The sequence below is a fragment of the Mycobacterium branderi genome, assembly GCF_010728725.1.
Taxonomy (GTDB): Bacteria; Actinomycetota; Actinomycetes; order Mycobacteriales; family Mycobacteriaceae; genus Mycobacterium; species Mycobacterium branderi.
In genome coordinates, this window is the sequence record NZ_AP022606.1 from 2,071,027 (window position 1) to 2,125,985 (window position 54,959).

General features: G+C 66.2%; 59 protein-coding genes and 1 tRNA gene (2 of these 60 only partly in view). 33 read left to right on the forward strand and 27 right to left on the reverse strand.

The window, feature by feature from the left end; genetic code table 11:
* From G6N47_RS10670 to G6N47_RS10700, 7 genes are all read left to right on the forward strand, one after another.
* On the forward strand, positions 1–1,269 hold the 3' portion of the coding sequence (locus tag G6N47_RS10670; RefSeq protein WP_083131235.1) for an MCE family protein. It extends 45 nt beyond the left edge of the window; 1,269 of the gene's 1,314 nt are visible here — the last part of the coding sequence; its start codon lies beyond the left edge, outside the window; its stop codon occupies positions 1,267–1,269.
* Positions 1,266–2,306 carry a virulence factor Mce family protein gene (locus tag G6N47_RS10675; protein WP_083130988.1) on the forward strand — a complete coding sequence of 347 codons (1,041 nt, stop codon included), beginning with the start codon at positions 1,266–1,268 and terminating at the stop codon, positions 2,304–2,306. Before G6N47_RS10670 ends, G6N47_RS10675 begins: the two co-directional genes overlap by 4 nt.
* Positions 2,303–3,862, forward strand: coding sequence for a virulence factor Mce family protein (locus tag G6N47_RS10680; RefSeq protein ID WP_083130987.1), 1,560 nt, complete (start codon positions 2,303–2,305; stop codon positions 3,860–3,862). Before G6N47_RS10675 ends, G6N47_RS10680 begins: the two co-directional genes overlap by 4 nt.
* A complete protein-coding gene (locus G6N47_RS10685) occupies positions 3,859–5,421 on the forward strand; it encodes a virulence factor Mce family protein (RefSeq protein ID WP_083130986.1) in 1,563 nt (520 codons plus the stop codon). The genes G6N47_RS10680 and G6N47_RS10685 overlap by 4 nt, the downstream gene beginning before the upstream one ends.
* The gene (locus tag G6N47_RS10690; protein ID WP_083130985.1) at positions 5,418–6,551 is read left to right on the forward strand and encodes a virulence factor Mce family protein; all 1,134 of its coding nucleotides are present in this window, start codon (positions 5,418–5,420) and stop codon (positions 6,549–6,551) included. The genes G6N47_RS10685 and G6N47_RS10690 overlap by 4 nt, the downstream gene beginning before the upstream one ends.
* The gene (locus G6N47_RS10695; protein WP_083130984.1) at positions 6,545–8,095 is read left to right on the forward strand and encodes an MCE family protein; all 1,551 of its coding nucleotides are present in this window, start codon (positions 6,545–6,547) and stop codon (positions 8,093–8,095) included. Before G6N47_RS10690 ends, G6N47_RS10695 begins: the two co-directional genes overlap by 7 nt.
* A gap of 85 nt (positions 8,096–8,180) precedes the next feature.
* Positions 8,181–8,633 carry a universal stress protein gene (locus G6N47_RS10700; protein WP_083130983.1) on the forward strand — a complete coding sequence of 151 codons (453 nt, stop codon included), beginning with the start codon at positions 8,181–8,183 and terminating at the stop codon, positions 8,631–8,633.
* An 8-nt stretch (positions 8,634–8,641) separates the two neighbouring features.
* Here G6N47_RS10700 and G6N47_RS10705 read toward each other — a convergent pair.
* Together G6N47_RS10705 and G6N47_RS10710 are read right to left on the reverse strand one after the other, a co-directional pair.
* Positions 8,642–8,713, reverse strand: a tRNA-Thr gene (locus tag G6N47_RS10705).
* Positions 8,714–8,814: 101 nt separating this feature from the next.
* Positions 8,815–9,540, reverse strand: coding sequence for a hypothetical protein (locus G6N47_RS10710; RefSeq protein ID WP_083130982.1), 726 nt, complete (start codon positions 9,538–9,540; stop codon positions 8,815–8,817).
* 118 nt (positions 9,541–9,658) lie between these two features.
* Between G6N47_RS10710 and G6N47_RS10715 the strand changes: the two genes are divergently transcribed.
* The 4 genes from G6N47_RS10715 to G6N47_RS10730 are packed head-to-tail and all read left to right on the forward strand — an operon-like array spanning position 9,659 to position 12,518.
* The gene (locus G6N47_RS10715) at positions 9,659–10,378 is read left to right on the forward strand and encodes a response regulator transcription factor (RefSeq protein WP_045384777.1); all 720 of its coding nucleotides are present in this window, start codon (positions 9,659–9,661) and stop codon (positions 10,376–10,378) included.
* Between the two features lie 3 nt (positions 10,379–10,381).
* Complete coding sequence (locus G6N47_RS10720; RefSeq protein ID WP_083130981.1) at positions 10,382–11,809, forward strand: sensor histidine kinase; 1,428 nt, start codon at positions 10,382–10,384, stop codon at positions 11,807–11,809.
* A 40-nt stretch (positions 11,810–11,849) separates the two neighbouring features.
* Positions 11,850–12,212 carry a hypothetical protein gene (locus G6N47_RS10725; RefSeq protein WP_083130980.1) on the forward strand — a complete coding sequence of 121 codons (363 nt, stop codon included), beginning with the start codon at positions 11,850–11,852 and terminating at the stop codon, positions 12,210–12,212.
* A 45-nt stretch (positions 12,213–12,257) separates the two neighbouring features.
* The gene (locus G6N47_RS10730) at positions 12,258–12,518 is read left to right on the forward strand and encodes a hypothetical protein (RefSeq protein ID WP_083130979.1); all 261 of its coding nucleotides are present in this window, start codon (positions 12,258–12,260) and stop codon (positions 12,516–12,518) included.
* On the opposite strand, the gene G6N47_RS10735 is transcribed toward G6N47_RS10730, so the two are convergent.
* Positions 12,519–12,923: an HIT family protein gene (locus G6N47_RS10735; protein ID WP_083130978.1), complete on the reverse strand. Its 405-nt coding sequence runs from the start codon at positions 12,921–12,923 to the stop codon at positions 12,519–12,521.
* Between the two features lie 80 nt (positions 12,924–13,003).
* On the opposite strand from G6N47_RS10735, the gene G6N47_RS10740 reads away from it, so the two are divergent.
* Both G6N47_RS10740 and G6N47_RS10745 read left to right on the forward strand, forming a co-directional pair.
* Positions 13,004–13,447: an XRE family transcriptional regulator gene (locus G6N47_RS10740; RefSeq protein ID WP_083130977.1), complete on the forward strand. Its 444-nt coding sequence runs from the start codon at positions 13,004–13,006 to the stop codon at positions 13,445–13,447.
* Positions 13,444–13,800 carry a HepT-like ribonuclease domain-containing protein gene (locus tag G6N47_RS10745; protein ID WP_083130976.1) on the forward strand — a complete coding sequence of 119 codons (357 nt, stop codon included), beginning with the start codon at positions 13,444–13,446 and terminating at the stop codon, positions 13,798–13,800. The genes G6N47_RS10740 and G6N47_RS10745 overlap by 4 nt, the downstream gene beginning before the upstream one ends.
* Here the strand turns inward: G6N47_RS10745 and G6N47_RS10750 are convergent.
* From G6N47_RS10750 to G6N47_RS10790, 10 genes are read right to left on the reverse strand one after another with little or no spacing between them, the layout of a single operon-like run.
* A complete protein-coding gene (locus G6N47_RS10750; RefSeq protein ID WP_232080173.1) occupies positions 13,797–14,666 on the reverse strand; it encodes an SDR family NAD(P)-dependent oxidoreductase in 870 nt (289 codons plus the stop codon). The genes G6N47_RS10745 and G6N47_RS10750 overlap by 4 nt on opposite strands.
* Positions 14,663–15,088, reverse strand: a complete 426-nt coding sequence (locus G6N47_RS29620) for a nuclear transport factor 2 family protein (RefSeq protein WP_083130975.1) — start codon at positions 15,086–15,088, stop codon at positions 14,663–14,665. The genes G6N47_RS10750 and G6N47_RS29620 overlap by 4 nt, the downstream gene beginning before the upstream one ends.
* A 14-nt stretch (positions 15,089–15,102) precedes the next feature.
* Positions 15,103–17,109, reverse strand: a complete 2,007-nt coding sequence (locus tag G6N47_RS10755) for an NAD(P)/FAD-dependent oxidoreductase (protein ID WP_264007098.1) — start codon at positions 17,107–17,109, stop codon at positions 15,103–15,105.
* A gap of 58 nt (positions 17,110–17,167) precedes the next feature.
* Complete coding sequence (locus G6N47_RS10760; protein WP_083130973.1) at positions 17,168–18,295, reverse strand: NDMA-dependent alcohol dehydrogenase; 1,128 nt, start codon at positions 18,293–18,295, stop codon at positions 17,168–17,170.
* Positions 18,296–18,353: 58 nt separating this feature from the next.
* Entirely contained in the window at positions 18,354–18,908 is a 555-nt protein-coding gene (locus tag G6N47_RS10765; protein WP_083130972.1) for a hypothetical protein, read from the reverse strand.
* Between the two features lie 2 nt (positions 18,909–18,910).
* Positions 18,911–19,117 (reverse strand): ferredoxin, encoded by a 207-nt coding sequence (locus G6N47_RS10770; RefSeq protein WP_083130971.1) that lies wholly within the window; start codon positions 19,115–19,117, stop codon positions 18,911–18,913.
* A gap of 1 nt (position 19,118) precedes the next feature.
* Complete coding sequence (locus G6N47_RS10775; RefSeq protein ID WP_083130970.1) at positions 19,119–20,477, reverse strand: cytochrome P450; 1,359 nt, start codon at positions 20,475–20,477, stop codon at positions 19,119–19,121.
* The gene (locus G6N47_RS10780) at positions 20,474–21,292 is read right to left on the reverse strand and encodes an SDR family oxidoreductase (protein ID WP_083130969.1); all 819 of its coding nucleotides are present in this window, start codon (positions 21,290–21,292) and stop codon (positions 20,474–20,476) included. Before G6N47_RS10780 ends, G6N47_RS10775 begins: the two co-directional genes overlap by 4 nt.
* Complete coding sequence (locus tag G6N47_RS10785) at positions 21,293–22,495, reverse strand: cytochrome P450 (protein WP_083130968.1); 1,203 nt, start codon at positions 22,493–22,495, stop codon at positions 21,293–21,295. It abuts the gene before it with no gap.
* Positions 22,495–23,106, reverse strand: coding sequence for a TetR/AcrR family transcriptional regulator (locus G6N47_RS10790; RefSeq protein ID WP_083130967.1), 612 nt, complete (start codon positions 23,104–23,106; stop codon positions 22,495–22,497). The genes G6N47_RS10785 and G6N47_RS10790 overlap by 1 nt, the downstream gene beginning before the upstream one ends.
* A 142-nt stretch (positions 23,107–23,248) precedes the next feature.
* Here G6N47_RS10790 and G6N47_RS10795 point away from each other — a divergent pair, with 142 nt between their 5' ends.
* The 4 genes from G6N47_RS10795 to G6N47_RS10810 are packed head-to-tail and all read left to right on the forward strand — an operon-like array spanning position 23,249 to position 26,788.
* Positions 23,249–24,715 (forward strand): aldehyde dehydrogenase, encoded by a 1,467-nt coding sequence (locus tag G6N47_RS10795; RefSeq protein ID WP_083131233.1) that lies wholly within the window; start codon positions 23,249–23,251, stop codon positions 24,713–24,715.
* Between the two features lie 54 nt (positions 24,716–24,769).
* The gene (locus tag G6N47_RS10800) at positions 24,770–25,519 is read left to right on the forward strand and encodes an SDR family oxidoreductase (protein ID WP_083130966.1); all 750 of its coding nucleotides are present in this window, start codon (positions 24,770–24,772) and stop codon (positions 25,517–25,519) included.
* Complete coding sequence (locus tag G6N47_RS10805; protein WP_083130965.1) at positions 25,516–26,379, forward strand: NAD(P)-dependent oxidoreductase; 864 nt, start codon at positions 25,516–25,518, stop codon at positions 26,377–26,379. The genes G6N47_RS10800 and G6N47_RS10805 overlap by 4 nt, the downstream gene beginning before the upstream one ends.
* Positions 26,372–26,788, forward strand: coding sequence for a carboxymuconolactone decarboxylase family protein (locus G6N47_RS10810; protein WP_083130964.1), 417 nt, complete (start codon positions 26,372–26,374; stop codon positions 26,786–26,788). Before G6N47_RS10805 ends, G6N47_RS10810 begins: the two co-directional genes overlap by 8 nt.
* On the opposite strand, the gene G6N47_RS10815 is transcribed toward G6N47_RS10810, so the two are convergent.
* A complete protein-coding gene (locus tag G6N47_RS10815) occupies positions 26,789–27,382 on the reverse strand; it encodes a TetR/AcrR family transcriptional regulator (RefSeq protein ID WP_083130963.1) in 594 nt (197 codons plus the stop codon).
* Positions 27,382–28,623 (reverse strand): cytochrome P450, encoded by a 1,242-nt coding sequence (locus G6N47_RS10820; RefSeq protein WP_083130962.1) that lies wholly within the window; start codon positions 28,621–28,623, stop codon positions 27,382–27,384. Before G6N47_RS10820 ends, G6N47_RS10815 begins: the two co-directional genes overlap by 1 nt.
* 102 nt (positions 28,624–28,725) lie before the next feature.
* Here G6N47_RS10820 and purD point away from each other — a divergent pair, with 102 nt between their 5' ends.
* Entirely contained in the window at positions 28,726–29,985 is a 1,260-nt protein-coding gene (gene purD, locus G6N47_RS10825; protein ID WP_083130961.1) for a phosphoribosylamine--glycine ligase, read from the forward strand.
* Here the strand turns inward: purD and ggt are convergent.
* From ggt to G6N47_RS10840, 3 genes are all read right to left on the reverse strand, one after another.
* A complete protein-coding gene (ggt, locus tag G6N47_RS10830; RefSeq protein WP_083130960.1) occupies positions 29,982–31,565 on the reverse strand; it encodes a gamma-glutamyltransferase in 1,584 nt (527 codons plus the stop codon). The genes purD and ggt overlap by 4 nt on opposite strands.
* A 202-nt stretch (positions 31,566–31,767) precedes the next feature.
* Positions 31,768–32,316, reverse strand: coding sequence for a TetR/AcrR family transcriptional regulator (locus G6N47_RS10835; protein ID WP_083130958.1), 549 nt, complete (start codon positions 32,314–32,316; stop codon positions 31,768–31,770).
* Complete coding sequence (locus G6N47_RS10840; RefSeq protein ID WP_083130957.1) at positions 32,300–32,743, reverse strand: SRPBCC family protein; 444 nt, start codon at positions 32,741–32,743, stop codon at positions 32,300–32,302. The genes G6N47_RS10835 and G6N47_RS10840 overlap by 17 nt, the downstream gene beginning before the upstream one ends.
* Positions 32,744–32,822: 79 nt before the next feature.
* On the opposite strand from G6N47_RS10840, the gene G6N47_RS10845 reads away from it, so the two are divergent.
* Entirely contained in the window at positions 32,823–33,998 is a 1,176-nt protein-coding gene (locus G6N47_RS10845; RefSeq protein ID WP_083130956.1) for a thiolase family protein, read from the forward strand.
* Between the two features lie 27 nt (positions 33,999–34,025).
* On the opposite strand, the gene G6N47_RS10850 is transcribed toward G6N47_RS10845, so the two are convergent.
* Positions 34,026–34,889 carry an alpha/beta hydrolase-fold protein gene (locus tag G6N47_RS10850; RefSeq protein WP_083130955.1) on the reverse strand — a complete coding sequence of 288 codons (864 nt, stop codon included), beginning with the start codon at positions 34,887–34,889 and terminating at the stop codon, positions 34,026–34,028.
* Positions 34,890–34,957: 68 nt separating this feature from the next.
* Here G6N47_RS10850 and G6N47_RS10855 point away from each other — a divergent pair, with 68 nt between their 5' ends.
* A complete protein-coding gene (locus G6N47_RS10855) occupies positions 34,958–35,578 on the forward strand; it encodes a TetR/AcrR family transcriptional regulator (RefSeq protein WP_083130954.1) in 621 nt (206 codons plus the stop codon).
* 42 nt (positions 35,579–35,620) lie between these two features.
* Positions 35,621–37,000, forward strand: coding sequence for an APC family permease (locus G6N47_RS10860; RefSeq protein WP_232080174.1), 1,380 nt, complete (start codon positions 35,621–35,623; stop codon positions 36,998–37,000).
* Here G6N47_RS10860 and G6N47_RS10865 read toward each other — a convergent pair.
* Positions 36,969–37,838, reverse strand: coding sequence for a DUF429 domain-containing protein (locus G6N47_RS10865; protein WP_083131232.1), 870 nt, complete (start codon positions 37,836–37,838; stop codon positions 36,969–36,971). The two genes, G6N47_RS10860 and G6N47_RS10865, sit on opposite strands and share 32 nt — an antisense overlap.
* 40 nt (positions 37,839–37,878) lie before the next feature.
* Between G6N47_RS10865 and purB the strand changes: the two genes are divergently transcribed.
* Genes purB through G6N47_RS10880 form a run of 3 tightly spaced genes read left to right on the forward strand, consistent with a single transcriptional unit; the run spans position 37,879 to position 41,460 of the window.
* A complete protein-coding gene (gene purB / locus G6N47_RS10870) occupies positions 37,879–39,291 on the forward strand; it encodes an adenylosuccinate lyase (protein WP_083130953.1) in 1,413 nt (470 codons plus the stop codon).
* A gap of 4 nt (positions 39,292–39,295) precedes the next feature.
* On the forward strand, positions 39,296–40,519 hold the full coding sequence (locus G6N47_RS10875; RefSeq protein WP_083130952.1) for a cytochrome P450: 1,224 nt from the start codon (positions 39,296–39,298) through the stop codon (positions 40,517–40,519).
* Complete coding sequence (locus G6N47_RS10880; protein ID WP_083130951.1) at positions 40,459–41,460, forward strand: tellurite resistance/C4-dicarboxylate transporter family protein; 1,002 nt, start codon at positions 40,459–40,461, stop codon at positions 41,458–41,460. Before G6N47_RS10875 ends, G6N47_RS10880 begins: the two co-directional genes overlap by 61 nt.
* Here the strand turns inward: G6N47_RS10880 and G6N47_RS10885 are convergent.
* Positions 41,457–42,068: a hypothetical protein gene (locus G6N47_RS10885; RefSeq protein WP_083130950.1), complete on the reverse strand. Its 612-nt coding sequence runs from the start codon at positions 42,066–42,068 to the stop codon at positions 41,457–41,459. The genes G6N47_RS10880 and G6N47_RS10885 overlap by 4 nt on opposite strands.
* A 51-nt stretch (positions 42,069–42,119) precedes the next feature.
* Between G6N47_RS10885 and G6N47_RS10890 the strand changes: the two genes are divergently transcribed.
* Both G6N47_RS10890 and G6N47_RS10895 read left to right on the forward strand, forming a co-directional pair.
* Positions 42,120–43,013: a phosphoribosylaminoimidazolesuccinocarboxamide synthase gene (locus G6N47_RS10890; RefSeq protein WP_083130949.1), complete on the forward strand. Its 894-nt coding sequence runs from the start codon at positions 42,120–42,122 to the stop codon at positions 43,011–43,013.
* Positions 43,010–45,148 (forward strand): S9 family peptidase, encoded by a 2,139-nt coding sequence (locus G6N47_RS10895; RefSeq protein ID WP_083130948.1) that lies wholly within the window; start codon positions 43,010–43,012, stop codon positions 45,146–45,148. Before G6N47_RS10890 ends, G6N47_RS10895 begins: the two co-directional genes overlap by 4 nt.
* Here the strand turns inward: G6N47_RS10895 and G6N47_RS10900 are convergent.
* Positions 45,077–45,523 carry a DoxX family protein gene (locus G6N47_RS10900; protein ID WP_083130947.1) on the reverse strand — a complete coding sequence of 149 codons (447 nt, stop codon included), beginning with the start codon at positions 45,521–45,523 and terminating at the stop codon, positions 45,077–45,079. The genes G6N47_RS10895 and G6N47_RS10900 overlap by 72 nt on opposite strands.
* An 89-nt stretch (positions 45,524–45,612) precedes the next feature.
* On the opposite strand from G6N47_RS10900, the gene G6N47_RS10905 reads away from it, so the two are divergent.
* A complete protein-coding gene (locus G6N47_RS10905; protein WP_083130946.1) occupies positions 45,613–46,176 on the forward strand; it encodes a TetR/AcrR family transcriptional regulator in 564 nt (187 codons plus the stop codon).
* Here G6N47_RS10905 and G6N47_RS10910 read toward each other — a convergent pair whose 3' ends face one another.
* The gene (locus tag G6N47_RS10910; protein ID WP_372517520.1) at positions 46,177–47,745 is read right to left on the reverse strand and encodes a DHA2 family efflux MFS transporter permease subunit; all 1,569 of its coding nucleotides are present in this window, start codon (positions 47,743–47,745) and stop codon (positions 46,177–46,179) included.
* A gap of 60 nt (positions 47,746–47,805) precedes the next feature.
* Here G6N47_RS10910 and G6N47_RS10915 point away from each other — a divergent pair, with 60 nt between their 5' ends.
* From G6N47_RS10915 to G6N47_RS10925, 3 genes are all read left to right on the forward strand, one after another.
* Entirely contained in the window at positions 47,806–48,294 is a 489-nt protein-coding gene (locus G6N47_RS10915; protein ID WP_083130944.1) for a glutathione peroxidase, read from the forward strand.
* A gap of 76 nt (positions 48,295–48,370) precedes the next feature.
* Positions 48,371–49,075: a DUF2334 domain-containing protein gene (locus tag G6N47_RS10920; protein WP_083130943.1), complete on the forward strand. Its 705-nt coding sequence runs from the start codon at positions 48,371–48,373 to the stop codon at positions 49,073–49,075.
* A gap of 64 nt (positions 49,076–49,139) precedes the next feature.
* Positions 49,140–50,822 (forward strand): FAD-binding dehydrogenase, encoded by a 1,683-nt coding sequence (locus tag G6N47_RS10925; RefSeq protein WP_083130942.1) that lies wholly within the window; start codon positions 49,140–49,142, stop codon positions 50,820–50,822.
* An 8-nt stretch (positions 50,823–50,830) separates the two neighbouring features.
* Here the strand turns inward: G6N47_RS10925 and G6N47_RS10930 are convergent, their stop codons facing one another.
* The gene (locus G6N47_RS10930; protein WP_083130941.1) at positions 50,831–51,469 is read right to left on the reverse strand and encodes an MBL fold metallo-hydrolase; all 639 of its coding nucleotides are present in this window, start codon (positions 51,467–51,469) and stop codon (positions 50,831–50,833) included.
* Positions 51,470–51,501: 32 nt separating this feature from the next.
* On the opposite strand from G6N47_RS10930, the gene G6N47_RS10935 reads away from it, so the two are divergent.
* The 3 genes from G6N47_RS10935 to purQ are packed head-to-tail and all read left to right on the forward strand — an operon-like array spanning position 51,502 to position 53,130.
* Positions 51,502–52,167: an ATPase gene (locus G6N47_RS10935; RefSeq protein WP_232080177.1), complete on the forward strand. Its 666-nt coding sequence runs from the start codon at positions 51,502–51,504 to the stop codon at positions 52,165–52,167.
* A gap of 52 nt (positions 52,168–52,219) precedes the next feature.
* Positions 52,220–52,459 (forward strand): phosphoribosylformylglycinamidine synthase subunit PurS, encoded by a 240-nt coding sequence (purS, locus tag G6N47_RS10940; RefSeq protein WP_083130940.1) that lies wholly within the window; start codon positions 52,220–52,222, stop codon positions 52,457–52,459.
* Positions 52,456–53,130 (forward strand): phosphoribosylformylglycinamidine synthase subunit PurQ, encoded by a 675-nt coding sequence (gene purQ, locus G6N47_RS10945; RefSeq protein ID WP_083130939.1) that lies wholly within the window; start codon positions 52,456–52,458, stop codon positions 53,128–53,130. The genes purS and purQ overlap by 4 nt, the downstream gene beginning before the upstream one ends.
* Here the strand turns inward: purQ and G6N47_RS10950 are convergent.
* The 3 genes from G6N47_RS10950 to G6N47_RS10960 form a co-directional block, all read right to left on the reverse strand.
* Entirely contained in the window at positions 53,127–53,768 is a 642-nt protein-coding gene (locus tag G6N47_RS10950; protein ID WP_163659613.1) for a nucleotidyl transferase AbiEii/AbiGii toxin family protein, read from the reverse strand. The two genes, purQ and G6N47_RS10950, sit on opposite strands and share 4 nt — an antisense overlap.
* Before the next feature lie 5 nt (positions 53,769–53,773).
* The gene (locus tag G6N47_RS10955) at positions 53,774–54,028 is read right to left on the reverse strand and encodes a DUF6922 domain-containing protein (RefSeq protein ID WP_139799411.1); all 255 of its coding nucleotides are present in this window, start codon (positions 54,026–54,028) and stop codon (positions 53,774–53,776) included.
* 378 nt (positions 54,029–54,406) lie between these two features.
* Positions 54,407–54,959, reverse strand: partial view of a family 1 encapsulin nanocompartment shell protein gene (locus G6N47_RS10960; protein WP_083130937.1) — the 3' portion only. The gene runs 245 nt beyond the window's last position; only the last 553 of its 798 coding nucleotides appear in the window; the start codon falls outside the window, past its right edge; the stop codon is at positions 54,407–54,409.

Below are 54,959 nucleotides of genomic sequence, written 5' to 3' on the forward strand. Positions count from 1 at the left end.
CCGTACAAGACCGCGGCCGTGGTCTTCCTGTTGGTCGCTGCGATGGTTTTAGCGTTCGTGTGGTTGCAGTTTCGCGGCTTGCTCACGCCTAAGACCACGCTGACCATGGTGGCTCCGCGGGCGGGTTTGGTGATGGATCCGGGGTCGAAGGTCACCTATAACGGGGTGGAAATCGGCCGGGTGGCACACATTTCAGAGGTCCAGCGCGACGGCACGCCAGCCGCCGAGGTCGTCATGGATGTGAATCCGAAGTACATCCGGCTGATTCCGGCCAATGTGGCCGCCAATATCAGGGCGACGACGGTGTTCGGCAACAAGTACGTGTCGTTGACATCACCGAAACATCCTGTTCCACAGCGCATAAGCCCACAGCATGTGATTGATGCCAGGTCGGTAACGACGGAGTTCAACACGTTGTTCGAGACGCTCACCTCGATCACCGAGAAGGTGGACCCGGTCAAGGTGAACCTGACATTGGCCGCGGCCGCGGAAGCGCTGAACGGGCTGGGCGAGCGGTTCGGCCAGTCGATCGTCAACGCCAACGCCATCCTCGACGACGTCAATCCGCGAATGCCGCAGGTGCGTCACGACATTCAGCAGCTGGCAGCGCTCAGCGACACCTACGCCAACGCCGCACCGGATCTGCTCGACGCCCTCGACCATGCGGTGACTACGGCGCGCACGCTTCACCGCCAGGAAGCTGACCTGGATGCAACGTTGCTGGCCGCAACCGGCGTGGGCAACACCGGCCAAGACATTGTCGCCCGTGGCGGACCCTACCTGCAGCGAGGCATCGCCGACCTGGTGCCCACCGCCGAACTCCTCGACACCTACAGCCCCGAGATCTTTTGCATGATCCGCAATTACCACGACGCCGAACCCAAGACCTACGAGACGACGGGTGGTGGCAACGGCTACGCGCTGAAAACCATGACCGAGCTGATGTCGGGACTGGGAGGCATCCTGACTCTCCCCGGGCTCTTCGGCGCAGCAGCCACGATGGGCGCCCTCGGGCTAGCCGGGCTGGTCGGCGGAGCGCCGAATCCCTATGTTTACCCGGACAATCTGCCGAGAGTCAATGCTCGCGGCGGCCCAGGAGGTGCCCCCGGTTGCTGGCAGCCCATCACACGGGATCTGTGGCCGGCGCCGTGGCTGGTGATGGACACCGGCGCCAGCCTTGCGCCATACAACCACGTCGAAACCGGCTCGCCGTACGCAATCGAGTACGTCTGGGGCCGCCAAGTGGGGGACAACACGATCAACCCATGAAAACTACCGGCAACGCAATCAAACTCGGCATCGTCTCGCTGGTGCTGCTGCTGATCACCGTATCGATCGTCGTGGTCTTCGGTCAGATGCGGTTCAACCGCACCAACAGCTACACCGCGGAGTTCAGCAACGCCAGCGGGCTGCGCAACGGCCAGTTCGTCCGCGCCTTCGGCGTGGAGGTCGGCAAGGTCAAAAAGGTGCGACTGGTCGAGCGGGGCACGAGGGTGCGGGTGGACTTCGACGTCGACCGCGCGGTGCCGCTCTACCAGTCCACGACAGCGCAAATCCGCTATCTGAACCTGATCGGCGACCGCTATGTCGAGCTCAAACGTGGCGAGGGCGAGGGCGCGGACCGGGTGTTGCCGGCGGGCGGGTTCATCCCGCTGTCTCGGACGTCGCCGGCGCTTGATCTCGACGCTCTGATCGGTGGTTTCAAGCCGCTGTTCCGTGCCCTCGATCCGGAGAAGGTCAACACCATCGCGTCGGCCATCATCACCGTGTTCCAGGGTCAGGGCGGCACCATCAACAACATCCTGGACCAAACCGCCCAAGCCACTTCGCATATCGCGCAGCGAGATCAGGCGATCGGCGAGGTGATCAAGAACCTGAACGTCGTGCTCGACACCACCGTCAAGCACCGCAAGGAGTTCGACCAGACCGTCGACAACCTCGAGCGACTGATCACCGGACTGCGCAACCACGCCGATCCGCTGGCCGCCGGCACCGCCCACATCAGCGACGCCGCCGGGACGGTCGCAGACCTGCTGGCCGACAACCGCGCCCTGCTCCACAAAGAAATCGACTACCTGCAGACTTTCCAGCAGCCCCTGATCGACCAAAGTGATCAGCTCAGCGATCTGATCCACAACTGGCCGATCGCACTCAACCTGATCGGGCGCAGCATCGGCCTCTACGGAGACTGGGTCAACTTCTACGTCTGCGACGTCACGATCAATTGGAACGGACTGCAACCCGGCGGCCCAGTCCGCACGGTCAGGATCTGGCAGCAGCCCACGGGTAGGTGCACGCCGCAATGAGAACACTGACCGAATTCAACCGGTTCCGCGTCGGTATCGCGGGTGCGGTCGTGCTGATGCTCATAGTCGTTGTGGGCCAAAGCTTCACCAGCGTGCCAATGCTGTTCGCCAGCCCGAGCTACTACGGACAGTTCGCCAACACCGGTCAACTGAACAAGAACGACAAGGTGCGCATCAGCGGCGTGGACGTCGGCACAGTGCAAGCGCTCAACATCGACGGCGACCACGTCGTGATCAAGTTTTCGATCGGCACCAACACAATCGGCACCGAAAGCCGGCTGGCGATCAAGACCGACACCATCCTGGGCAAGAAGGTGCTCGAGATCGAACCGCGCGGCGCCGAAACATTGAGGCCCGGAAGCGTTTTACCGTTGGGGCAAAGCACCACCCCGTACCAGCTCTACGACGCGGTCTTCGACGTCACCAAGGCCGCCGCCGGGTGGGACGTCGACACCGTCAAGCGATCGCTGAACGTCTTGTCGCAGACAATCGATCAGACCTACTCGCACCTGAGTCCCGCCCTCGATGGTCTGGCCAAACTTTCCGACGCGATCGGCAAACGCGACGAAGAGGTTAAACATCTGCTCGCGCAGGCCAACAAAGTGGCCAATGTGCTCGGTGACCGCAGCGAGCAGGTCAACCGGTTGCTGGTCAACGCCAAGACGCTGCTGGCCGCGTTCAACGAACGAGGGCGGGCCATCGACGTGCTGCTGGCCAATATTTCGGCGTTCTCGCGCCAGGTGCAGGGCTTCATCAACGACAACCCGAACCTGAACACCGCGCTGGAGCAGCTGCGCACCCTCAGCGACGTGCTGGTGGCACGCAAGAACGACCTCGCTGAAGGCCTCAAAACCGTCGGCCAATTCGCCGCATCGCTGGGCGAATCCGTCGCGTCGGGCCCGTACTTCAAGATCGTGCTGGCCAACCTGCTGCCCTACTGGATCCTGCAGCCGTGGGTGGACGCCGCGTTCAAGAAGCGCGGGATCGATCCCGAACACTTCTGGGAGACTGCGGGATTGCCCGCGTTCCGGTTCCCCGACCCCAACGGCACACGGTTCCCCAACGGCGCGCCGCCGCCCGCACCGCCGGTGCTCGAGGGTACGCCGGATCACCCCGGGCCGGCCGTCCCACCAGGATCGGCATGCTCGTACACCCCGCCGCCCGACGCGCTGCCGCGGCCGTGGAACCCCCTGCCCTGTGCGGGCGTCGACGCTGGACCGTTCGGCGGCAGTTTCCCGGCGCCGATCGACGTCGCGACGTCGCCGCCGAACCCGAACGGTCTGCCGCCGAGCCCGGGGATCCCGATCGCCGGGCGGCCGGGTGAGCCACCTCCGGACGTGCCCGGCACACCGGTGCCGTTGCCTGTCAACGCCCCACCGGGGGCGCGCACGGAGAACCTGCAACCGGCAGGGCCGACCCCGCCGCCGTCGACGTTCGCGCCGGTGCTGCCGCCAGGGCCGCCCGCCCGTCCGGGGCCGGGCGAGCAATTGCCGGCTCCATTCATCACGCCGGGCGGAACAGGCGGCAGCGGAATAACGGGAGGTAGCCAGAATTGAGCAACATCTTCCGGACCCGCAACGCGCGGATAATCACCGGATCGCTTGTGGCCGTGGTGATTTTGGCTGTCGGCTTCGCCGGTCTGCAGCTCTACCACAAGTTGACCAACAACACCGTCATTGCGTACTTCCCGGAGGCCAATGCGCTCTATTCCGGGGACAAGGTCCAGATCATGGGGATTCGCGTCGGCTCAGTCGACAAGATCGAGCCTGCCGGCGACAAGATGAAGGTGACCTTCCACTACAGCAACAAATACAAAGTGCCCGCCGACGCGTCCGCGGTGATCGTGAACCCCACCGTGGTGGCGTCGCGCAGCATCCAGTTGGAGCCCCCCTACAAAGGCGGTCCGGTGCTGACCGACAACGCGGTGATCCCGATCGAGCGCACCGCGGTGCCGACGGAATGGGACCAACTGCGCAACAGCGTCGCCAACATCATCGACAAGCTCGGGCCGACGCCCGAGCAGCCCAAGGGTCCCTTCGGGGAACTCATCGAGTCGTCCGCCGACGGGTTGGCCGGCAAGGGCAAGCTGATCAACACCACGCTGGAGAGCCTGTCGCGATCGCTGACTGCGCTGAACGAAGGCCGTGGCGACTTCTTCGCGGTGGCACGCAGTCTCGCGATGTTCGTCAACGCCCTGCGCAAAGACGACCGCCAGTTCGTCGCGTTGAACAACAACCTGGCCCAGTTCACCGACAGGCTGACCGGGTCCGACCACGACCTGGGCAATGCGATACAGCAGTTCGACGGCCTGCTCTCCACATTGCGCCCCTTCTTGGCCAAGAACCGCGAGGTGCTGGCCCACGACGTCGACAACCTCGCCAACCTGACCACCACACTGGTCCAGCCCGATCCGCTGAATGGTCTGGAGACCGGCCTGCACGTGCTGCCCACGCTGCAAGCGAACTTGGGCGGGATCTACCACCCGTCGCACGGCGCCGTCATGTCCATTCCGGCGATCCCGAACTTCACCAACCCAATGCAGTTCGTTTGCAGCATGATTCAGGCCGGCAGCCGACTCGGCTACCAAGACTCCGCCGAGTTGTGCGCGCAGTATCTGGCGCCGATCCTGGATGCGATCAAATTCAACTACCTGCCGTTCGGCCTCAATCTGTTCAGTACCGCCGAGACGCTGCCCAAGGAAGTCGCCTACTCCGAGCCGCGCCTGCAGCCGCCGCCCGGTTACAAGGACACCACGGTGCCCGGGATCTGGGTGCCCGATACGCCGTTGTCGCACCGCAACACTCAGCCCGGCTGGGTCGTGGCGCCGGGGATGCAAGGCACACAGGTGGGCCCGGTCACGGCGAGCCTGCTGACCCCTGAATCGCTGGCTGAGCTGATGGGCGGACCGGACGCTCCGCCACCGCCGTCGGGGTTACAAACCCCGCCGGGGCCGCCCAACGCCTACGACGAGAACCCTGTGGTGCCACCTATCGGGTTGCAAGCGCCGCAGGTTCCGGTGCCACCGCCGCCGCCGGGACCGGGTGTGATGCCGGGGCCGGTCGCGCCGACGCCCGCACCTGAAGCGGCGCCGCTGCCCGCCGAGGCGGGATCATGAGGCGCGGGTTAGCTCTGTTGGTGGCCGCCGTCGCGCTGACTTCGTGCGCGAATTGGCATGGCATTGCGAATGTTCCGATGCCGGGCGGGCCGGGCACCGGAGCCGGCGCGTACACCGTCTACGTGCAGATGCCCGACACGCTGGCCCTGAACGACAACAGCCGGGTGCGGGTGGCCGACGTCTTTGTGGGCACGGTCCGCGCGATCAAGCTGAAGAACTGGGTCGCCACGCTGACGCTGGGCCTGAACAAAAACGTCAAGCTCCCCAAGAACGCCACCGCCAAGATCGGGCAGACCAGCCTCCTCGGCTCTCAGCATGTGGAGTTGGCCGCGCCGCCCAATCCGTCGCCGGAGCTGCTGAAGGACGGCGACACCATCCCGCTGAAGAACTCGTCGGCGTACCCCACGACCGAACAGACGCTGGCCAGTATCGCGATCATTTTGCGCGGCGGCCACATCCCGAATCTCGAAGTGCTGCAGGACGAGGTCTACAACATAGTCAACGGGCGCGCGGAGCAGATCCGCGCGTTCCTCGGCAAGCTGGACACGTTCACGGCCCGGCTCAACGAGCAACGAGAAGACATCACCCACGCGATCGACTCGACCAACCGGCTGCTGGCGTACGTGGGTTCCCGCTCGGACGTGCTGGATCGGGTTCTCACCGAATTCCCGCCGCTGGTCAAGCATTTCGCCGACAAACAAAACCTGTTGACCAACGCGGTCGACTCGGTGGGCCGGCTCAGCGAGCTCACCGACCAGTATCTGTCGCCCTCGCGGGACAACCTGCACCGGGATCTGCTGTCGCTGCAATGCCCGCTGCGCGAACTCGGCCGTGGCTCACCGTATTTGATCCGCGCGCTCAAACTGATCCTCGCCCAGCCGTTCGACGTCGACTCGGTGCCGAAGTCGTTCCGCGGCGACTACTTCAACTTGTCGCTGACGGCCGACCTGACTCTCAGCGCAGTCGACAATGCAATGCTCACCGGGACCGGATTCTCCGGCGCGCTGCGAGCACTCGAGCAGTCGTGGGGCCGCGACCCCGACACGATGATCCCCGACGTCCGTTACACGTCCAACCCGAACGACGCTCCCGGCGGGCCGCTGGTCGAAAGGGCGGATCGGCAATGCTGACCCGCTTCGAGAGGCGCCAGCTGATCCTGTTCGGCATCCTGACCGCGATCATGGCCGTCGTGCTGGGCGGGTACTACCTGCGGATTCCCAGCGTGGTGGGAATCGGTCAGTACACGCTCAAGGCGGATCTGCCCGCCTCGGGCGGTCTGTATCCCACGGCCAACGTGACCTACCGCGGTGAGACCATCGGCAAGGTCATCGCCGTCGCGCCGACCGAGACCGGTGTGCAGGCGACGATGAGCATCGCCAGCCGGTACAAGGTCCCGGTCGACGCCACGGCGAACGTGCATTCGGTGTCGGCGGTCGGTGAGCAGTATCTGGACCTGGTGTCGCCGGGCAACGCCGGCAAGTACTTCGCGCCGGGGCAGACCATTACCGAGGGCAGTGTGCCCACCGAGATCGGGCCGGCACTGGACGCGGCCAATCGTGGGCTGGCGGTGCTGCCCAAGGACAAGATCGCCACGCTGCTCGACGAGACGGCGCAAGCCGTGGGCGGGCTGGGGCCCGCGCTGCAACGGCTGGTCGACGCGACCCAGGCGATTGCCGGCGACTTCAAGACCAACATCGCCGATATCGACGACATCATCGAAAACTCCGCGCCAATCCTTGACAGCCAAGTCGATTCGAGCGGTGCGATCGAACGCTGGTCGCACAACCTCGACGTGCTGGCCGCGCAGACTGCCGACAACGACCAGCACCTGCAAAGCATCCTGAACCAAGGCCCAGCCACCGCGGATCAAGTCAATGCGGTGTTCAACGACGTGCGGGACACACTGCCGCAGACACTGGCGAATTTCGAAATCGTGCTCGAGATGCTCAAGCGCTACCACAAGAACGTCGAGCAACTGCTGGTGGCTTATCCGCAGGGCGCCTCGGCCGCGCAGACGGTGACGACGGCGTTCCCGGGCTACGCATCGCTCGACAACGCGCTGACGATCAACCAGCCTCCGCCGTGTCTGACCGGTTTTCTCCCGCCATCCCAGTGGCGGTCTCCGGCGGACACCAGCCCGGCGCCGCTGCCGTCGGGAACATATTGCAAGATCCCGCAGGACACTCCGGCCAACGTCGTACGCGGGGCGCGCAACATTCCGTGCGTCGACGTCCCCGGCAAGCGCGCGGCGACGCCGCGGGAGTGCCGTGACCCCAAACCATATGTGCCACTGGGGACTAACCCGTGGTACGGCGATCCCAACCAGATCCTCAATTGCCCCGCGCCGGGGGCGCGCTGCGACCAACCGGTGAACCCGGGTCAGGTCATACCTGCTCCGTCGGTGAACAACGGCCTCAATCCCGCGCCGGCGGACAAGGTGACGGGAACGCCGCCTCCCGTCAGCGATCCGCTGCAGCGGCCGGGGACAGGGACTGTGGAGTGCAATGGTCAGCAGCCGAACCCTTGCGTCTATATCCCCGGCTGGCCGCCCACGGCTGTCTACAGTCCCCAGAGCGGTGAGCTGACCGGGCCCGACGGTGTCAAGTACGCGGTCGAGAATTCGACCAGAACAGGAGACGACGGATGGAAGGCCATGCTGGCACCGGCCCGCTAGGTGCGTTTCGCCGAATGGTGCTGCCCGCCCGCATGGGGGCGTTACTGTCTGCGGTGGGGATTAGCCAACGGGGCGGGGAGGGCAGATGACGTCCTATCAGACCGTGGTGGTCGGTACCGACGGCTCGCAGTCGTCGTTGCGGGCGGTCGAGCGTGCGGCGCGGATTGCCGCCGAGTCGGACGCCAAGCTGATCATCGCGACCGGTTACCTCCCGCACGAGGACGACAAGCGCGCGGCGGACATCCTCGGGGAAGAGGCCTACAAGGTGCGCGGCAACGCGCCGATCTACTCGATCCTGCGCGATGCCCGCGAGCGCGCCAAGGCGGCCGGGGCGAAGAACATCGAGGAGCGGCCGATTCAGGGTGCCGCCGTAGAGGCACTGGTTGACGCTGCCGGGGCGGCTAAGGCCGATCTGCTGGTGGTCGGCAATGTGGGACTCGACGCCCGTTCAGCGATCATCGGGCGCGTGTTCTCCATCCCCGGCAGCGTCGCCAGCAAGGCCAAGGTCGACGTGCTGATCGTGCACACGACCGGGTGATTGGGCTGAGCCCCCTGTCAGGATTGAACTGACGACCTACGCTTTACAAGAGCGTTGCTCTACCACTGAGCTAAGGAGGCGGGTCTAACCGGTGCTAGCTTAACGGCGAACGGGAAGCTGGCCACACGCTCGTCGCCGAAAGTGAACCTAGCTTCACATTCGGCGGGAACCCGGGGAGGCGTTAGTCGTCGTGCTCGATGATGCGCTCGGATCGGATCGGCTGAGGCGGATAACGACGTGGCGTGCGTCGCCGCATCGGAATGCGCTCGGCGATGTTGCTCAGCGGGTTGACCACCATGGTCAGGGCGACGACGGCGTCCTGCAGGGTGGCGATGGCCGGCTCCAGTGCCTCCATGCCGGGTGTCAGCCGGGCCAGGGTGTCGGCGACGTCGGTGAGCTGATCGAGCGGGCCGTGCCGCGCCGTCAGCTTGTCGATCAGGCCGCCCTCGGCGAGCAGCCGGTTGGCCAGGCCGTCCTCCGCGAGCACCCGTTCGATCAGCCCGTCGTCGGCGACCAGCTGATCCACCAGCCCGCCGGGCTTCAACGCGCGCTCCAGCCCGCCGCCCTCCTCGGTCAACCTGTCGAGCAGGCCGCCGGGCGCGGTCAGCAGGTCGACGATCCCGCCCGGACGCAGCAACCGATCCACCGGACCGTCGGGTGCCAGCGCACGTCCCAGCGGGGCGTCGTCGTCCAATAGCCTGGCCAGCCGGTTGGCGCGGGTGATCGCGTCGTCGATGCCGAACATGTGCGCAACCGCGTTCGGCCCGGTTTGCGTGCCCGCTTCACCGAGCGTTCGGTGCGCCAAGCCGAGGGCCGCGGTCGCAACACCGAGTCCCGCGTCGGCCGCCGCCAGCCCGACCCGCATGGGCGCGGTCGCCATGGTCACCAGGCTTTTGCCGAGGTTCATGCTCCGAGTCTAGGCACGCGGCGCCACGGTTAAGGCCGGACATAGCCGGTATCGGATTCACAGCAACTCCACAGGTGCTCTGGAGGTAACGTTCAACCAAGTGCGAGGGAATGAGCACATGGCATCGGCAACCACAGACGGAAACACCCCCGAGGCGCGGATCCTCGTCGTCGACGACGAGGACAACATCGTCGAGCTGCTCTCGGTCAGCCTCAAATTCCAGGGCTTCGAGGTCTTCACCGCGACCAACGGTCCGGCCGCCTTGGATCTGGCGCGCGAAGTCAAGCCCGACGCGGTAATTCTCGACGTGATGATGCCGGGAATGGACGGCTTCGGGGTGTTGCGCCGGCTGCGTGCCGACGGCATCGATGCGCCCGCGCTGTTCTTGACCGCCCGGGATTCGCTGCAGGACAAGATCGCCGGGCTGACCCTCGGCGGCGATGACTACGTGACCAAACCGTTCAGCCTCGAAGAGGTGGTCGCACGGCTGCGGGTCATCCTGCGGCGCGCCGGCAAGGGCGTCACCGAGCACCGCAACTCCCGGCTGACGTTCGCCGACATCGAACTCGACGAGGACACCCACGAGGTGTGGAAGGCCGGCGAGCCGGTGTCGCTCTCGCCGACCGAATTCACCTTGCTGCGCTACTTCGTGATCAACGCCGGCACGGTGCTGAGCAAGCCGAAAATCCTCGACCACGTGTGGCGTTACGATTTCGGCGGCGACGTCAACGTCGTCGAGTCCTATGTGTCGTACCTGCGGCGCAAGATCGACACCGGGGAAAAGCGGCTGCTGCACACGCTGCGCGGAGTGGGATACGTGCTGCGAGAGCCGCGATGAGCGATGGCTAGACACCGCCGGGTAGCAGTGCCGCTGCGGGTGGGCCTCGTCGCCGCGACGCTGTTGCTGGTGGCGTGCGGGTTGGCGGTGTCGGGGATCGCGGTCACCTCGATCCTGCGACACAGCCTGATCAACCGGGTCGATCAGAACCTGGAAGACGCGTCGCGCGGCTGGGCTCAGGCGCCGCGGTCGCCGCACCCCAATGAGAGGCCCAACGCCTCGCGCCCGCCGACTAACTTCTACGTGCGCAGCATCGGCCGGGATGGACGCACGTGGACCATCGTCAACGATCGCAACGCCGAGCCGGCAATCCCCGACAACAACGACGTGGGCCCCGAGCCCACCACGGTCGGATCGGTCGACGGGTCCGGTGTCCAGTGGCGGGCGGTGTCGGTGCGCGGCCCGCTCGGCCGGCTGATCACCGTCGCCTATGACCTCTCCGACGTGCAGCACACGGTGCGCGCGCTGGTGTGGCTGCAGGTCGGCATCGGCGCGGCGGTGTTGCTGGTGATCGGTATCGCCGGCTATGCGGTGGTGCACCGAAGCCTTCGGCCGCTGATCGAAGTGGAACAAATTGCCGCGGCCATTGCAGGCGGGGAGCTGAATCGCCGCATACCCGAACGCGATCCGCGCACGGAAGTGGGCCGACTTTCGTTGGCGCTCAATGGAATGCTGGCGCGGCTGCAGCAAGCGGTGGCGTCGTCGGAGTCCTCGGCGGAGCAGGCGCGGACGTCGGAGGAGCGGATGCGGCGGTTCATCACCGACGCCAGCCACGAGTTGCGGACACCGCTGACCACAATCCGCGGCTTCGCCGAGCTGTATCGCCAGGGCGCGGCCAGCGACGTGGAGATACTGATGTCGCGGATCGAAAGCGAATCGCGCCGGATAGGCCTGCTGGTCGACGACTTGCTGCTACTGGCCCGCCTCGACGCGCAACGACCTCTGGAGCAGCACCGGGTTGACCTGTTGGCGCTGGCCAGCGACGCGGTGCACGACGCGCAGGCGATCGCCCCCGGACGCCACATCGCGATGGACATCCTCGACGGCCCGGGCACGCCGGAGGTTCTCGGCGACGAGGCCCGGTTGCGTCAGGTGCTGAGCAACCTAATGGCCAATGCGCTGCAGCACACCCCGGAAAGCGCCGACATCACCGTGCGGGTCGGCACCGACGGCGACAACGCCGTGCTGGAGGTCGCCGACCGGGGTCCCGGCATGAGCCAGGAGGATGCGGCCCGCATCTTCGAACGGTTCTACCGCACCGACTCGTCGCGAACGAGGGCCAGCGGCGGAACCGGGCTCGGCCTGTCGATCGTCGACTCGCTGGTGCATGCGCACGGCGGCACCGTGTCGGTGACCACCGCGCCGGGCGAGGGTTGCCGCTTCCGGGTCAGCCTGCCGCGGGTGGCCGACGTGCCCGCGCATGTCGGCTGAGCCGGGCAATTCAGCCGGTTCGCGGAGATACAGTCACGCAATGGCCATGGTGAACGACGACGGTTCGGCCCGCGACTCCACGGCCGCGCTCGCCGCGTTGTATGCGGCCGAGCGAACCGACGTGCAAAACATTCTCGGCCACGCGCTGACGTTGGTGAGCGTCCTGGTGGCCTACGCCACGGTAATTGGCGCGGCCTGGGCGACGAGGCCCGATACCATCCCGCACTACCTGATTCCGATGATCCCGATACCTGCATTGCTGGTCATCGCGTGGCATTCGCAGCTGAACAGTCGGGTGTGGGCGCACAATCAGGCCATCTACATACTGGAGCAGCGGCTCTTGGACCAGATCCCCAGCATCACAAACCCAACCCGGCTCTGGATCGGGCACACGAGCGGATGACTGGTCAACGAGATCCCAATCTTGTTGAAAGAGCGGCGATTTGGGATGGCTGCAGCGAGCATCATCACGTACGGTGGAATCCTGACGATCGTGGTGGCCCTCACGGTGTCAAGTCTGGTGGTGCCCATCGTCGTCTACCAGGATTGGCAGTGGCTGGCATGGACGATGGCGGCTGTGTACGCGATCGCGCTGCTTCTGCTGGCCGCCTCGTACAAGTCGACCTTCGGCATCAACATCGAGACGATGGACCAATGGGCGAAATCCGCCCACGCCACCTTTCCCGATCAATTCAAGACGACGCACTGATCAGGTCAGCTCGGCGAGCGCCGCCTTGATCTTGGCCTGCGCCTCGTCGAGCGACGCCGGCGACGGGTTGCGGTCGACGTTGGCGAAGCCGAAGTCACTGAGGCTGCGGGTGGGGAAGACGTGCACGTGCAGGTGCGGCACCTCCAGCCCGGCGATGATGACGCCGGACCGCTTGGTGTTGAAGGCCCGGCACACCGCCTTGCCGATCAGCTGCGCCACCGCCATGACCCGGCCGAACGTTTCCTGGTCGACGTCTTGCCAGTTGTCGATCTCGGCGCGCGGCACCACCAGCGTGTGGCCCTGAGTCATCGGCTCGATGGTCAAAAACGCGACGATCTCGTCGTCCTCGTACACGAACCGCCCGGGGATTTCGCCGTTGATGATCTTGGTGAAGACAGTGGCCATGCGTCACAGCATATGAGGCGTAGGTAATTACGTCGCGGACGCGCAAGCCCAGCGGGCATATCAAGTGATATGATCGCGGCGTGAACGATGTGCGCGAACTTCGGCTCGCGGCGGGGTTGACCCAGGATGAGTTGGCGGCACGATCCGGTGTCGCGCAACCCAACATCGCGGCATACGAAACTGGGCAGCGCACTCCGTCTGCGGCGATGCTGACGCGCCTGCGTAATGCCGCCAAGCCCCGGCCGTCTGTGCTGCTCGCCAAACACCGCCATGACATCCTTGCTCTGGCCCGGCGGCACAAGGCAAGTCACGTGCGGGTGTTCGGCTCTGCGGCGCGCGGCGACGATGTATCCGGAAGCGACATCGACTTGGTTGTGCGGTTTTCACCCGATGCCGACCTCTTTGATCTCGCCGACCTGACAGCCGCGTTGGAAGATCTAACCGGACTGCACGTCGACGTGGTGTCCGATCGTGGACTTCGTGCGGGGTCAAACGCGATTACCGCCGAGGCGCGGCCCCTGTGACCGAATCCACTGAGCCGCAACGCGATCGCACGATCGCGACACTCGAGGAACTCATCCGGTTCACGGACACCGCAGCTCGGCTTGTTGCGCGTGGGAAGAGCGTCTACGACTCCGACGAGGCCGTACGGTTGGCTGCCGAGGCTATCTTGCACAAGATCGGTGAGGCGGTTGCCCGCCTGCCTGACGGGTTCGTCGCCGCGCACCCGGATGTGGCCTGGCGAAGCATGAAAGCAACGCGCACTATAGTGGCCCGCCAATACGACCAGGTTGACTACGAAATCATCTGGAATGCGTTGGTGCGCCGGCTACCTGTCGAAGCCGACCGGATCAGGCTGATCCTGGAGAATCGCTAGCCCCGAAGCAAGTCGTGCAACTCCTCCACCGTCCACGGCGGCGAGCGGTGGTGGTCCCGGTACGCAATCATGGTTGGCGCTGGCCGCGGGTAACGGCCCACGAAACCGCCTGAGGCGACGAAGATTTCACCGGTCACCTGTGCGGCCAGGTCGCTGGCCAGGTAGGCGTACAGCGGCGCCACGTATTCCGGTGGCGCGACGTCCAGCGATCCGTGCATGCTGACCTCGTCCAGCAGGCCCCGCCGGTGCAGGTCCTTGATGTGGGCTTCGTAGTCCGGCCCGGTGGACAGCCGGGTCCTTGCGCCGGGGCACACCACGTTGGCCCGCACGTCGTGTTCCTTGAGTTCTGCGGCGATCGCCAGCGTCAGACTGTTGACGCCGCCCTTGCCCGCTGGATAGCCGGTGCCGCCGTAGTCGCCGAGAAACGCCGACGAGCTGGTGTTGACGATGCTGCCGCCGCCCTGCGCGACCATCTTCGGCGCGGCCGCCCGGCAGGTGGCGAACACCGTGCCCAGGTGCGCGTCGAGCAGTTCGCGAAACTGCGCAGGGGTGACGTCGAGGATCGACGAACCCGCCGGCTCGGCGATGCCCGCACAGTTCACCAGGATGTCGATGGCGCCGAATTCGTCAATGCACCGCTGTACCAACGCTTCCGCGACAGGTTGGTCCGCCGGTGACCCCGGGTGCGCCACCGCGCGGCCACCGTCAGCGGTGATGGCTGCGGCGGCTTTGCACGCCGCCTCGGTGTTGCGGCCGTTGACCACCACGCCCGCGCCGTGCTGTGCCAGTGACGCAGCCACTGCCGCGCCGATCCCGCGCGACCCGCCGACCACGACGGCGCCGCGGCCGGCTAACAGCGGGGTCACTCGGCGTTGCCGAAAGTCATCATGTCGAGGTTCCAGTAGCCGCGCATATTGGCGATCAGGCCGGCATCGTTCACCCGGTAGGTGAACACGCCGCGCACACTGCTGGTGATGCCGTTGTCGAACTTGCTGTCCAGCACCAGGATATGCGCAATTTCGTTGGGGGAGCTGGACGGAAACGTCTCCTCGCAGGTGATGGTCAGCTGGTTGGCGGCGATGTTGGTGTCGTAGAACTCCGCGACGCCGTCCTTGCCCCGCACACCGGTGCCATCGGGGTTGGTGACGGCCTTGCCGATCGGGTCCTCGATCACGACGTCGTCTGCCATCAGCGCCAGCCAGCCCTCCCGATCGTGGGCCTGCACGCATCGCCACGACGCCTGCGACGCGGCCAACGCGGGGGATTGCTGAACGGTTTCTTGCGACATTGCTGTTCCTTTCGTTAGATGGCGCAGGCGGCGCGGGCGCCGTCTTCGGTGGCTTTACGGATCAGTCCCAGCCCGGTGCAGTCGCCGGCGGCGTGTACTTCGCTGTCTGGCAAGGCGGTTACCAGTGCGTCGAACAACGTGGTGTCGGGTTGCGGCGTGCCGGCGACGACGACGGTGTCGGCCGGCAGGCGGCGCGTCGTCCCGCTCGCGGGAGTGAATACCACAGCGTCGCCGGTGATCTGCTCGACGTCGGCCCCGACGTGAACTGTCACCCCAAGGCGGTCCAGACGGTCCATGTGCTCAGTTCTGCGCTTGAGGCCCACTTCCGGGGCAATCGCCTTGCCCGACTCAAAAATTGACACCAAGCGGCCGCGGGCCGCCAGAAACTCCGCCAGCTCCAGCGCGACCAGATCGCCGCCGATCACGGCGACGCGCCGGCCGACCGGCATCCACGCGCGGGTCGCTTTACGCATCAGCGTCGGGTGAACCAGCCGCTGCCTGCGCCCGGCGAACAGCTCGCGCAGCGCCGGCCCGGTCCGCACATGAGGAAGATCGGCACCGGGAATCTGCGGGACGACGACCTGCCCGCCGGTTGCCACGATGACGCTCTCCGGCGACAAGCTCACGACATCCTGGACCGATACAGCATGATTCAACACGACCTTCGCGTGGCTCTGGGCAACTTCGTCGCGCAGATACCGCAGGAAAGGTTCATTCTCCGGGTGCAGCACCGCCGCCCAGAGCAGCGCCCCGCCGAGTTGACCGTGCCGTTCGAACAACGTCACTCGATGCCCGCGTTCGGAGGCGACACGGGCGGCTTCCAGGCCGGCCGGCCCGCCGCCGATCACCACCACCTTTTTGGGCCGCTTGGTGTGGCTCGACGTGAGCTCGCGCTCCTTGCCGGTGCGCGGGTTGACCGCGCAGTCGACCGAAAACCGCTGTTCCATTGCGTCGATGCAGTTTTCGCACGAGATGCACTTGCGGATGCGGTTCGCCTGGCCTGTTTGCAGCTTGCGTGGCAGTTCGGCGTCGGCGAGCAGCGGGCGGCCCATCGCGATGAAATCGGCCCGCCCGTCGGCCAGGATTTGTTCCGCCCGCGCCGGATCGTGGATGCGCCCGACGGCGATCACCGGCACGTCGACCACTTCTTTGACCGCGGCCGCAGCGCCCACGTTGAGAGCGTCGCCGTCGTCGGCGCCGTTGACCATCTGGGTGACCAGTCGGTCGATCACTCCGCCGCTGACGTGGAAGGCGTCCACTCCGGCCTTAACCAGTTCCGGTGCGACCTGGGCGGTTTCGTAGATCGGGCGGCCGCCCGCCACTCGCTCGTACCCGGAAATTCGCAGGGTGATCGGCAGCGCGTCGCCGATCTCGGAGCGGATCGCAGCGAGCGTCTCCAGCACGATCCGCAGGCGCCTGCGCGTCGAGCCGCCATAGTTGTCGGTGCGCCGGTTACGTTGTGGCGCAAGGAAAGAGCCGAGCAACATGTAGCCATGCGCGGCATGCAGCTCGATGCCGTCGTAGCTGGCCTCGGCGGCCCGTCGCACCGCGGCCTTGAACAGGTCGAGCACCTCGGTGAGCTGCTCGGTGGTGATCTCCGCCGACGGCCGCCCGGTCAGATACGACGGGATCACCGACGGGCCCAGCGACGTCACGCCGTGCATCTCCGGTCCCAAGCCGTCGGGCCCGGCGTGCACGATCTGCGGCTGGATCTTGGCGCCGTGCTCATGGACCGCGTCCACCAGCTTGCGGTGTGCGTCGACGGCGGCGTCGGTGCCGAGATGCAGCCCGCCGGGAGTTTCGGGGTGCCGGTGGTCAACGCCGGTGGCGCCCACCGTGATCAGCCCGACTCCACCCTGGGCGCGGGCGGCGAAGTAGTCGCAGGTGCGCTGCGACGGCAGTCCCTCGGGTGTGCCGTACATCGTTTCCATCGGCGACATCACCAGCCGGTTGCGCACAGTCATGGCGCCGATGCGCCCGGGTTGTAGGAGGTGTGCGAACCTCTCCTGCCGAGCGGCCACTTATTGCACGCTTACTGCGAAAATCCGTGTCATAACTGGCCGCTCGGCGAGAAAAGGATCAGCGGTCGTCGTCGGTGTAGCGGATGACGCCGCGAATATTCTTGCCGTCCAGCATGTCCTGGTACCCGTCGTTGATCTGCTCCAGCTTGTACTGGCGGGTGATCATGTCGTCGAGGTTGAGCTTGCCCGCCTTGTACATCGCCAGCAGCTGCGGGATGTCGTACTGCGGGTTGCCGCCGCCGAAGATGGTGCCCTGCAGGTTCTTTTGCATCAGGGTCAGCATCGCCAGGTTCAGTGTCACCTGGTTGTCGATCAGGCTGCCGATGGCGGTCAGCACGCAGGTGCCGCCCTTCGCGGTCATGATCATGTAGTTCTCGACGTCGGCGCCGTGCAGTTCGCCGACGGTGACGATCACCTTCTTGGCCATCAGGCCGTAGGTGATCTCCATGATGCCCGCCAATGCCGCGTTGATGTCTGGATAGACATGCGTGGCACCGAATTTCAGCGCCTGGTCACGCTTCCACTCCACCGGGTCGATCGCGAAGATGTAGCGGGCGCCGGCGTTGACTGCTCCCTGCAGAGCGGCCATGCCGACACCGCCGATGCCGACGATGGCCACGTCGTCGCCGGGGCGGATGTCGGCGGTCCGCGTGGCCGAACCGTAACCGGTGGTGACGCCGCAACCCACCAGGGCGGCCACCTCGAACGGCACCGACGGATCGATCTTCACCACCGAACTCTTGTGCACCACCATGTACGGCGAGAACGTACCCAGCAGGGTCATCGGGTAGACGTCTTGGCCGCGAGCCTGAATGCGGAAGCTGCCGTCGGTCACCGACGCGCCGTTGAGCAGCCCTGCGCCCAAGTCGCACAGATTGCGCATTCCGGCCTGACACGTCTGACACTTGCCGCACGACGGGATGAACGACAGCACGACGTGATCGCCCACGGCGATGTCTTCGACACCGGGGCCGACCTCGGTGACGATGCCCGCGCCCTCGTGACCGCCGAGCACCGGGAAACCCGCCATGGGGATGCCGCCGGTCACCAGGTGGTGGTCGGAGTGGCACATCCCGGCAGCTTCCATCTGGATCTTGACCTCGTCCTTGCGCGGGTCACCGATCTCGATCTCCTCGACCGACCACGGCTGGTTGAACTCCCAGAGCAGCGCGCCCTTTGTTTTCACCGCGAACCTGCTTTCAACTAGTTGGTGGGGGACCTGTGCGACAGCGTAGTGACGTGGGTCACCACAGCGGAACGGGGGCCTTACCTAGCGGGTAGTAGCCCGGTAGCTTCTCGCCGGCGAGGCTGCGTTCGATTCGCTTTTGCATGCCCGCCGAAAGCTTGCCGGCCTTCATCAGATCCATGTACAGGGTTTGGACGTGGCCGAAGTCGAAGAAGTCACGCTGCCATTCGATGAGCTTGTCGGCGTTCAGCCGAAACCAACTGCCGCCGATGCCGTAGATCTCCTGTTGCCCGCCGTCGCCGTCGACAACGACCTGTTTCCAGAAGCCGACGATCTCGCCTTGCCGGTCGTCGATGATGACCTTCTGGTACGGGTACTGCCAGTTCTCCAGGCCTTCCATCTCCAGGCCGAGCGCGATGTCGCGGATCTCGTCGACCCCCACGCACATCACGTCTTCCTTGGGGCCGATGTTCCAGCCGTAGGTGGCGTCGGGGGCGTAGAAGTCGGCCAACGGCTTCCAGTTGCCCGCCTTTTCGCAGTCCTTGTTGGCCTGAAGCCAGCGCTGCACCCAGTCGTCGAGTTCGGAGCGGGTGAACCTAGACGATTCGGCCATTGTCAGTCTTCTTTCTCTTCGATGGACAGAGCCTGGGTGGGACAGGCCCACACGGCTTGCTCGATTTCTTTGCGGGCCTCTTCGGGCGGCTCGTCGTCGAGGATTTCGACCTGGCCGCGTTTAGGCACGCGGAAGTAGTCGGGCGCCTCCAGCTCGCACATCGCGTGCCCCTGGCACAGATCCAGGTCCGCTTTCACCTTGTAACCCATCTCAGCTCCTGCGGCGGTAGCGCACCTTGGCCGGCTGAGCCAGCTGCACCACCATCTTGGAATGGTCGTTGCGGTAGCTCTCCGACGGCTGGGTCATCTCGAATTCGTACTCGCGCAACAACACCGAGAAGATCGCCTTGATCTGCATGGTGGCGAACGCCGCTCCCACGCAGCGGTGCCGGCCCGCACCGAACGGGATCCAGGTCCACCGGTTGACCAGGTCTTCTTGCCGCGGCTCTTCGTAGCGCTCCGGCACGAAGTTGTCCGGGTCGGGGAAGTCCTCCGGGATGCGGTTGGAAATCGCCGGTGAGGCGGCGACGAAGTCGCCTTCGTGAATCGGGTAACCGCATACTTCGAATTCGCCCTTGGCCACCCGCATCAGGATGATCAGCGGCGGATGCAGCCGCAGCGTCTCCTTCAGTACGTTCTCCAGCCGCGGAATCTGGCGCAGCGCATGGAAACTCACCGACTGGCCGTCGGCGTAGAGCTCTGCGAGCTCCTCGATCACCCCGGCATAGACGTCGGGGTGGCGCATCAGCTCGATCAGCGTCCACGACGCGGTGCCGGAGCTGGTGTGGTGGCCGGCGAACATCAGCGAGATGAACATGCCGGTGACCTCGTCGGCCGAGAACCGCGCGTTGCCGTCCTCGTCCTTGATCGACACCAGCACGTCGAGCATGTCGCGGTCGCTCTTGTCGGCCGGCGGGTTGGCGATGCGCTGGTTCATGATCTCCTGGACCAACGCCACCAACCCTTTTCGGGCCTCGTCGCGGCGACGGAAGCTTTCGATCGGCAGGTAGGGATCGACATAGCACAACGGGTCGGTGCCGCGCTCGAGCTCGTGGTAGAGCTGGGCGAACCGGTGGTCGAGCTGCTCGCGGAATTTCGGGCCGATCAGACACGCGGTCGAGGTGTAGATGGTCAGCTCGGCGAAGAAGTCCAGCAGGTCGATTTCGCCTGTCTCGCCCCAGTTCTCGATCATTCGGCGCACTTCGCGTTCGATCGTGACGGCGTGGCTTTTCATGTGCTCGCCGCGCAGCGCGGAGTTGTGCAGCATCTCCTTGCGCCGCTCCGGGCTGGCGTCGAACACCACACCCTTGCCGAAGATCGGCGTCATGAACGGGTAGGCCTCGGCCTGGTCGAGGTCGTCGTCGCTGGAGCGGAAGAAGAACTCGTTGGCTTGCGCGCCGGACAGCAATACGACTTGCTTGCCGGCGAGCTGGAACCAGCCGACGTCGCCGCATTCGTCGCGGACCCGTCGCATCAGCCCGATCGGGTCGGTGCGGAACTCCTCGAGGTGGCCGTGTTCCTCCTCCCCGCCGGAGACGCGTGGAACTTCTTTGAGCTCTTGGCTTGTCACGATTCCTCCGGATACTTCAGTTGCTTGCGTTCGGCGGGCGCGTTGGCCAGCGGTGCCTCGGGTTGGATCTCCATCGACGTGATGAACCCGCCGCGCGGGGTCTCGGCGACGAAGGCGATTGCCCGGGCGAGGTCGGACGCGCGCAGGAAGTAGTCGTGGCGGGCCTGCCCCCACTTAGCCCAGTCTTCGAGCATCGGGCCGATGGACTCCGGCGGCAGGCTCCAGCCCATGCCGGTCTTGGTCGGGCCCGGGTGCACGATCGAAGCCCGCACACCGGTGCCCTCGAGTTCCATTTGCAGATTGGTGACCATCGCCGTCAGCGCCGCCTTGGCCGCGCCGTAGGCGCCCATGTGCGGGCGCTGGCGCAGCGCGACGTCGGACCCGACGAAGATCAGGTCGCCGCGTTGGCGTTCCAGCATTCCGGGCAGCACCGCGGTGGCCAACCGGTTGGCGCCGATGAGATGGATCTGCACCTGGGATTCGAAGACGTCGGTGCTGATTTCGTGCAGGCGACCGAAGAACGTGTCGCCGGCGCCGGTGATCAGCAGTTCGATGTCGCCGAGTTGCTCGGTCGCTTGGTGCACAAATGATTTGACCGACTCGGGTTCGGTGATGTCGAGGTGCAGCGCGACGGCTTCGCCGCCGTCGGCTTTGATCTTGTCGACCAACTCTTGGCATTTCTCGACGCGGCGCGCACCGAGGGCGACCGGGAAGCCGCGACCGGCGAGTTCGACCGCGGTTGCGGCGCCGATGCCCGACGACGCCCCGGCGACGATCGCGGGACGACGGGCCGGATGTGGTTCGAAGCGAGGCATTTACACGGTCTCCACGGTGATCGGCAGGTGGGCGAATCCGCGGACATTGCTGGAGTGGACGCGGACGACGTTGTCCTCGTCGACCTGGTAGCCGCGGGTTCGTGTCAACAGTTCGCTCAGTGCTACTCGCGCCTCCATCCGGGCCAGGTGCGCGCCCAGGCAGAAGTGTGCGCCGCTGCCGAAACTGACCAGCTTCGAGCCGATGTCACGGCCGATGCGGTACTCGTCGGGGTTGTCGAACACCCGGTCGTCGCGGTTGGCCGAGCCCGGAAGCAGCAGCAGCACATCGCCTTCGGGGAGCGTGGTGTCATACAGCGTGAATTCTTGCGCGACAGAGCGGGCCAGGATCTGGCTCGACGTGTCGTAACGCAGCGTCTCCTCCACCCACAGCGGGACCCTCGAGTGATCGGCGTACACGGTCGCCAGCTGGTCGGGATTCTTGAAGCCCCAATATGCGGCGTTGGCAAGCAGTTTGGTGGTGGTCTCGTTGCCGGCGACCACCATCAGGAACAGGAACGCCATGATTTCCTCGTCGGTGAGGCGGTCACCGTCGATCTCGGCCTCCAGCAGCGCCGACGTCAGGTCATCGCTGGGCTTTTTGCGGCGCTGGGCGACCATGTCGGCGTAGTACACCATCAACTCGGCGGAGGCTTGGATCGCCGACTCCGGAACGTCGGCCAGCCCGTCTTCGCGGTGCATGACGCCGTCGGCCAGTTCCCGGATATGGGCCCGGTCGGGTTCGGGCACGCCCATCAGCTCGGAGATGACGTCCATCGGCAGCTTGCCGGCGAATTCGGCGATGAAATCGAAACTTTCGGACTGCAGGGCAGAGTCCAAGTGTGCGACGGCCAGGTCGCGTACCCGCGGCTCGAGTTCGCGGATCCGCCGCGGCGTAAAGCCCTTGGAGACGAGCGTGCGGAGCCGCAGATGTCCGGGGTCGTCCATCGCGAGAAACGACATCACCTTGTGTGCGTCGGGGGTGCGCGACACCGGATCCAGCGATACGCCGTAGGCATTGGACAGCGCGGTGCTGTTGCGGAAGCCCTGCAGCACATCGTGATGGCGCGACAAGGCCCAGAACTTCAGCTCGTCGTTGCGGTACAGCGGAGCCTCGTCGCGCAGCCGCCGGTAGTACGGGTACGGGTCCTCGTGAAAGTCGTAATCGTAAGGGTCGAGCACCAATTCGGGTGTCTCTACAGCCATTAGTTGCCTTCTCCCAGTATTAGCCCCACCACGTAGCCCAGCCGGTCGGCGATCTGGTGGTAACTGAACGCGCCGCTGCCGGCCTGGACCAGCGCCCCGAAGAACGTCATCTCGAGGGCCGCCACCGTGCGCGGGTCGGCGTCGGGCCCGATCGCGGACGTGACGCGGCGATGGATCTCCGCGCCGATCCGGTCACGCACTTTGCGGACCGCCGCGTCGGCGCCGCCGCCGAGCAACGCCGTCGTGCAGGCCGCGGCGACTTCCGGTTCGTCGGCGACCACCAGCGCCAGGTGCCGCAGCGCCTTGTCCACCCGGACCGGCATCGGGTCGTTGACGTCGGTGAAGTAAGGCACCTGGCGGACCAGGTCCAGATAGACCTCGGCGATCAGGTGGTTCTTCGACGAGAAGTAGGTGTAGGCCGTCGCCGGCGCCACCTTGGCGCGGGCGGCCACCGCGCGCACGGTCAGGTCCGCGTACGACTTCTCTCGCAGGACCTCGATGCCGGCGGCCAGCACCTTGCGGAAAGTCTCTTCCTGCCTGCGGTTGCGCGGCGCCTCTCCGGCGTGGCGATCGGCGTCAGACGTGATCGCGGCCACTGCATCACTGGACACATGTCCAGGCTAACGGAAGTCGACGAGGGCAGGCAAGCCCGCAGGAAAAATGTGGGTCACTTGCTCCGCCGACGGCCAGGCGGCTATGGTTCGACTGGACTATTCCGGACAAGTGTCCATCGCAGTGAGGCGGGAGCGGAAGATGGCGTTACTGGCCGACGGAGCGAGCGCTCTGCTCATCGACGGAAAGCTGTCGCCGGGCAGTGCGGGAACCTTCCCGACGATCAACCCGGCCACCGAAGAGGTGCTGGGCACGGCCGCCGAGGGCACCGCCGACGACATGGGACGCGCCATCGAGGCGGCGCGCCGCGCCTTCGACGACACCGACTGGTCGCGCAACACCGAGCTGCGGGTGCGCTGCGTGCGGCAGCTGCGCGACGCGATGCGCGACCACCTGGAGGAATTGCGGGAGCTGACGATTGCGGAAGTCGGCGCCCCGCGGATGCTGACCGCGAGCGCCCAGCTCGACGGACCGATCGACGACTTGGCGTTCAGTGCCGACACCGCCGAGACCTATTCGTGGAACTCCGATCTCGGCGAGGCTGCCCCACTGGGGATCCCCACCCGCCGCACGATCGCCCGCGAAGCCGTCGGCGTCGTCGGCGCCATCACGCCGTGGAACTTCCCGCATCAGATCAACCTGGCGAAGCTCGGGCCGGCGCTGGCCGCCGGCAACACGGTCGTGCTGAAGCCTGCGCCGGACACGCCGTGGTGTGCGGCGGTGCTGGGCGAGCTCATCGTCGAACACACCGACTTCCCGCCCGGGGTGGTCAACATCGTCACCTCCAGCGACCACAGCGTCGGTGCGCTGTTGGCCAAAGACCCTCGGGTGGACATGATTACGTTCACCGGGTCGACGGCCACCGGCCGCAGTGTGATGGCCGACGCCGCCGCCACGATCAAGAAGGTCTTTCTGGAGTTGGGCGGCAAGTCGGCGTTCCTGGTGCTCGACGACGCCGACCTGAACGGCGCGGTCTCGGTGTCGGCGTTCTCGGCATGTATGCACGCCGGGCAGGGCTGCGCGATCACGACCCGGCTGGTGGTGCCGCGCTCACGCTACGACGAGGCGGTCGGCATCGCGGCGGCCACCATGGGTTCGATCAAGCCCGGTGACCCTTCTGACCCGGGAACGGTTTGCGGCCCGCTGATCTCAGAGCGTCAGCGCGATCGGGTGCAGGGGTACCTGGATCTGGCTGTGGCAGAAGGTGGTTCGTTCGCATGCGGCGGCGGCAGACCCGCAGATCGCGCAATCGGGTTCTTCATCGAGCCGACGGTGATCGCCGGGCTGGGCAACGACGCCCGCGTCGCCCGGGAGGAGATCTTCGGGCCGGTGCTGACCGTGATCGCCCACGACGGCGACGACGACGCGGTGCGCATCGCCAACGATTCGCCATATGGGTTGTCGGGCACCGTCTTTGGCGACCCGGAACGCGCGGCTGCGGTGGCCTCACGGTTGCGGGTGGGCACGGTCAACGTCAACGGCGGCGTCTGGTATTCCGCGGATGCGCCGTTCGGCGGCTACAAGCAGTCCGGAAACGGCCGGGAGATGGGGTTGCTTGGTTTCGAGGAATACCTCGAAACCAAGGTGATCGCGAGTGGCCAGTTATGACACGGAATTTCGCAAAAAGCGTGCAATAACTGGCCATTCGGCGGAAGGAGAAGCATGAGATTCGAAAACAAGGTCGCGATCGTCACCGGGTCCGGCGGCGGCATCGGCCAGGCCTACGCCGAGGCCCTGGCTCGTGAAGGGGCGGCGGTGGTGGTGGCCGACATCAACGCCGAGGCGGCCGAGGGCGTGGCCAAGCAGATCACCGCCGACGGCGGCACCGCTCTGGCCGTGCCGGTCGACGTGTCCGACCCGGCGTCCGCCAAGGCGATGGCCGACCGCACGCTGTCCGAGTTCGGCGGCATCGACTACCTGGTGAACAACGCGGCGATCTTCGGTGGCATGAAGCTGGATTTCCTGCTCACCGTCGACCCCGAGTACTACAAGAAGTTCATGAGCGTCAACCTCGACGGCGCACTCTGGTGTACCCGCGCGGTGTACAAGAAAATGGCCAAGCGCGGCGGCGGCGCGATCGTCAACCAGTCCTCCACGGCGGCGTGGCTGTATGCGAACTTCTACGGCCTGGCCAAGGTCGGGATCAACGGCTTGACTCAACAACTTTCGCGTGAGCTGGGCGGCCAGAACATCCGGATCAACGCGATCGCGCCAGGTCCCATCGATACCGAGGCCAACCGGACCACCACTCCCAAGGAGATCGTCGACGACATCGTCAAGGGTCTTCCGTTGTCCCGGATGGGAACTCCCGAGGACCTGGTCGGCATGTGCTTGTTCCTGTTGTCCGACGAGGCGTCGTGGATCACCGGACAGATCTTCAATGTCGACGGCGGACAGATCATCCGGTCATGAGCAGTGACGTAAAGCTCGGCTACATCGGGCTGGGCAATATGGGTGCACCGATGGCCAAGCGGCTGGTCGACTGGCCGGGCGGGGTCACGGTTTTCGACGTGCGAACCGAAGCGATGACGCCGCTGGCCGAAGCGGGCGCCATCCTGGCCGACGGCGTGGGCGACGTCGCCGCCGCTGACATCATCAGCGTCACCGTCCTCGACGACGCACAGGTGCGTGACGTTGTCGGCCAACTCGCATCACGTGTAAAGCCGGGTACGGTCATCGCAATCCATTCCACGATCAGCGACACCACCGCCGTCGAACTCGCCGAAGAGCTGAAACCGCAAGGGATTCACATCGTGGACGCGCCGGTCAGCGGCGGCGCCGGTGCTGCGGAGAAGGGTGAGCTGGCCGCCATGGTCGGCGCCGAGCGCGACGTCTACGAGCGGATCAAGCCGGTCTTCAAGCAGTGGGCGTCGCTGGTCATACACGCCGGCGGACCGGGCGCCGGGACGCGAATGAAATTGGCCCGCAACATGTTGACGTTCACTTCGTACGCCGCGGCATGTGAGGCGATGAAGCTGGCCGAGGCGGCAGGACTGGACTTGCAAGCGCTGGGCAGAGTGGTGCGTCATACCGACGCCCTCAGCGGCGGGCCCGGTGCGATCATGGTGCGGGACGACATGAAACCCCTTGAGCCAGACCACTTCCTGTACCAGCCGTTCCTGCACACCCGCGGGCTGGGCGAGAAGGACCTGAGCCTGGCGCTGGCATTGGGCAAGGCGGTATCGGTGGAATTGCCGCTGGCCGAACTGGCCATTCAGCAGTTGGCCATTGGCCTCGGCTTGCCGCATACAGAAAAGAGTCAGGATGGATGAGTTGCGCCGCAAGGGCCTCGAGAAGATGAACGAGGTCTATGGCTGGGAGATGCCCAACGTCGAGGGCGACCCGTACTTCGACCTGACCGTCGATCACCTGTTCGGCAGTATCTGGACCCGGCCGGGATTGTCGATGCGGGACAAGCGGATCATGACGCTGACCGCGGTGACGGCAATCGGAAACCGCGACCTCGCTGAGATCCAAATCAACGCTGCGCTTCTCAACGGCGAACTCACCGAGACCGAATTGAAGGAGATGGCCGTCTTCCTCACCCACTATCTGGGATTCCCGCTGGGCTCGGCGCTGAACGGCGCCGTCGACGCCGTGGTGGCAAAGCGCAAGAAGGGCGCCGGAGAAGACAAGAAGGCCAACGTCGACGCCGCGGTGAAGATGCACAAGGGCGAGTAGTCACGCAGTGACCGCCGAGGCCACCCAGCGACGCAGATACCGGCGCAGCTCCGCACCTTGCCGCGGCGGACGGCCGGGGTCGATGACGAACGACTGGATGATGCGCAGCAAGTGCTCACCCAGCTCGCCCACCTCGTCATCGTCCAAACCCGCTGCCGTCCAATCGACGTCGAAGCGCCGCAACATCGCGTTGGCGAATTGCAGGGCCACGTCCGACGTGACGTCCGCCGTGAACGCGTTGTGGCGGTCGGGAGCAAGCAACAGCCCGATGTGTTTGTCGTTGGGTAGCCATTCCAGCGCGGTGGCGATCCCCTCGGTGACCGCGTCGACGGGATCGGTGATCCCCGACAGGTGCGCAGCCAACCGGTCGAGGAAGCCGGTCGCAGCCTGTGTCGCCGCCGCGACCAGCAGTGCGTCGGTGCCGGGGAAGTACCGGTACACCGTCTGACGGGTAACCCCGAGCGCGCGTGCCACGTCGGCGATGCTGATGTCGGCGCCGCGCTCGTCGATGGCCTTGCTGGCCGCGGAAAGAATCCGGGCGACGGCCTCCTCGTCGGATGCCGGGGTTGCGCCGGCCCAGCCGTGGGTGCGCACTATCCGTGATAAGAGACTTGCAGGTCTTTGATGCCGTTGATCCAGCCGGACCGAAGTCGTTCCGGTTCCGCAACTTTGGTGATGTTCGGCAGCTGGTCGGCGAGCTCGTTGAAGATCAGCTTGATCTCCATGCGGGCGAGGTTGGCGCCGATGCAGTAGTGGGCGCCGTTCCCGCCGAAGCTCAGGTGCGGATTCGGGTCGCGCAGGATGTTGAACTCGAAGGGCCGGTCGAAGACCTCCTCGTCGAAGTTGGCCGAGCTGTAGAACAGTCCGGCCCGCTGGCCTTCTCGGATGGTGACGCCACCGACCTCGACGTCCTTGCGGGCGGTCCGCTGAAAGCAGTGCACCGGCGTTGCCCAGCGGACGATTTCGTCGACGGCGGTCTCCGGGCGCTCCCGCTTGTAGAGCTCCCACTGGTCGGGATAGTCGGAAAACGCGTTGATGCCGTGCGTCATCGCATTGCGGGTGGTCTCGTTGCCGGCGACCGCCAGCAGGATGACGAAGAACGCGAATTCGGTCTCGCCCAACGATTCTCCGTCGATGTCGGCCTGGACCAGCTTGGTGACGATGTCGTCGGCCGGGCAGCGACGACGCTCTTCGGCCATGGTGTAGGCGTAGCCCATCAATTCGGCGTTGGCCGTCGTGGGGTCACTGTCGAAGTCCGGGTCGTCGGTGTTCATGATGGCGTTGGTCCACGCGAACAGCCGCTCACGGTCGGCCTCCGGTACCCCGATCAGGTCGGCGATCGCCAGCAGAGGCAGCCGCATCGCAACGTCGTCGACGAAGTTGCCGGAGTCCTTCTCAGCCGCGGTCCGCACGATGTCGCGGGCGGCCGTCGCCAGCTTCTCCTCGAGCGTGGCCACCGATCGCGGGGTGAAGAGCCGGGAGACCAGCTTGCGCAGTCGCGTGTGCTCCGGTGGGTCGTGGTTGATCAGCAACGCCTTGGTGAGTTCCAGTTGGTCGGCCGTCATGCCGTCGGGGAACCGCATCACGGCGCCCTTGGCGTTGGTGGACCACAGGTCGTTGTCCCGGGAGATCTCCTTGATGTCCCGGTGGCGGCTGATGACCCAATATCCGCCGTCGTCGAAGACGGTCGCGCCAGACGGCTGCTCGTTCCACCAGACCGGCGCGGTCCTGCGGAGTTGGGCGAACTCCGCGACGGGCATCCCGCGTTTGAGCAGGTCGGGGTCGGTGAAGTCGAAGCCCGCCCCGAACGGACAGGCACGCTCGATTGTCGTCATGTGTCGTCGCCTCCCTGAGTGATCTGACGCACACCCCAGTGTCTAGACCATACACTCAGCTGTCAAGTGTATGGCCGTGAGGGCGCTATAGGCTGACGTCTCGTGCGCGTCCTGGTGATCGGCTCCGGTGCCCGTGAACATGCGTTGCTGGTAGCGCTCGGCAAGGACCCGCAGGTCGACGCGCTGGCGATCGCACCGGGCAACGCCGGCACCGCGGCCGTGGCCGAGCAGCATCAGGTGGACATCACTTCGGGGGACGAGGTCGTCGCACTGGCCCGAAAGGTGGAGGCCGATCTGGTCGTCATCGGCCCCGAGGTTCCGCTGGTGCTCGGGGTGGCCGACGCCGTGCGTGACGCGGGTATCGCCTGCTTCGGCCCCAGCAAGGACGCGGCCCGCATCGAGGGCTCCAAGGCGTTCGCTAAGGACGTGATGGCCGCGGCCGGCGTGCGCACCGCGTCCAGCGAAATCGTCGACAACCCAGCGCATTTGGATGCCGCGTTGGATCGGTTTGCCGGTGAGCCGGCCTGGGTGGTCAAAGACGACCGGCTGGCGGCGGGTAAGGGCGTGGTGGTGACACAGGACCGGGGTGTTGCGCGCTCACACGCCGCCGGTCTCCTCGAAGCCGGACATCCGGTCCTGTTGGAGTCCTATCTCGACGGCCCCGAAGTGTCGCTGTTCTGTCTCGTCGACGGCAAAACCGTGGTCCCGCTGCTGGCGGCCCAGGACTTCAAGCGGGTTGGCGACGGCGACACCGGCCCCAACACCGGCGGCATGGGCGCCTACGCCCCGCTGCCGTGGCTGCCCGACGATGTGTATAGCGACATGGTCTCTGGGATCGTGGAACCCGTTGCGGCCGAACTGGTCCGGCGCGGTTGCCCGTTTTCCGGGCTGCTGTATGCCGGCCTGGCGATCACCTCCAACGGACCGGCGGTCATCGAATTCAATTGCCGCTTCGGCGATCCGGAGACGCAGTCGGTGCTGGCGTTACTGGAATCGCCGCTGGGGCAACTGCTGCATGCGGCGGCCACCGGCCGCCTGTCCGACTTCGGCGAACTGCAATGGCGTGACGCCGCCGCCGTCACTGTGGTGCTGGCGGCGGAGAACTATCCGGGCCGGCCGCGAGTGGGTGACGTCGTCGTGGGCGCGGACGCCGACGGGGTGCTGCATGCCGGGACGGCCCGGCGCGACGACGGCGCGATCGTGTCGTCGGGCGGCCGGGTGCTCTCGGTGGTCGGCACGGGCGCGGATCTGGCCGCCGCGCGCGAGGCCGCGTATGGGGTTCTCCAGTCAATCAAGTTGCCGGGCGGGCACTTTCGCAGCGACATCGCTCTGCTGGCCGCAGAAGGGAAGGTCCGGCTCTAGAACCCGGCGGCTTGGCCGTCGCGGCGGGGGTCGCTGACCGCAAGGTAACCGCCGTCGAGTCGCCAGATCGCTTGGCAGCTGCCGAACTTGTTGTAGTCGTCCACGGCGACCAGTTCGTGACCGCGGGAACGGAGCTCGTCGAGCGTCGCCAGCGAAAACCCGCTCTCACAAGCGATCTGGTTGCCCTGCACCCAACGGAACCGGGGACCGTCGCAGGCCGCCTGTGGGTTCTGGCCGTGGTCGACGATGCGCACTACCACCTGCAAATGGCCCTGCGGCTGCATGGTGCCGCCCATCACCCCGAAGCTCATCACCGGAACGCCGTCTTTGGTCATAAAGCCCGGGATGATCGTGTGGTACGGCCGCTTGTTGGGCCCGACCCGGTTCGGATGGCCTTCCGCGACAGCGAATTCCGTGCCGCGGTTCTGCAAGGCGATCCCGGTGCCCGGCACCACCACGCCGGAACCAAAGCCCATGTAGTTGGACTGAATCATCGACACCATGACGCCTGATGCGTCCGCGGCGGTGAGATACACCGTGCCGCCTCGCGGGGTTCCGGCGGAGGCCGGCTTCGCCCGCGTCGGGTCGATCAGCGCCGCCCGTTGCGCCAGGTAGTCCTCGTCGAGTAGGCGCTCCGGGCGCAGCGGCATGTGGTCGATGTCGGCCACATAGGCGTGCGCATCGGCGAACGCGAGCTTGACCGCCTCGATTTGCAGATGCACGCTGTCGGCGGAATCCGGTGCGTACGAGGTCAAGTCGAAGTGTTCGAGGATGCCGAGGGCGATCAATGCGACGATGCCCTGGCCGTTGGGCGGAATCTCGTGGATCGTGTAGCCACGGTAGTCGATGCCGATCGTGTCGACCCAGTCGGCGCGATGCGCGGCCAGGTCGCTGGCGCGCATGGCGCCGCCGTGCGCGGTTGCGTGCTGCTCGAGTCGCGCCGCGAGCTCTCCGCGGTAGAACGCCTCCCCGTGGGTCGTCGCGATCTTCTCCAGCGTGGCGGCGTGGTCGGGCAACCTGACCAGCTCACCGGCGTGCGGCGCCCTGCCGCCGGGCATGAACACCTCCGCGAACCCGGGCTGCGATGCGAAGACGGGCACTTGCGCCGCCCATTGCGCCGCGACAATCGGTGAGACGACGAACCCGTTGCGCGCGTAGGTAACAGCCGGCTCGAAGAGGCGCTCGAACGGCAGCCTGCCGAACTTGGCGTGCAGTTCGACCCATGCGGACACGGCGCCAGGGACGGTGACCGAATTCCATCCGAACGCCGGAACTGCGTTGCCGCCGAAGTACTCCGGCGTCCACGCCGCGGGCGACCGGCCCGACGCGTTCAGCCCGTGTAGCCGCCGGCCGTCCCAAACGACGGCGAACGCGTCGGAGCCGATGCCGTTGGACACCGGCTCCACCACGGCCAGGGTGATCGCGGTCGCCACCGCCGCGTCGACCGCGTTGCCGCCGTCGGCGAGCATCCGAAGCCCGGCCTGGGCGGCCAGCGGCTGCGACGTGCAGACCACGTTCTGGGCCAGAACGGGCGTGCGCGGCCACGTGTAGGGAAAGTCCCAGGCGAACGGCACGGTCACTGTCCGAACCTTTCCGCGAGTGCACGCCGGTCGAGCGAACTAACGTATCCGAGGGCGCCGGCAAGAATCGCGAACTTGATGAGCGCAGCGATCTGCGCTAGCCGCGCACCCTCAAATTGCCAGCATTTCGTATGCGCGTCTGGGAGCTGGAGCCGGGTCGGCTGATGGTGTCCCGGCCGGACCGCCGAGCTGGTCACGAGATTCATTGGAAAGCTCGCCGGATGAGGTCGATGAAGGCCTGGGCCGCTGCGTTCACGCCGTCGTCGTCGTTGGTGGCAACGAGATCCAGCAACAGGCCCCGGATCACGGCCAGGCCCAAGCGGGCGAGAGCAGGATCGGTTGTGCCGTCGCTCATTTCGTCAACTTCGTGCAACCAGCTGTCGACGGCCCCGGGGATCATCCGCGTGTACGGGTCCTCACCTTGCGCCCCCCGCGCGTAACACTCGAAAAAGAGTCGCTCGAACGGGCGAAGCTCGGGCCGTCGAACGTCGGCCCACATCGCGGCCGTCCCTTCGGCTGGGTCGGCGGGCAGGTCATGGAGAACCATCCTCTGCCTGCGCTCGACCTCTTCGACTATGGCCAATAGCAGTTCGCTGCGAGAACCGAAGTGGTGCAGCAGCATTCGATGGCTGGTACCTACCGCTTCGGCGATGTCGCGCAGGGAGCGGTCGCCAATCCCACCCGACGCGAACTCCTGCGTGAGAGCGTCGAGGAGCTCGCGGCGCCGCTCGGCGTCAGGACGCCGGGCCATCAAGTCGCCGACGCTGCTCGCTTCGTGTCTTGAGGCCCTGCGCCTCGAGTTCGAGATAGCGGCGGGTCATCCCGCGCATAAGTCGGCCGGCCAATGCGCCGATCGGGCCGCGTTGATCGATCTGCTGCCGGACCAGGGTGCAAGCGTCGGTGGCGACGACGTCGTGCCGGGCGACAGCCGAGCCACCTGGAGATCGCTGCACCCAGGTCCATGAGGTACCCGGGAGCACCTCGGTGACCTCCCACACGAGCTTGGGCATCCGCGGCTGCTTGATCTCGAACCGTTTGCCGACGGCCAGCCCCGGTCCGTCGATGGCGACCAAGCGGGTGACCGAGGCCGTCCATTCCGGCCAGCGCTCGACATCGCTGAACACGTCCCATACCAGCGAGGCCGGCGCGTCGATCTCAACACTGCTCTCCGTAATCATGTACCAAATGGTACATGGAATGGATGAGCGCTGTCCCTCCTTATCGTCGCCATTACGGTAGTTGTTACTATTACCGGCTATGCCGAAGCCCGTCATCGTCAGCGCCGTCCGGACCGCCATCGGAACGTCGTTCAAAGGATCCCTTGTCAACACGCCCGCCGAGGTGCTGGCGACCACCGTTCTGACCGAGGCGGTCCGGCGCGCCGGAATCGAACCAAGCGTCATCGATGACGTGGTCTTCGCCGAATCCCATTACGGTGGAGGCGATTTGGCGCGCTATGCCGCAGCCGCGTCGAACATGGTGTCGGTGCCCGGGCAGGCCGTCAACCGGCACTGCGCCGGCAGCCTGACCGCCGTTGCCAACGCCGCCGCCCAGATCGGCTCCGGAGTCGAGCGCGTCGTGGTGGGCGGGGGAGTGCAGTCGCTGTCGACGGGCCCGCTGATGAACTGGCGCATTCCCGGGCCGACGCTGGAGTTCGAGGAACGCTGGATGCCGCCCACCCATGTGGAGACCCCCGACGCGCCCACCCGCGACATGTCCATCACCGTGGGCTGGAACACCGCCCAAGCGGTCGGCATCACCCGCGAAGAGATGGACGCGTGGGCGCTGCGGTCGCATCAACGTGCGATCGCCGCGATCGACGCCGGCAAGTTCGCCGACGAAATCGTCCCCCTGAAGATCCAAACGCCCGACGGCTCGTTGGTGGAATTCAGCGTGGACGAACACCCGCGCCGCGACACCAGCATGGAGAAGCTGGCCTCGCTCAAAGTACTGCATCCAGAGATCGAGGGATTCTCGATCACCGCGGGCAACAGCAGCGGCACCAACGACGCGGCCGCCGCGCTGACACTGGCCGACGCCGAGTTCGCGCGCGCCGCCGGGCTCACGGTGTTGGGCGCCGTCAAAACCTGGGCATCCGTCGGGGTCGAACCGAGAGACACCGGCCTGGGCGCAGTGCGGGTGATCGGCAAGGTGCTCGACCGCGCGGGGCTGGCGCCCGGCGACGTCACACTCTGGGAGATCAACGAGGCGTTCGCCTCGGTGCCGATCGCCGCATGCCGGGAGTACGGGCTCGACGAGGACCGGGTCAACATCTACGGCAGCGGCTGCAGCCTGGGCCACCCGATCGCGGCCACCGGCGCGCGGATGCTCACCACGCTGGTGCACGAGCTGGGTCGTCGCGGCGGCGGCGTCGGGGTTGCCGCGATGTGCGCGGGCGGCGGCCAGGGCGGCGCGGTCGTCGTCGAGGTCTAAACCTCAGGTCGAGCAGGCGACCGTGCACTACGCCGTGAGCAGCGGTGCCATCCACGTCAGCTCGGCCGGCAGCTGCGAGCTCCAAAACGACGCGTCGTGCCCACCGGGCGAAAACCCACCCGCCGGGGGATTGGGTAACTGCGCGACGAACTGCTTCGTCGCGCCGTAGAACGGGTCGCTGTTGCCGCAGTCCACTCGAATCGGGATTGACGCCAGCGCAGGCATTCCGAACACCGAGTTGGCCGACCAGTCGTCGGCGCCGTCGAACGCACCGGGTGCGGCCGCCCCGGACGAGGTCCACAACGCCGGGCTCACCGCGCAAATCGCCGCCGTGCGGGCCGGTCCGAGCCGACCGCCCAGCAACAGCGCGCCGTAGCCGCCCATCGACCACCCCAGAAACGCCACCCGCGAGGTGTCCAGGCCCTGACCGCCGAGCATCGGGATGAGCTCGTTCAGCACCATCGCACCCGAGTCCTCCCCGGAAGCCCTTTTGTGCCAATAACTTCCGCCGCCGTCGACGGCGACCACCGCGAACGGCGGCAGGCCGGCGTTGACGGCCTGGGCCAGGCCCTGCTCGACGCCGCCGGCCATCACAGTGGACGCGTCAGAGCCCTTGCCGTGGAGCGCGATCACCGGGCGCAGCGCCTTGGTCTGGCCGGGCGGACGGGCGATCGCCCAGTTTGTCGTCACGCCGCCGCGCGCCGCCGACACAAACGAACCGGTCGTCATCGTCGGCGCCGCGGCGGGCGCCGGTTCCAGCGGTGCGGGAGCCAGGGGCGAGGCCACCGAGGCTCGCGCGGGGAGCAATACCTGAGCGCCGACCGCGCCGGCGGCCAAGCCCGCGCCAAGGCGCAAGACGGTGCGACGGCTCAGGTCTGGCATGCCGGACATCTTATGGCCGCGTAGTCGTTTGTCCGAAAGGGCAATGCGGTCCCTGCCCGACTGGCAGCATGAGTTGAGTGACAGCAGCTGTCACTCCCAAGGGAGAACGTCGGCGGTACGCGCTGGTCAGCGCGGCTGCTGAGCTGTTGTGCGAAGGCGGGTTCGAAGCAGTGCGGCACCGGGCGGTCGCACGCCGGGCGGGCCTACCGCTGGCGTCGACCACCTACTACTTCTCGTGTCTGGACGACCTGATCGCCAGCGCCGTCTCGCATGTCGGGATGCTGGAGGTGGCTCAGCTGCGGGCCCGGGTTGCAGGGCTGTCCCGGCGCCGCCGCGGCCCGGAGACCACCGCCGACGTACTCGTCGACCTGCTCGTCGGCGACGAATCCGGACCCCGCCTCACCGAGCAGCTGATCTCGCGCTACGAGCGCTATATCGCCTGCGCCCGGCTGCCCGCATTGCGCGACATTCAGCGCCGGAATCTGCGCCAGCGCGCCGACGCCGTCGCCGAGGCGATCGAGCGGTCGGGACGCTCGGTGCGGCTCGAGCTGGTGTCGGCGTTGATTTGCGCCGTCGACGGCGCGGTAGTCTCGGCGCTGGTCGACGACCGGCAGAGTGCGCGGGATGTCGCGCGGGCCACGGTGATCGACATCATCGACGTGCTGGCGCCGTTCGACCAGCGGCCCGTGCAGATTTGAGTTCACGCCGGTCTCGTCGGCGGGCAATTCCGGGGAGGCGCGATGGATTCGGGGGTCGTCGCGGAGCAGCCCCGGCTGCGCCGGGTGATGGGCCCGGGCCTGCTGCTGTTGTTCATCCTCGGCGACATCTTGGGCACCGGCGTATACGCGTTGATCGGCGATGTGGCCGCCGAAGTGGGGGGTGCGGCGTGGGTCGCGTTTCTGCTGGCGTTTTTGATCGCCGCGGTGACTGCGTTGAGCTACCTGGAATTGGTGACCAAATACCCGCAGGCGGCCGGAGCGGCGCTGTATGCGCAAAAGGCGTTCGGCAATCAGTTTGTGACGTTTCTGGTGGCGTTCGTCGTGATGTGCGCGGCCATCACGTCGGCGTCGACGGCATCGCGGTTCTTCGCGGCCAACTTTGTCGTCGCATTCCACTTCGGTTGGGGCACTGCGGGGGTCACCGCGATTGCGCTGCTATTCATGGCGGTGCTCGCCGCGGTCAACCTGCGCGGGGTGGGCGAGAGCGTCAAGCTCAACGTCGTGCTGTCCGGCATCGAGATCACCGGGTTGTGCCTGGTGATCTTCGCCGGGTTGTGGGCCTTCGTCGGCAGTCAGCACGTCGACTACTCGAGGGTGATGGCGTTCGACACCGGCGACAAAAGCGTTTTCGTGGCGCTGACCACCGCGACATCGCTGGCGTTTTTCGCAATGACCGGTTTCGAGGACTCGGTCAACATGGCCGAGGAGACCAAGAACCCTGTCCGGATTTTCCCGAGGGTCCTGCTGGCCGGGTTGAGCATCGCGGCACTCGTCTACATCGTCGTGGCGATCGTGTCGGTGGCGTTGGTGCCCATCGGTGAGTTGAAGACCAGCGACACACCGCTGATCGACGTCGTGCGGCTCGGGGCGCCGGGCTTGCCGATCAAGGATGTGCTGCCGTTCATCTCGATGGTTGCAGTGTCCAACACCGCGCTGATCAGCATGCTGATGGCCAGCCGATTGATCTACGGAATGTCTCGCCAGCAGGTGTTGCCGACGGTGCTCGGCGCAGTGAGCCGGGCACGGCGGGCGCCGTGGGTGGCGATCCTGTTCACCACGGCGATCGCGTTCGCGGTGATCCTCTATGTCACCGCGTTCGCCAACAGCGACGCGATCGAGGTGCTCGGCGGGACGACGTCGCTGCTGTTGCTGGCGGTTTTCACGATGGTCAATGTCGCCGTGCTGGTGCTGCGCCGCGACACACGGGCCGGTCGCCGCCACTTCAAGACGCCGGCAGCGCTGCCGGTCGTCGGATGTGTGGCGTCGCTGTATCTGGTGACGCCGCTATCGGGCCGGCCCGGTCAGCAATACCTATTGGGCGCCATCTTGGTGATGAGCGGAGTGGTGCTGTCGTTGCTGACCGTGGTGCTCAAGCGTCGTCGGCCCGACGCTCCGCGTTGACGGAGAGCTCGCGCAGCGCAGCCAGCTCCAGCGCAGCCTCCTCGAGTAGCGCGGCGAGGCGGGTGAGCCGCTGTTCGATTTCGTCGGGGTCGCGTTCGGGCTCCTTAGGTGCGGACCGGTCGAGCGGAAGCGATGGCGTAAGTATGTAGCCCGTCAGGTAGTCGCCGTAGACGGTCACGTCGTCGGGACGGTGATGCCAATACAGCGCGACGTACGCGCACAGCACGGCGTCGACGGGATCTTCGTCGCGGTCGAGCTGCCCGGGCCGGGTCGCGGCCTCGACGCGTTTTCGTAGCTCCACCCAGGACACATTGCGGTTGACCCGCAGCCGAGGTGTGGCGGTGTCGAGCTCCTCGATCAGCGTCATCAGCTGCAGCAGCGCACGCTGCCGGTCCCCGAATGCGCCCCGCTTGTATTTCAGGGTCTTCGGTAAACCGAACAACACGACCGTCGCCGGATGTGGGTACACCTCGATCGCCCGTCGCGTCGCGGTCGATGCAGGGTCCATGTCGAGACCGAGCGCGGCGGCGATCCGGGCGCCACGGGGATGTTTGAATTCGGGCCGTTCGGCGAATGCCGGACGCGCCCCCGCCTCGAAGCGTCCGAAGTCACGATTGAGGGCGGCCTCGCAGGGTCGGTACCCGGTCGGATTCTTCACGATCAGCGGCGCGTCGATGGCTACCACGCAGTCGTCGCCGACGTACGGCGCCACCGCCTCCTCGAGGCTTGCGTCGTCCTGCGCGGTGCCGAGATGCAGCAGCCGGCCGTCGGCGTCGACGACGGCGATGCCGCTCTGGTTGATTTCTCCCCAGGCAAGGTCGACGCCAACAAAGTGCATCTGCTCAGCTTGCCGCATCCCGACCGTAAGCTGTGACGTTGTGAGCATCCCGAATGTGCTGGCCGGCCGCTACGCCAGCGCCGAGATGGTGGCGATCTGGTCGCCGGAGGCCAAGGTGGTCGCCGAGCGACGACTGTGGCTGGCGGTGCTGCGGGCGCAGACGGAACTGGGTATTGAGGTTCCCGCCTCCGTTCTTGCTGACTACGAGCGGGTGCTCGACGACGTCGACCTGGGCTCGATCGCCGCCCGCGAGCGGGTGCTGCGCCACGACGTCAAGGCCCGCATCGAGGAATTCAACGCGCTGGCCGGCCACGAACACGTGCACAAGGGCATGACCAGCCGCGACCTCACCGAGAACGTCGAGCAGCTGCAGATCCGCCGATCGCTGGAGCTGGTGTTCTCCCATGGGGTGGCGGTGGTGGCCCGGTTGGCCGAGCGGGCGGTGACCTACCGCGACCTGGTGATGGCCGGGCGCAGTCACAACGTCGCCGCGCAGGCCACCACGCTGGGCAAACGGTTCGCCTCCGCGGCGCAGGAGACACTGATTGCGTTGACCCGGCTGCGCGAGCTGATCGACCGCTACCCGCTGCGCGGCATCAAAGGCCCGATGGGCACTGCGCAGGACATGCTCGACCTGCTGGGTGACCGGACGAAGCTCGCCGTGCTCGAGCAGCGTGTTGCCGAATTCCTGGGATTCTCAACGGTTTTGACGAGTGTCGGGCAGGTGTATCCGCGGTCGCTGGACCACGACGTGGTCTCGGCGTTGGTGCAGTTCGGTGCGGGCCCGTCGTCGCTGGCGCACACCATCCGCCTGATGGCCGGGCATGATCTGGTCACCGAGGGTTTCGCGCCCGGGCAGGTCGGCTCGTCGGCGATGCCGCACAAGATGAACACCCGCAGCTGCGAGCGGATCAACGGCCTGCAGGTGGTGCTGCGCGGCTATGCCTCGATGGCCGCCGAGTTGGCCGGCGCGCAGTGGAACGAGGGCGACGTGTTCTGTTCGGTGGTGCGCCGAGCCGCATTGCCGGACAGCTTCTTTGCCGTCGACGGGCAGATCGAGACGCTGCTGACCGTGCTCGACGAGTTCGGCGCCTACCCGGCGGTGATCCAGCGGGAGCTGGACCGCTACCTGCCGTTCCTGGCGACGACCAAAGTGTTGATGGCCGCGGTGCGCGCCGGGATGGGCCGCGAAGCCGCCCACGAAGTGATCCGCGAACACGCCGTGGCGGCCGCGCTGGCGATGCGCGACGGCGCCGACCCCGACCTGCTGGACCGGCTGGCGGCCGACCCGCGGCTGCCGTTGGACCGGACCGCGCTGGACGCCGCGCTGGCCGACAAGCAGGCATTCATCGGCGCCGCAGGCGATCAGGTGGACGCGGTGGCCGCGGCGGTGGACGCACTGGTCGCCCGCTATCCGGACGCGGCCAAATACACGCCGGGTGCCATCCTGTAACGCCATGACCGTCTGCGACTTCGATCTCACCGATCTGGACAACTTCGCCGACGGATTCCCGCACGACCTGTTCGCCATCCATCGCCGCGAAGCGCCGGTGTTCTGGCACCAGCCCACCGAGCACACGCCCGACGGCGAAGGATTCTGGTCGGTGGCCACCTACGCCGAAACCCTTGCGGTGCTTCGCGATCCGGCGACATACTCCTCGGTCACCGGTGGGCAGCGGCCGTTCGGCGGCACATTGCTGCAGGACTTGTCCATCGCGGGCCAGGTTCTCAACATGATGGACGACCCTCGGCATTCGCAAATCCGGCGGCTCGTCAGCTCCGGGCTGACCCCGCGAATGATCCGCCTGGTCGAGGACGATCTTCGGGCCCGGGCGCGCCGGCTGCTGGACGCGGTGGTGTCGGGCGAACCAGTCGATTTTCTGGTCGACATCGCCGCAGAGCTGCCCATGCAGATGATCTGCATTCTGCTGGGAGTGCCGGAATCCGAACGGCATTGGTTGTTCGAGGCTATCGAGCCACAGTTCGACTTCGGCGGGTCCCGCAAAGCGTCCCTCTCGCAGCTCTCGGTCGAAGAGGCCGGGTCGCGGATGTACACCTACGGCCAGGAACTGATCGCCGCCAAGCGCGCCCAGCCGACCGACGACATGCTGTCGGTAGTCGCCAACGCGACGCTTGACGGCGCAGAGGCGCTGTCGGATCTCGAGTTGTACCTATTCTTTTCCCTGCTGTTCAGCGCCGGTGCGGAGACGACGCGCAACGCGGTCGCCGGCGGGTTGCTCGCCCTCGCTCAGCATCCGGCTCAATTGCGGGCGCTGCGTGACGATCTCGACCTGCTGCCGAGCGCCGTCGAGGAGATCGTTCGGTGGACGTCGCCGTCACCGTCTAAGCGGCGAACCGCCACCCGTGACGTTACGCTCGGCGGAGCGTCGATCCGGGCCGGGCAGAAGGTACAGATCTGGGAAGGCTCGGCCAACCGCGACGAGAAGGTGTTCGACCATGCCGACGAGTTCGACATCACCCGAAAACCGAACCCGCACTTGGGTTTCGGACAGGGAGTGCACTACTGCCTGGGTGCCAACCTGGCCCGGCTGGAACTGCGGGTGCTGTTCGAGGAACTGCTCTCGCGGTTCAGCGCAGTGCGGGTAGTGCAGCCCGTCGAATGGACTCGCAGCAACCGGCACACCGGCATTCGGCATTTGGTGGTGGAGCTATCCGGCTGACGCCGGACGTCTTCTCGGCGGTGATGGCGACCGGCATCCTGTCCATCGCCGCACGCAACCATCACTACTGGCGGACCAGTGACACGCTCGGAGTCCTGGCGTCGGCCGGCCTGCTCGTACTGGTTGCGGTGGTCGTCGTCGGCAATCGCCGTACCGCCCGGTGGGACCTGAGCGATCCCGACGTCACGCTGCGACTCTTCACGTTCGTGGCGGCATGCGCCGTGCTCGACAGTCGGCTGGCGTCGGATCGTGTGGTGGCCTGGGTGCTCGGTGTGACAGCGCTGTCGGCCTGGCTGGTCTTGACCGCGCTGACCGCACGCAACATGTCGAGGCGACGGTGGACGGCGTTGCGGGATCAAGCCCACGGGGCATGGGAACTGGCCAGCGTGGGCACGTCCGGTTTGGCGATCGTCAGCAGCCAGGACGCGCGGTACACCGGTCACCACTGGTGGCTGGCGGTCGCGGTGCCCATCTGGATCGTGGCCCTCATGCTCTACGGTCTGATGACCTGGCTGATCCTGTGGCGGGCGGTCGCCGAGCGCCAGGACCGCGACGGATTCGAACCGGACACCTGGATTCTGATGGGCGCGTTGGCCATCGCCACGCTGGCCGGCGACGGCATCCACCCACTCGCGCCCGGATGGCTGGCCGGAGCCGTGCGCGCCGTGACGATAGTGACCTGGGTGGCGGCCACGCTGTGGATACCGCCGCTGATCTACTTCGGGCTGCACCGGATCACCCGGCGTCCCGAGGTGCTGCAGTTGACCGGAGCGTGGTGGACGTTGGTGTTCCCGCTGGGCATGTACTCGGTGGCCACCCACGCCATGGCCGTCGAGATCGGTGTGCGGTCCATGCGGACCGTGTCGCTGGTGTTCTTCTGGAATGCGTTGGCGGCCTGGGTGATTGTGGTCGTCGCCAGTCTTCTGCGATTTCGGCGCTAACGCCGAATCCCCGCCGAGCGCAACTCTAGGTCGGCCAGCTCGTGGATGGCGGCGAGATCTTCGCGGCGCCAGGCGCCGACCGGATCGGCGCTCACGGCGCTGAGCCTGCGCAGGGGCCGATTAGCCAACGCCCGCAGCGCCAGCAGCTGTTCGCCGGCCGGGGTGGCCGCCAGCGCCGTCACCGTCCATTTGCGCCGGAAGAACCGCACCCGCAGCACCAGCCACGGCATCACCACAGCGAGAATGGGCGGCGCAGCGACCGCCCCGGCCAGCACCACCGCCAGCCAGGTCGCCGTCGTGTCCAGGTTGTGCCCGGCGCCGGCGATGTCGAGAGCGGCCTTGCTGGCCGCCGTCAACGGCTTGCTGACCGCGTCGCCGACCAGCGGGATGCGGTCGGCGCTGTGACCCGCCGACGCGAGGTTTCCCGCCACACCGTGCGCGCCGCCTTCGACCTGCCGGCCGACCTCGGCGATCGTCGACACCGCGCTGTGCACGGCCAGGCCGACGAGCACCCAGCCGAATGTCCATGCCGCGATGACGACGTCACTGAAGAGCTGGGCCAGCAGCCGGCCCGGAGTAGTGGCATAAGGCAGGAAGCGCGACTTCATAGCCCGATCCCAGCACAGTGTGGCGCGGCAACCGACCATTAAGCTGACCCGATGCGTCCCGCGCTGTCCGACTACCAGCACCTGGCCAGCGGCAAGGTCCGCGAGTTGTACCGCGTCGACGACGAGCACCTGCTGTTCGTCGCGACCGACCGGATTTCCGCGTTCGACTACGTGCTCGACAGCACGATTCCCGACAAGGGCCGCATCCTGACCGCAATGAGCGTGTTCTTCTTCGACTTCGTCGACGCTCCCAACCACTTGGCCGGCCCGCCGGATGACCCGCGCATCCCCGACGAGGTCCTGGGCCGCGCGCTGGTCGTGCGGCAGCTCGAGATGCTTCCGGTGGAGTGCGTGGCCCGGGGCTACCTCACCGGCTCCGGGCTGTTGGACTATCAGCGGACCGGCAAATTGTGCGGCATCCCGTTGCCGCCGGGCCTGGTCGAGGCCAGCCGGTTTCCCACGCCGCTGTTCACCCCGGCGACGAAAGCCGAACTGGGACAACATGACGAGAACATTCCGTTCGCGCGGGTGATCGAGATGGTAGGCGCGGTACGGGCCAACCAGCTGCGCGACCGCACGCTGCAAACCTATGTCCAGGCCGCCGACCACGCGCTGAGGAAGGGAATCATCATCGCCGACACCAAATTCGAGTTCGGCCTCGACAAGCACGGCAACCTGGTGCTGGCCGACGAGGTCTTCACCCCAGACTCGTCGCGGTATTGGCCCGCCGACGGCTATCGCGCCGGTGTCGTGCAGACCAGCTTCGACAAGCAGTTCGTCCGCAACTGGCTCACCAGCCCCGAGTCCGGCTGGGACCGCTCGGGATCGGAACCGCCACCACCGCTGCCCGACGACATCATCGAGGCCACCCGGGCCCGCTACATCGAGGCCTACGAACGGATTTCCGGGCTTCGGTTCGACGACTGGATAGGTCCGGGAGCATGACGCCTGTGCCGCCGAGGGCCAAACGAGTCGAAACACGGCGCGAATTCCACGGCGACGTGTTCGTCGACCCCTACGAATGGCTGCGCGACAAGTCCGACCCCGAGGTGATCGCCTACCTCGAGGCCGAGAATGACTATGCCGAACAGACCACGGCCCACCTGGAACCATTGCGGCAGCGGATTTTCGACGAGATCAAGGCGCGCACCAAGGAAACGGACCTGTCGGTTCCCACCCGGCGCGGCGAATGGTGGTACTACGCACGGAGCTTCGAGGGAAAGCAGTACGGTGTCCAATGCCGTTGCCCCACAACCGATCCGGACGACTGGTCACCGCCTATCCTCGACGAGGACACCGAGATCCCGGGCGAGCAGGTGCTGCTCGACGAAAACGTCGAAGCCGAGGGCCACGACTTCTTCTCGCTGGGCGCGGCAAGCGTCAGTCCCGACGGCAACGTCCTGGCCTATTCGGTCGACGTCGTCGGTGACGAGCGATACACATTGCGGTTCAAGGACTTACGGACGGGCGAGCGGTACTCCGACGAGATCGTCGGCATCGGCGCGGGCGCAACGTGGGCAACCGACAACCGCACGCTGTACTACGTGACGCTGGACGCCGCCTGGCGACCCGACACGGTGTGGCGGCACCGGCTGGGCTCCGGTCTGCCCGCCGAGAAGGTCTATCACGAGCCCGACGAACGGTTCTGGCTGGCTGTGGGCCGCACCCGAAGCGACGCGTACGTGCTGATCGCTTCCGGATCGGCTATCACCTCCGAGGTACGCTACGCCGACGCCGCCGATCCGCAGGCCGAGTTCACCGTGGTGTGGCCGCGCCGCGACGGCGTCGAGTACTCGGTGGAGCATGCGATCGTCGGCGGGCAGGACCGGTTTTTGATTCTGCACAACGACAATGCGGTGAACTTCACACTCGTCGAGACCCCGGTCGATGACCCGACCGCGCAGCGCACGCTGATCGAGCACCGCGACGACGTCCGGCTGGACGCCGTCGACGCCTTCCAGCGTCATCTGGTGGTCAGCTATCGACGTGAGGCGCTGCCGCGGATTCAGCTGTGGCCGATCGCAGATGACTACGGTGAGCCCGAAGAGATCTCGTTCGAATCGGAGCTGATGTCGACCGGGCTGGGCGCCAACCCAACCTGGGGCTCACCGAAACTGCGGATCGGCGCCGGCTCGTTCGTCACCCCGGTTCAGATCTACGACATCGACCTGGTCAGCGGCGAGCGCACGTTGCTGCGCGAAGAGCCGGTACTCGGCGACTACCGGCGCGAGGACTACGTCGAGCGGCGCGATTGGGCGTACGCCGAGGACGGCACCCGGATTCCGGTGTCGATCGTCTACCGCGATGGAATCGAATTCCCGGCGCCGACAGCGTTGTACGGCTACGGCGCGTACGAGATCTGTGAAGACCCGCGGTTCTCCATCGCCCGCTTGTCGCTGCTGGACCGCGGCATGGTGTTCGCCATCGCCCACGTCCGCGGCGGCGGCGAGATGGGCCGGCTGTGGTACGAGCAGGGCAAGCTGCTGAACAAGAAGAACACGTTCACCGATTTCGTCGCGGTGGCAAGGCATTTGGTGGACTCCGGGCTGACCCGGCCGGAGAAGCTAGTGGCGCTGGGCGGCAGCGCGGGCGGACTGCTGATGGGTGCCGTCGCCAACCTGGCTCCGGAACTGTTCGCCGGCATCTGGGCCCAGGTGCCCTTCGTCGACCCGCTGACTACTATCTTGGACCCGTCGCTGCCGTTGACTGTCACCGAGTGGGACGAGTGGGGAAACCCCTTGCAGGACAAAGATGTGTACTACTACATGAAGTCCTACTCGCCGTACGAGAACGTCGCACCCAGGGATTATCCGCCGATCTTTGCGATGACGTCGCTCAACGACACCAGGGTCTACTATGTCGAGCCGGCGAAATGGGTTGCGGCACTGCGGCACACCAAACCCGACGGCAATCAGGTGCTGCTGAAGACCCAGATGAGTGCCGGTCACGGCGGTATCAGTGGCCGCTACGAGCGCTGGAAAGAGATTGCCTACCAGTACGCGTGGCTGCTAGCGGCTGCTGACAATGACGACTATGGCGGCGGCCAGGTAGACGATCTCCTCAGCGGTGCGCAGGGGTAGCCGCGTCGTCATCGACTTGGGCGGATCGGGCATCCGGGCGGCATTCACGTTGGCCGGGAACATCAACAACATCAGCAGCAGCAGGCAAATGGCGGCCGCCGCACGGGTGGGGGGCACCAATAGGCCTGCGGCGCCGAGGAACTCCAGCACGCCGGTAACCGTGACCAGATGTTCGGGCGCGGGGAGCCGTGGCGGCACGATCGCGATCAGGTCGCGGCGCAGCGGCGGCACGAAATGCGCCACGCCGGTGAGGATGAACATCGCCGCCAGCCCGACGGCAATGGCTTTGGGCCAGTTGCCGACGTAGTCGACCCCGAGCCAGCCGATGATGCGGGCGGCGATGCTGCCCAGCAGCAGTGTGATCAGCGGAGCCATTGCTCGGCCCTCCTAATCTAGACATTGACAAGTTAGAGCATATGCCAGACATCTAGCCACTGTCAAGATAGTGGCCTAGACTGGGCGCCATGGCTCGGTCCACCTATCACCACGGCGATCTGCGAGCGGCGATCCTGACCGAGGCCGCGCGTCAGGTCGCCGAGCGGGGCGCCGACCGGGTCTCGCTCCGTGAACTGGCGCGCGGAGCCGGGGTGTCGCATGCCGCCCCGGCACACCACTTCACGGATCGGCGGGGACTGTTCACCGCGCTGGCCGCCGAGGGGTTTCGGCGGTTGGCTGGCGTGCTGGCCGAAGCCAGGCCCCGGTTCATCGACGCGGCACTGGCCTACGTACGGTTCGCTATCGAGCACCCGGGCCACTACGAGGTGATGTTCGACAAGTCGCTGCTCGACACGTCGGACACGGAGTTGGCCGCCGCCGAGGCCGCCGCCGGTGCGGAGTTGTCAAGGGGCGTAGCGACTTTGAGCGATCCCAACGCGCAGGCTGACCCGGCTGGTGCGCAGCTGGCGGCATGGTCACTGGTGCACGGGTTTTCGACGCTGTGGCTCAACGATGCGGTCAGTTCCCGGGTGAAGGCGACCGATCCGATGCGAACGGTTGAACGGATCGCCAGGATGCTCTTCGACGGCTGATCACGCCAGCAACGGCGGCTGGTTCGAAACCGGTTTCCGGGGCAGAAACGCCGCAGGAATATAGGTCAACACCAACAGGACGAACGCTGCCACGAACACCGCCGTGTAGGCGTGTGACAAGTCGTGCAGCACGTTGCTCATGAAATCGGGTGCAAGAGCACGACGAGGTATCGCCGCGGGATTGGGCGTCACACCGTTGCGCGCCGCTTCCTGTTTGAGGATCGTGAATTTGTCAGCGGCGGAAATGTCTTTACTGCGGTTGAACTGGCCGGTCAGGATCACCGACATCAGCGCGATGCTGATCGAGTTCGCCACTTGGAGATTGACGTGGATCAGCGCCGAACCGCGCGCAACCTGATGCGGTGCCAGCGACTGCACCGACGCCGCAATCAGTGGCATCGCAATGCAACCCAGGCCCATGCCCATCAACACCAGACCCACCAGCAGGAGCGGCAGGTAGTCGACCTGAGTCGAAACACCGTAGGCGAAGGTCGCCATGCCGGTGCAGATCAGCGTGATGCCCACCAGAACGATCTTGTCGGGGCCGCGCCTGTCCAGCAGCCAGCCGGCCAGCGGCATGGTCAGCAGGGCGCCGACCCGCTCGGGCATCATATGCACCCCGGATTGAAGCGGCGTCTGATGCAGCAACTGCTGGAAGCAGCTCGGGATGAGCAGCACAGCGCCGAAAAACGCCGCGGAGAAAAGCAGCATCGCCGAGTTGGCAGCGGTGACCTCACGGTTTTTGAACAGCCGCAGATCGATCAGCGGATGATTCGTCCGGTACAACGCGTGCCACACGAACCCGCTGACCAACACCAGGCCCACGGCTGCCGGTATCCAGACGTGCCGGTCGGTAACTGTGCCCCGGCCGGGGAGGGACGATACCCCGTACAGCAGAGCCGCCAACCCGGGCGACAACAACAGCATGCCGACGAGGTCGAACGGCTCAGACGACGTCGAACGATCCGGCGGGAAGACGACCGCCGCCAAGACGAACGCCGCCACGCCGATCGGCAGGTTGATGCCGAAGATCCACTCCCAACCGTGGGCATCGATCAGCCAGCCGCCCAGGACCGGTCCGGCAATCGGGCCGAGCAGCATCGGGATGCCCAGCACTGCCATCAGCCGGCCGATCCGCTTCGGACCCGCTTCGCGCGTCAAGATCGTGACGGCCAGCGGCATCAGCATGCCGCCACCGATGCCCTGTACCACGCGAAACGCGATGAGCAGGCTGATGTTCGGCGCCGTCGCGCATAACACCGAGCCGGTTGTGAAGGCCACCACCGACGCCATGAACAACCGCTTGGTGCCGAACCGGTCGGCAGCCCAGCCAGCCAGCGGGATCACAGTGGCCAACGCAAGCGTGTAGCCGGTCATCGTCCAAGCGACCACCGCTTGGGTGGAGTCGAATTCGGCGACAAAGGTGCGCTGAGCGACGGCGACGACCGTGGAGTCCATGATCGCCATCAACACGGCCAGGGCGCAGACGCCGGCTATCCGGAGCAGACGCGCGTCGAGCTTGTCCGGATAGGTCAGCTCCGCGCTGGCGGCAGGTGGCGGCACGGGCACCAGCGTACGACTAGCTAGGTGATCAAGCTACTTTGCGGCCGCTTCCCGTAGGCTCCCGGTATGACTCTCACCGATGTCCCCCTGACCACTCTCGACGGCCGCCCGACCTCGCTGGCCGATTACGCCGACCGCACGGTGCTGCTGGTCAACGTCGCATCGAAATGTGGCCTGACGCCTCAATACAGCGCGCTGCAACAGCTGGCGCAGGACTATGCCGAGCGAGGGCTAACCGTGATCGGGGTGCCGTGCAACCAGTTCATGGGCCAAGAACCGGGCAGCGCTGAGGAAATCCAGACGTTTTGCTCCACCAGCTACGGTGTGACATTTCCGTTGCTGGAGAAAACCGAGGTCAACGGGCCGGGCCGGCATCCGCTCTACGCCGAACTGACGAAAACGCCCGACGCCGACGGCCAGGCCGGAGACGTGCAGTGGAACTTCGAGAAGTTCCTGATTGCGCCGGGCGGGACAGTGGTGAACCGATTCCGGCCGCGGACCGAGCCCGATGCGCCGGAGTTGATCTCCGCCATCGAGGCGGTGCTGCCAAGTTAGCTGGGACACACTGATCGATGCCCGTTGGCTGCGCGGATTTCACCGTCTGTAAACCTGGCACCGGCACACTAAACGTGTGTCTGGAAAGCTGATCGTCTCGGTTTCCGGGATCGGCGAGCGAACGTTGGGCGACGTCGAGGCGTTTTGTGCGGAGATGGACGCCCGAGAGGTGCCGGTCTCGTTGCTGGTGGCTCCGCGCCTCAAAGGCGGCTATCGGCTCGACCGTGATCCGCGCACGGTGGAGTGGTTGACCGCACGCCGTGCCGGCGGTGACGCGATCGTGCTGCACGGCTACGACGAGGCGGCCACCAAGAAGCGCCGCGGCGAGTTCGCGACGCTGCCGGCCCACGAGGCCAACCTGCGGTTGATGGCGGCTGACCGCGTCCTCGAACACCTCGGCCTGCGGACGCGGCTGTTCGCCGCGCCGGGGTGGACGGTGTCCCCCGGAGCGGTGACTGCCTTGCCCCGCAACGGTTTTCGCCTGCTGGCTGATCTGCACGGTATTACCGACCTGGTTCGGAACACCACCGTGCGGGCCCGCGTGCTCGGCATCGGGGAGGGATTTCTCGCCGAGCCGTGGTGGTGCCGGATGCTGGTGCTGTCGGCCGAGCGCATTGCCCGCCGCGACGGCATTGTGCGGGTGGCGGTCGCTGCCCGTCAGCTGCGCAAGCCGGGCCCGCTGCAGGCGATGCTGGATGCCGTGGACCTCGCGTTGCTGCACCGCTGCGAGCCCACGGTGTATCAGTGGCGCGCCGATCGGGCACTGCCTGACGCGGCTTAGGCGCGGCGGGTCACCGCCGCGAGCTGGCCACTACTCTTTAGCGTCATGAGCCGCGCCGACGACGATGCGGCCGGCGGAGCCGGGATCGAGGAGTGGCGCAATGACTGACGCGGACGTCATCGTTGTCGGAGCGGGACTGGCCGGGCTGGTGGCCGCGTGCGAAGTGGTCGATCGCGCCATGCGGGTGCTGATCCTCGACCAGGAGAACAGCGCCAATCTGGGTGGCCAGGCATTCTGGTCGTTCGGCGGCCTGTTCTTCGTCGACAGCCCCGAACAACGTCGGCTCGGTGTGCGCGACAGCCACGAACTGGCGCTGCAGGATTGGCTCGGCACCGCCGGGTTTGACAGGCCCGAAGACTACTGGCCGAGGCAATGGGCGCATGCCTACGTCGATTTCGCGGCCGGCGAGAAGCGCAGCTGGCTGCGCGCCCGCGGCTTGCAGATTTTTCCGCTGGTGGGGTGGGCCGAGCGCGGCGGATATGACGCTCGCGGGCATGGCAACTCGGTGCCGCGTTTCCACATCACCTGGGGCACCGGCCCGGCGCTGGTCGAGATCTTTGCGCGCCGGCTGCGCGACCGCTCGACCGTGCGTTTCGCGCATCGCCACCAAGTCGACGAGTTGATCGTCGAGAACGGTGCGGTGACCGGGGTGCGGGGCAGTGTCCTGGAGCCGTCTTCCGAACCGCGTGGTGTGCCGTCGTCGCGGAAAGTGGTGTCGCAGTTCGAGTTCCGTGCACCGGCGGTGATCGTCACCAGCGGTGGTATCGGCGGAAACCATGACATGGTGCGAGAGAACTGGCCCAAGCGGATGGGCCGTGTTCCCGAGCAGCTGCTGAGCGGTGTGCCTGCTCACGTCGACGGGCGGATGATCGGCATCTCCGAGAAGGCCGGCGCCCGCGTGATCAACCGCGACCGGATGTGGCATTACACCGAGGGCATCACCAACTACGACCCGATCTGGCCGCTGCACGGCATCCGGATCATCCCCGGCCCGTCGTCGCTGTGGCTGGACGCCAAGGGCAAGCGGTTGCCGGCGCCGTTGTATCCGGGCTTCGACACGCTCGGCACGCTGGAGTACATCGCCCAGTCCGGCTACGACTACACCTGGTTTATCTTGAACGCCAAGATCATTGAGAAGGAATTCGCGCTGTCGGGGCAGGAGCAGAACCCCGATTTGACCGGTCGCAGCCTGCGCGAGCTGCTGCGCAACCGGGCCAGCTCGGGCCCGCCTGGTCCGGTGCAGGCCTTCGTCGATCGGGGAGTGGACTTCGTGAGCGCGGATACGTTGCGCGACTTGGTATCTGCGATGAACAAGCTGCCCGACGTGCTGGCGCTGGACTACGCCGCGGTGGCCGACGAGGTCACTGCGCGCGACCGCGAGGTGGCCAATCGGTTCAGCAAGGACAGCCAGATCACGGCGATCCGCGGCGCGCGGACCTATCTGGGTGATCGGTTGGGCAGGGTGGTGGCGCCGCACCGGCTGACCGATCCCAAGGCCGGGCCGTTGATCGCGGTCAAGTTGCACATCTTGACCCGAAAGACGCTGGGCGGCTTGGAAACCGACCTGGACTCGCGGGTGCTCAAGGCTGACGGCACTCCATTCGACGGGCTGTACGCCGCCGGCGAGGTGGCCGGGTTCGGCGGTGGCGGAGTACACGGCTACCGGGCGCTGGAGGGCACGTTTTTGGGCGGGTGCATCTTCTCTGGCCGCGCTGCGGGTCGCGGCGCCGCCAGCGACATCGCCTAAGTCGGGCGTTAGAACGTGACCGCGCTTTCTTCGGGGAGTACCTGAAAATCGGTGTCGGTCATTTCGCTGAGCCGGCTGTAGAAGATGCCGCGCGCGTCGGGCGCGATGATGCCTTGGTGAATGGGCACCGCGCGGGCGGGCGCGACGGCGCGCAGATAGTCGACCGCCTCGGAGATCTTCATCCACGGCGCAGCAGCGGGGGTGGCCAGCACGTCCACCGGTTCGTCGGGGACGAACAACGCGTCGCCGGGATGCATGAAGCGCGCGGGGTGGTCGCCGTCGCCTACCAGATACGAGATGTTGTCAATAACCGGGATTTCGGGGTGGATGACGGCGTGCCGGCCCCCGACGGCGCGGATGGTCAGTTCGCCGAAGGACAGCTCGTCGCCGACATTGACGACCTTGCAGGGCTCGCCGAGTTGGGCGGCCGTTTGCGGGTCGGCGTACAGCGCCGCGTCCGGGTTAGCGTCGCACAGCGCGGGCAGGCGTGTGGTGTCGACGTGGTCGGGATGCTGATGGGTGATCACGATCGCGGAAAGGCCGGTGATTCCCTCAAAACCGTGCGAGAAATTGCCCGGGTCGAATAACACAGTGGTATGGCCGAAGTCGGCGAGCAGACAGGAATGGCCGAAGTGCGTGAGTTCCATGTCTACGATTGTGCGCTCAGGGGGTCGGGGCTGTGCGGGTGATCTTGGCGACGATGCTGCTCGCAGGTGGTCTGGCGGTCGGGCCGCTATCGGTTGCCCATGCCGATGTCGAGACCTGTCCCCCGGTCTGCGACAAGATCCCGGACAGTGCATGGGTTGGCGCGCGGGAGATCCCGCTGAATTCGACGTACCGTTGGCCCTCGCTCGCCGGCATCGCGGTACCGCTCACCGGGACGACGCCGCGCTTCCGGTTCGAAGAGTTATGCGCCACTCCGGCATTCCCGCAGGACACGCGCGACTCGGCAGTCGCTGGCCGGGCAACCGTCGTCAATCCCCAAGGACAGTGGCAGCTGCAGGCCCAGGTGGTGCATTGGCGCGGCGACACCGCGCGTGGCGGCCAAAACGTCTCCTCGGTGTTCAACATCGCCGCGGCGGCGCTGCGCGGCTGTCAGTTGGGATCGCCCGCGCAGTCGCCGTCGGTCACCGCCGATGGCGCTAACCGGCTGGCGGCTGTAATCAGCGGTCCGGTGATCATGCACACCTACCTCGTCGCGCACCCGCAGAGCAGCACGATCAGCGAACTGACCCTGTGGTCGTCGACGCCGCCGCAGGTGCCGTGGCCGGTGATCTCCGACGACCAGGTCCTGGACGCGATGACCGCCCCCCTCTGCGACGCGTACATCGCGTCCTGCCCCTGATTCCGGCATCGGTAGAGTTGGCGCCGAGCAAACAGATCTGAGGAGGAGCGCCGTGGCCCGGGTGGTTGTGCACGTGATGCCCAAGGCCGAGATTCTCGACCCGCAGGGGCAGGCGATCGTCGGCGCGTTGGGACGTCTGGGCCATAGTGGAATCTCAGATGTGCGCCAGGGCAAGCGATTTGAGATCGAGGTCGACGACAGCGTCGACGACTCCGAGCTTGCCCAGATTGCCGAATCGCTATTGGCCAACACGGTGATCGAGGACTGGACAGTAAGCAGGGAAGCGACGTGACGGCGCGCATCGGGGTGATCACCTTTCCGGGCTCCCTCGACGACGTCGACGCGGCGCGGGCGGTCAGGTTCGTCGGCGCCGAGGTGGTCAACCTGTGGCACGCCGACGCCGACCTCAAGAGGGTCGACGCGGTCGTGGTTCCCGGTGGCTTCTCTTACGGCGACTATCTGCGGGCCGGCGCCATCGCTCGGTTCGCACCGGTGATGGGCGAAGTCGTGTCAGCTGCTGCGCGTGGACTGCCAGTCCTTGGGATTTGCAACGGTTTTCAGGTGCTCTGCGAGGCCGGACTGTTGCCCGGCGCGCTAACCCGTAACGCCGGTTTGCATTTCGTCTGCCGTGATGTGTGGTTGCGGGTGGAGTCGACGACGACGGCATGGACGTCGCGCTTCGAACCGAATGCGGATCTGCTGGTACCGCTGAAGTCGGGTGAGGGCCGCTACGTCGCATCACAGAAGGTGCTCGACGAGCTGGAAAGCGAAGGGCGCGTGGTGTTTCGCTACCACGACAACATCAACGGCTCGCTGCGCAATATCGCCGGAATCAGCTCGGCCAACGGTCGGGTTGTCGGGCTGATGCCGCATCCCGAGCATGCGATCGAAGCACTGACCGGGCCGTCCGACGACGGGCTCGGTCTGTTCTACTCCGCGCTGGATTCCGTTCTGGCGGCCTAATCTGCGCCGAGGGTCTTTCCTATCTCTGGCTGGCGTCTGCGCCAATAACGCTCGATCTCCTCGCGGCGCATCGGCAGTGACGGGTCATCCGCGACATCGTCGAGATATCCCAGTCCTAGTACGATCTTGGCAACAGCTTGCCCCGGAACCCTTGGACGGTATCGTTGCACGAACAGTCTCAGCCCGTCCTCGGCGCGCAACCCGGCCCGTTGCTCGATCGCCAGCAGATCGAAGTAGTCGCGCAGCTCGCCGCGATCGGCGATCACTTTGAGCTTCGTCGCGAACAGGTCTCGGATGCCGGCCACGCGTACGCCCGCAACGACTCTCGCCTCGTCGAGCATGTGCTGCCCGGAAGCGTCGAGAAACTGGACCTTCGTGCCCTCAAACACCCCGTTCAGCGTGCCGACCCCGAGCTGTGTCGGCGTGAACGGCCCGGCCGCAGCCAGGGTGTCGATGAGCCCGTCCGGGTCGAATGCCGACGGGATGAAGAAGTCGAGGTCTCGGCTCACCCGATGCAACAGGTGAACGGTTAAAGCGGTGCCGCCCACCAGGTATCCATTATCGGGTACGAGCGGGGCCAATCTCGACCAAGCCGCGCGGGTCGCCGGCGGGAGAAACTGCTCCAGGTCCGCGGGCATTTCGTTCATCCGCTGTCAGCCCTGGCCGCGGCGAGATTGCGGGCCAGTGCCCGGCGTTCGGCTGTTGCATGTCGCAGCGATGCGACTGAAGCCAGGTCATCAGCCGAGAGGTGACGCACCGCCCACCCCCATGCTGCTACGTCGTCGGCCATCAGGAGCCGTGACGCTATGAAGCGCCCGTCGCGTTCCACATCGAGTTCCTCGATATCCGCATTCCAGAACAAGTACGCGAATCTCGCGGGGAGTTGGACATCTGCCACGCGCCTCACCTCCTGACTGCCTCAATTCTCCCACGCGCCGATCACCACGCAGTGATAGCCACCGAGGGATATGCTCGCACCACCCTGTCCAAGATTGCCGCTGCGGCGGCGTATCCGCGGAGACGGTCCACGGATAAGGGCCCAAAGCCGCGTTGCTGGTCGCTGCCATCGAGTACGCGGCATTACCAGCAGACCCGCCGGGTCCGCGGGGTATTACGCGACCGCGGATGGCTTCGTGCCGATGTGCCGTTCGAGGCTGTGCACTGTCGACACCTACCTACGGATCACCCACCGCGACGGGTGGAGCACCGGCCCTTAACGATGGACCGCGAACGTGCGCAGTTGTACGTCATATGCGCACACTCGCGCCGAACGGCGTTACGTCCCCAAGCAAACCGATGCTTCGGCGGTGTAGCACAAGAATGTCAGGGTCTCCTGCATGTACAGCTGCACGGTGTCCGCGTCGTGGGACAGGTAGCCGATCGCCACGTCGGTGCCGAGTTGCAGGTCGAAATCCCCACCGCGGGTGGTCAATACGAATGCCCCGTCGATTGCGGGCGCCCAGATGATGTCGCCGTCGACCAGTCGGTGCAGGTGCTCGCGGATCGGGTAGCCGTGCTCGGTGGTCTCGCTGACCTTCGTATACGCGTCGGCCGACAACAGCACCGAATACGGGCCGTCGACACCGGCCAAACGCAGGCCCGAAAGCGCCTGCGAAATAACGTCGGGGAAGTCGCGGGCATCCTCGGGCAGCGTGAGCGCCGGGTTGGAGCTAGCGCTGCGGATCCCTTCGATCGACGCCGCCGGATACCCCTCGAAGATGGCCCGGTCTTCCACGAACGCCAGCTTCTTGGCGGCCGTCTTGACCGGATCCCAGTCGGCGTCCTGGGCGCCGCGCTCCACGTCGTCGATCTCCTCGCGTGACAGCGTG

What these genes read in the sequence shown, in the direction of transcription:
- G6N47_RS10675 (WP_083130988.1), top strand. Translation starts at nt 1,266, where the DNA reads ATGAAAACTACCGGCAACGCAATCAAACTCGGCATCGTCTCGCTGGTG.
- G6N47_RS10680 (WP_083130987.1), top strand. Translation starts at nt 2,303, where the DNA reads ATGAGAACACTGACCGAATTCAACCGGTTCCGCGTCGGTATCGCGGGT.
- G6N47_RS10690 (WP_083130985.1), top strand. Translation starts at nt 5,418, where the DNA reads ATGAGGCGCGGGTTAGCTCTGTTGGTGGCCGCCGTCGCGCTGACTTCG.
- G6N47_RS10695 (WP_083130984.1), top strand. Translation starts at nt 6,545, where the DNA reads ATGCTGACCCGCTTCGAGAGGCGCCAGCTGATCCTGTTCGGCATCCTG.
- G6N47_RS10700 (WP_083130983.1), top strand. Translation starts at nt 8,181, where the DNA reads ATGACGTCCTATCAGACCGTGGTGGTCGGTACCGACGGCTCGCAGTCG.
- G6N47_RS10710 (WP_083130982.1), bottom strand. Translation starts at nt 9,540, where the DNA reads ATGAACCTCGGCAAAAGCCTGGTGACCATGGCGACCGCGCCCATGCGG.
- G6N47_RS10715 (WP_045384777.1), top strand. Translation starts at nt 9,659, where the DNA reads ATGGCATCGGCAACCACAGACGGAAACACCCCCGAGGCGCGGATCCTC.
- G6N47_RS10720 (WP_083130981.1), top strand. Translation starts at nt 10,382, where the DNA reads ATGGCTAGACACCGCCGGGTAGCAGTGCCGCTGCGGGTGGGCCTCGTC.
- G6N47_RS10725 (WP_083130980.1), top strand. Translation starts at nt 11,850, where the DNA reads ATGGCCATGGTGAACGACGACGGTTCGGCCCGCGACTCCACGGCCGCG.
- G6N47_RS10730 (WP_083130979.1), top strand. Translation starts at nt 12,258, where the DNA reads ATGGCTGCAGCGAGCATCATCACGTACGGTGGAATCCTGACGATCGTG.
- G6N47_RS10735 (WP_083130978.1), bottom strand. Translation starts at nt 12,923, where the DNA reads ATGGCCACTGTCTTCACCAAGATCATCAACGGCGAAATCCCCGGGCGG.
- G6N47_RS29620 (WP_083130975.1), bottom strand. Translation starts at nt 15,088, where the DNA reads ATGTCGCAAGAAACCGTTCAGCAATCCCCCGCGTTGGCCGCGTCGCAG.
- G6N47_RS10765 (WP_083130972.1), bottom strand. Translation starts at nt 18,908, where the DNA reads ATGGCCGAATCGTCTAGGTTCACCCGCTCCGAACTCGACGACTGGGTG.
- G6N47_RS10770 (WP_083130971.1), bottom strand. Translation starts at nt 19,117, where the DNA reads ATGGGTTACAAGGTGAAAGCGGACCTGGATCTGTGCCAGGGGCACGCG.
- G6N47_RS10780 (WP_083130969.1), bottom strand. Translation starts at nt 21,292, where the DNA reads ATGCCTCGCTTCGAACCACATCCGGCCCGTCGTCCCGCGATCGTCGCC.
- G6N47_RS10785 (WP_083130968.1), bottom strand. Translation starts at nt 22,495, where the DNA reads ATGGCTGTAGAGACACCCGAATTGGTGCTCGACCCTTACGATTACGAC.
- G6N47_RS10795 (WP_083131233.1), top strand. Translation starts at nt 23,249, where the DNA reads ATGGCGTTACTGGCCGACGGAGCGAGCGCTCTGCTCATCGACGGAAAG.
- G6N47_RS10800 (WP_083130966.1), top strand. Translation starts at nt 24,770, where the DNA reads ATGAGATTCGAAAACAAGGTCGCGATCGTCACCGGGTCCGGCGGCGGC.
- G6N47_RS10805 (WP_083130965.1), top strand. Translation starts at nt 25,516, where the DNA reads ATGAGCAGTGACGTAAAGCTCGGCTACATCGGGCTGGGCAATATGGGT.
- G6N47_RS10810 (WP_083130964.1), top strand. Translation starts at nt 26,372, where the DNA reads ATGGATGAGTTGCGCCGCAAGGGCCTCGAGAAGATGAACGAGGTCTAT.
- G6N47_RS10820 (WP_083130962.1), bottom strand. Translation starts at nt 28,623, where the DNA reads ATGACGACAATCGAGCGTGCCTGTCCGTTCGGGGCGGGCTTCGACTTC.
- G6N47_RS10835 (WP_083130958.1), bottom strand. Translation starts at nt 32,316, where the DNA reads ATGGCCCGGCGTCCTGACGCCGAGCGGCGCCGCGAGCTCCTCGACGCT.
- G6N47_RS10840 (WP_083130957.1), bottom strand. Translation starts at nt 32,743, where the DNA reads ATGATTACGGAGAGCAGTGTTGAGATCGACGCGCCGGCCTCGCTGGTA.
- G6N47_RS10845 (WP_083130956.1), top strand. Translation starts at nt 32,823, where the DNA reads ATGCCGAAGCCCGTCATCGTCAGCGCCGTCCGGACCGCCATCGGAACG.
- G6N47_RS10850 (WP_083130955.1), bottom strand. Translation starts at nt 34,889, where the DNA reads ATGTCCGGCATGCCAGACCTGAGCCGTCGCACCGTCTTGCGCCTTGGC.
- G6N47_RS10860 (WP_232080174.1), top strand. Translation starts at nt 35,621, where the DNA reads ATGGATTCGGGGGTCGTCGCGGAGCAGCCCCGGCTGCGCCGGGTGATG.
- G6N47_RS10865 (WP_083131232.1), bottom strand. Translation starts at nt 37,838, where the DNA reads ATGCACTTTGTTGGCGTCGACCTTGCCTGGGGAGAAATCAACCAGAGC.
- G6N47_RS10875 (WP_083130952.1), top strand. Translation starts at nt 39,296, where the DNA reads ATGACCGTCTGCGACTTCGATCTCACCGATCTGGACAACTTCGCCGAC.
- G6N47_RS10880 (WP_083130951.1), top strand. Translation starts at nt 40,459, where the DNA reads ATGGACTCGCAGCAACCGGCACACCGGCATTCGGCATTTGGTGGTGGA.
- G6N47_RS10885 (WP_083130950.1), bottom strand. Translation starts at nt 42,068, where the DNA reads ATGAAGTCGCGCTTCCTGCCTTATGCCACTACTCCGGGCCGGCTGCTG.
- G6N47_RS10890 (WP_083130949.1), top strand. Translation starts at nt 42,120, where the DNA reads ATGCGTCCCGCGCTGTCCGACTACCAGCACCTGGCCAGCGGCAAGGTC.
- G6N47_RS10895 (WP_083130948.1), top strand. Translation starts at nt 43,010, where the DNA reads ATGACGCCTGTGCCGCCGAGGGCCAAACGAGTCGAAACACGGCGCGAA.
- G6N47_RS10900 (WP_083130947.1), bottom strand. Translation starts at nt 45,523, where the DNA reads ATGGCTCCGCTGATCACACTGCTGCTGGGCAGCATCGCCGCCCGCATC.
- G6N47_RS10905 (WP_083130946.1), top strand. Translation starts at nt 45,613, where the DNA reads ATGGCTCGGTCCACCTATCACCACGGCGATCTGCGAGCGGCGATCCTG.
- G6N47_RS10915 (WP_083130944.1), top strand. Translation starts at nt 47,806, where the DNA reads ATGACTCTCACCGATGTCCCCCTGACCACTCTCGACGGCCGCCCGACC.
- G6N47_RS10925 (WP_083130942.1), top strand. Translation starts at nt 49,140, where the DNA reads ATGCGGCCGGCGGAGCCGGGATCGAGGAGTGGCGCAATGACTGACGCG.
- G6N47_RS10930 (WP_083130941.1), bottom strand. Translation starts at nt 51,469, where the DNA reads ATGGAACTCACGCACTTCGGCCATTCCTGTCTGCTCGCCGACTTCGGC.
- G6N47_RS10950 (WP_163659613.1), bottom strand. Translation starts at nt 53,768, where the DNA reads ATGCCCGCGGACCTGGAGCAGTTTCTCCCGCCGGCGACCCGCGCGGCT.